General features: G+C 61.3%; 44 protein-coding genes and 1 tRNA gene (1 of these 45 running past the window's edge). 26 read left to right on the top strand and 19 right to left on the bottom strand.

The window, feature by feature from the left end; translation table 11 throughout:
• Positions 1 to 727 carry the 5' portion of a glycoside hydrolase family 19 protein gene (locus HDE72_RS27805; protein WP_183759321.1) on the bottom strand. The gene continues 152 nt to the left of window position 1, outside the view, so only the first 727 of its 879 coding nucleotides appear in the window; the start codon lies at positions 725 to 727; its stop codon lies beyond the left edge, outside the window.
• 966 nt (positions 728 to 1,693) lie between these two features.
• Here HDE72_RS27805 and HDE72_RS17505 point away from each other — a divergent pair.
• Complete coding sequence (locus tag HDE72_RS17505; RefSeq protein ID WP_183743249.1) at positions 1,694 to 4,159, top strand: hypothetical protein; 2,466 nt, start codon at positions 1,694 to 1,696, stop codon at positions 4,157 to 4,159.
• Positions 4,160 to 4,423: 264 nt separating this feature from the next.
• Positions 4,424 to 4,499 (top strand) — tRNA-Lys (locus HDE72_RS17500).
• A 60-nt stretch (positions 4,500 to 4,559) separates the two neighbouring features.
• On the opposite strand, the gene HDE72_RS17495 is transcribed toward HDE72_RS17500, so the two are convergent.
• Positions 4,560 to 5,324: an AraC family transcriptional regulator gene (locus HDE72_RS17495; protein ID WP_183743462.1), complete on the bottom strand. Its 765-nt coding sequence runs from the start codon at positions 5,322 to 5,324 to the stop codon at positions 4,560 to 4,562.
• Positions 5,325 to 5,391: 67 nt separating this feature from the next.
• Here HDE72_RS17495 and HDE72_RS17490 point away from each other — a divergent pair, with 67 nt between their 5' ends.
• Together HDE72_RS17490 and HDE72_RS17485 are read left to right on the top strand one after the other, a co-directional pair.
• Positions 5,392 to 5,649, top strand: coding sequence for a hypothetical protein (locus HDE72_RS17490; RefSeq protein WP_183743247.1), 258 nt, complete (start codon positions 5,392 to 5,394; stop codon positions 5,647 to 5,649).
• 67 nt (positions 5,650 to 5,716) lie between these two features.
• Positions 5,717 to 6,316, top strand: a complete 600-nt coding sequence (locus HDE72_RS17485; RefSeq protein ID WP_183743245.1) for an IMPACT family protein — start codon at positions 5,717 to 5,719, stop codon at positions 6,314 to 6,316.
• Between the two features lie 12 nt (positions 6,317 to 6,328).
• Here the strand turns inward: HDE72_RS17485 and HDE72_RS17480 are convergent, their stop codons facing one another.
• On the bottom strand, positions 6,329 to 6,793 hold the full coding sequence (locus tag HDE72_RS17480) for a hypothetical protein (protein WP_183743244.1): 465 nt from the start codon (positions 6,791 to 6,793) through the stop codon (positions 6,329 to 6,331).
• A gap of 559 nt (positions 6,794 to 7,352) precedes the next feature.
• On the opposite strand from HDE72_RS17480, the gene HDE72_RS27995 reads away from it, so the two are divergent.
• From HDE72_RS27995 to HDE72_RS17440, 6 genes are all read left to right on the top strand, one after another.
• The gene (locus tag HDE72_RS27995) at positions 7,353 to 9,446 is read left to right on the top strand and encodes a LysR substrate-binding domain-containing protein (protein WP_311735250.1); all 2,094 of its coding nucleotides are present in this window, start codon (positions 7,353 to 7,355) and stop codon (positions 9,444 to 9,446) included.
• Positions 9,447 to 9,481: 35 nt separating this feature from the next.
• The gene (locus HDE72_RS17460; protein ID WP_183743240.1) at positions 9,482 to 11,062 is read left to right on the top strand and encodes an ABC transporter substrate-binding protein; all 1,581 of its coding nucleotides are present in this window, start codon (positions 9,482 to 9,484) and stop codon (positions 11,060 to 11,062) included.
• Positions 11,063 to 11,072: 10 nt separating this feature from the next.
• A complete protein-coding gene (locus tag HDE72_RS17455) occupies positions 11,073 to 12,056 on the top strand; it encodes an ABC transporter permease (protein ID WP_183743238.1) in 984 nt (327 codons plus the stop codon).
• Positions 12,057 to 12,183: 127 nt separating this feature from the next.
• A complete protein-coding gene (locus HDE72_RS17450; protein ID WP_409254973.1) occupies positions 12,184 to 13,074 on the top strand; it encodes an ABC transporter permease in 891 nt (296 codons plus the stop codon).
• The gene (locus HDE72_RS17445; protein ID WP_183743234.1) at positions 13,071 to 14,822 is read left to right on the top strand and encodes an ABC transporter ATP-binding protein; all 1,752 of its coding nucleotides are present in this window, start codon (positions 13,071 to 13,073) and stop codon (positions 14,820 to 14,822) included. The genes HDE72_RS17450 and HDE72_RS17445 overlap by 4 nt, the downstream gene beginning before the upstream one ends.
• A 29-nt stretch (positions 14,823 to 14,851) precedes the next feature.
• Positions 14,852 to 16,036: an LLM class flavin-dependent oxidoreductase gene (locus HDE72_RS17440; protein WP_183743232.1), complete on the top strand. Its 1,185-nt coding sequence runs from the start codon at positions 14,852 to 14,854 to the stop codon at positions 16,034 to 16,036.
• Between the two features lie 42 nt (positions 16,037 to 16,078).
• Here the strand turns inward: HDE72_RS17440 and HDE72_RS17435 are convergent, their stop codons facing one another.
• The gene (locus HDE72_RS17435) at positions 16,079 to 17,098 is read right to left on the bottom strand and encodes an aldo/keto reductase (protein ID WP_183743230.1); all 1,020 of its coding nucleotides are present in this window, start codon (positions 17,096 to 17,098) and stop codon (positions 16,079 to 16,081) included.
• 279 nt (positions 17,099 to 17,377) lie between these two features.
• Between HDE72_RS17435 and HDE72_RS17430 the strand changes: the two genes are divergently transcribed.
• Both HDE72_RS17430 and HDE72_RS17425 read left to right on the top strand, forming a co-directional pair.
• A complete protein-coding gene (locus HDE72_RS17430; RefSeq protein ID WP_183743228.1) occupies positions 17,378 to 18,433 on the top strand; it encodes an ABC transporter substrate-binding protein in 1,056 nt (351 codons plus the stop codon).
• Positions 18,434 to 18,441: 8 nt separating this feature from the next.
• Positions 18,442 to 19,653, top strand: a complete 1,212-nt coding sequence (locus HDE72_RS17425; RefSeq protein ID WP_183743226.1) for a JmjC domain-containing protein — start codon at positions 18,442 to 18,444, stop codon at positions 19,651 to 19,653.
• Here the strand turns inward: HDE72_RS17425 and HDE72_RS17420 are convergent.
• From HDE72_RS17420 to HDE72_RS17395, 6 genes are all read right to left on the bottom strand, one after another.
• A complete protein-coding gene (locus HDE72_RS17420; RefSeq protein WP_183743224.1) occupies positions 19,650 to 20,954 on the bottom strand; it encodes an FAD-dependent oxidoreductase in 1,305 nt (434 codons plus the stop codon). The two genes, HDE72_RS17425 and HDE72_RS17420, sit on opposite strands and share 4 nt — an antisense overlap.
• A 38-nt stretch (positions 20,955 to 20,992) precedes the next feature.
• A complete protein-coding gene (locus tag HDE72_RS17415) occupies positions 20,993 to 22,120 on the bottom strand; it encodes an LLM class flavin-dependent oxidoreductase (protein WP_183743222.1) in 1,128 nt (375 codons plus the stop codon).
• 3 nt (positions 22,121 to 22,123) lie between these two features.
• Positions 22,124 to 22,963 (bottom strand): hypothetical protein, encoded by an 840-nt coding sequence (locus HDE72_RS17410; RefSeq protein WP_183743220.1) that lies wholly within the window; start codon positions 22,961 to 22,963, stop codon positions 22,124 to 22,126.
• A 59-nt stretch (positions 22,964 to 23,022) separates the two neighbouring features.
• The gene (locus HDE72_RS17405) at positions 23,023 to 24,621 is read right to left on the bottom strand and encodes an ABC transporter substrate-binding protein (protein WP_183743218.1); all 1,599 of its coding nucleotides are present in this window, start codon (positions 24,619 to 24,621) and stop codon (positions 23,023 to 23,025) included.
• A 14-nt stretch (positions 24,622 to 24,635) separates the two neighbouring features.
• On the bottom strand, positions 24,636 to 27,107 hold the full coding sequence (locus HDE72_RS17400) for a TonB-dependent receptor plug domain-containing protein (protein WP_221291305.1): 2,472 nt from the start codon (positions 27,105 to 27,107) through the stop codon (positions 24,636 to 24,638).
• Positions 27,108 to 27,414: 307 nt separating this feature from the next.
• Positions 27,415 to 27,816, bottom strand: a complete 402-nt coding sequence (locus tag HDE72_RS17395) for a hypothetical protein (protein WP_183743214.1) — start codon at positions 27,814 to 27,816, stop codon at positions 27,415 to 27,417.
• Between the two features lie 271 nt (positions 27,817 to 28,087).
• Between HDE72_RS17395 and HDE72_RS17390 the strand changes: the two genes are divergently transcribed.
• The 4 genes from HDE72_RS17390 (at position 28,088) to HDE72_RS17375 (ending at position 33,693) form a co-directional block, all read left to right on the top strand.
• On the top strand, positions 28,088 to 29,488 hold the full coding sequence (locus HDE72_RS17390) for an L-cystine transporter (RefSeq protein WP_183743212.1): 1,401 nt from the start codon (positions 28,088 to 28,090) through the stop codon (positions 29,486 to 29,488).
• Positions 29,489 to 29,658: 170 nt separating this feature from the next.
• A complete protein-coding gene (locus HDE72_RS17385) occupies positions 29,659 to 32,154 on the top strand; it encodes a TonB-dependent receptor plug domain-containing protein (protein WP_260176768.1) in 2,496 nt (831 codons plus the stop codon).
• A gap of 88 nt (positions 32,155 to 32,242) precedes the next feature.
• Complete coding sequence (locus HDE72_RS17380) at positions 32,243 to 33,112, top strand: SAM hydrolase/SAM-dependent halogenase family protein (protein WP_260176767.1); 870 nt, start codon at positions 32,243 to 32,245, stop codon at positions 33,110 to 33,112.
• A gap of 215 nt (positions 33,113 to 33,327) precedes the next feature.
• Positions 33,328 to 33,693 carry a hypothetical protein gene (locus HDE72_RS17375; RefSeq protein ID WP_183743208.1) on the top strand — a complete coding sequence of 122 codons (366 nt, stop codon included), beginning with the start codon at positions 33,328 to 33,330 and terminating at the stop codon, positions 33,691 to 33,693.
• Positions 33,694 to 33,779: 86 nt separating this feature from the next.
• Here the strand turns inward: HDE72_RS17375 and HDE72_RS17370 are convergent, their stop codons facing one another.
• The 6 genes from HDE72_RS17370 to HDE72_RS17345 form a co-directional block, all read right to left on the bottom strand.
• Positions 33,780 to 36,860 carry an efflux RND transporter permease subunit gene (locus HDE72_RS17370; protein ID WP_183743206.1) on the bottom strand — a complete coding sequence of 1,027 codons (3,081 nt, stop codon included), beginning with the start codon at positions 36,858 to 36,860 and terminating at the stop codon, positions 33,780 to 33,782.
• Positions 36,861 to 36,869: 9 nt separating this feature from the next.
• The gene (locus tag HDE72_RS17365) at positions 36,870 to 38,051 is read right to left on the bottom strand and encodes an efflux RND transporter periplasmic adaptor subunit (RefSeq protein WP_183743204.1); all 1,182 of its coding nucleotides are present in this window, start codon (positions 38,049 to 38,051) and stop codon (positions 36,870 to 36,872) included.
• Between the two features lie 57 nt (positions 38,052 to 38,108).
• On the bottom strand, positions 38,109 to 39,665 hold the full coding sequence (locus HDE72_RS17360) for an efflux transporter outer membrane subunit (RefSeq protein ID WP_183743202.1): 1,557 nt from the start codon (positions 39,663 to 39,665) through the stop codon (positions 38,109 to 38,111).
• 258 nt (positions 39,666 to 39,923) lie between these two features.
• Positions 39,924 to 43,145 (bottom strand): efflux RND transporter permease subunit, encoded by a 3,222-nt coding sequence (locus tag HDE72_RS17355; protein ID WP_183743200.1) that lies wholly within the window; start codon positions 43,143 to 43,145, stop codon positions 39,924 to 39,926.
• Between the two features lie 3 nt (positions 43,146 to 43,148).
• A complete protein-coding gene (locus HDE72_RS17350; protein ID WP_183743198.1) occupies positions 43,149 to 44,300 on the bottom strand; it encodes an efflux RND transporter periplasmic adaptor subunit in 1,152 nt (383 codons plus the stop codon).
• Between the two features lie 238 nt (positions 44,301 to 44,538).
• Positions 44,539 to 44,964, bottom strand: coding sequence for a divergent PAP2 family protein (locus tag HDE72_RS17345; protein WP_183743196.1), 426 nt, complete (start codon positions 44,962 to 44,964; stop codon positions 44,539 to 44,541).
• 210 nt (positions 44,965 to 45,174) lie between these two features.
• Between HDE72_RS17345 and HDE72_RS17340 the strand changes: the two genes are divergently transcribed.
• The 10 genes from HDE72_RS17340 to HDE72_RS17295 all read left to right on the top strand — a co-directional run bounded on the left by HDE72_RS17340 (position 45,175) and on the right by HDE72_RS17295 (position 54,425).
• The gene (locus tag HDE72_RS17340; RefSeq protein ID WP_183743194.1) at positions 45,175 to 46,260 is read left to right on the top strand and encodes a DUF475 domain-containing protein; all 1,086 of its coding nucleotides are present in this window, start codon (positions 45,175 to 45,177) and stop codon (positions 46,258 to 46,260) included.
• Positions 46,261 to 46,370: 110 nt separating this feature from the next.
• Positions 46,371 to 46,946 (top strand): TerD family protein, encoded by a 576-nt coding sequence (locus tag HDE72_RS17335; RefSeq protein WP_183676730.1) that lies wholly within the window; start codon positions 46,371 to 46,373, stop codon positions 46,944 to 46,946.
• Positions 46,947 to 47,010: 64 nt separating this feature from the next.
• On the top strand, positions 47,011 to 47,721 hold the full coding sequence (locus HDE72_RS17330) for a TIGR00266 family protein (protein WP_183743192.1): 711 nt from the start codon (positions 47,011 to 47,013) through the stop codon (positions 47,719 to 47,721).
• 75 nt (positions 47,722 to 47,796) lie between these two features.
• On the top strand, positions 47,797 to 48,834 hold the full coding sequence (locus tag HDE72_RS17325) for an ATP-grasp domain-containing protein (RefSeq protein ID WP_183743190.1): 1,038 nt from the start codon (positions 47,797 to 47,799) through the stop codon (positions 48,832 to 48,834).
• A complete protein-coding gene (locus tag HDE72_RS17320) occupies positions 48,831 to 49,988 on the top strand; it encodes a phosphoribosyltransferase domain-containing protein (protein ID WP_183743188.1) in 1,158 nt (385 codons plus the stop codon). Before HDE72_RS17325 ends, HDE72_RS17320 begins: the two co-directional genes overlap by 4 nt.
• On the top strand, positions 49,966 to 50,718 hold the full coding sequence (locus HDE72_RS17315; RefSeq protein ID WP_183743186.1) for an HAD family hydrolase: 753 nt from the start codon (positions 49,966 to 49,968) through the stop codon (positions 50,716 to 50,718). The genes HDE72_RS17320 and HDE72_RS17315 overlap by 23 nt, the downstream gene beginning before the upstream one ends.
• Entirely contained in the window at positions 50,715 to 51,815 is a 1,101-nt protein-coding gene (locus HDE72_RS17310) for a cysteine protease StiP family protein (protein WP_260176766.1), read from the top strand. Before HDE72_RS17315 ends, HDE72_RS17310 begins: the two co-directional genes overlap by 4 nt.
• Positions 51,808 to 52,788 (top strand): HpcH/HpaI aldolase/citrate lyase family protein, encoded by a 981-nt coding sequence (locus tag HDE72_RS17305; RefSeq protein WP_183743184.1) that lies wholly within the window; start codon positions 51,808 to 51,810, stop codon positions 52,786 to 52,788. Before HDE72_RS17310 ends, HDE72_RS17305 begins: the two co-directional genes overlap by 8 nt.
• Positions 52,785 to 54,032, top strand: coding sequence for a TerD family protein (locus tag HDE72_RS17300; RefSeq protein WP_183743182.1), 1,248 nt, complete (start codon positions 52,785 to 52,787; stop codon positions 54,030 to 54,032). The genes HDE72_RS17305 and HDE72_RS17300 overlap by 4 nt, the downstream gene beginning before the upstream one ends.
• Before the next feature lie 18 nt (positions 54,033 to 54,050).
• Complete coding sequence (locus HDE72_RS17295; RefSeq protein ID WP_183743180.1) at positions 54,051 to 54,425, top strand: hypothetical protein; 375 nt, start codon at positions 54,051 to 54,053, stop codon at positions 54,423 to 54,425.
• A gap of 69 nt (positions 54,426 to 54,494) precedes the next feature.
• Here the strand turns inward: HDE72_RS17295 and HDE72_RS17290 are convergent, their stop codons facing one another.
• The 3 genes from HDE72_RS17290 to HDE72_RS17280 form a co-directional block, all read right to left on the bottom strand.
• Positions 54,495 to 56,843 (bottom strand): coiled-coil domain-containing protein, encoded by a 2,349-nt coding sequence (locus tag HDE72_RS17290; protein ID WP_183743179.1) that lies wholly within the window; start codon positions 56,841 to 56,843, stop codon positions 54,495 to 54,497.
• Between the two features lie 189 nt (positions 56,844 to 57,032).
• Positions 57,033 to 57,266, bottom strand: a complete 234-nt coding sequence (locus tag HDE72_RS17285; protein ID WP_183743177.1) for a hypothetical protein — start codon at positions 57,264 to 57,266, stop codon at positions 57,033 to 57,035.
• A gap of 125 nt (positions 57,267 to 57,391) precedes the next feature.
• Positions 57,392 to 57,547, bottom strand: coding sequence for a hypothetical protein (locus tag HDE72_RS17280; protein ID WP_183743175.1), 156 nt, complete (start codon positions 57,545 to 57,547; stop codon positions 57,392 to 57,394).
• Positions 57,548 to 57,671: the final 124 nt, after the last annotated feature.

Below are 57,671 nucleotides of genomic sequence, written 5' to 3'. Positions count from 1 at the left end.
AACCGTATCCGCCGACCATCGAATCATGCGCCGACCTCCCGGCGCGGCCAGGCTGCGTCATCCAGTACCAGATCGCACTTCTCCACGCGATGGTGGCGTTGGTGGCCAACAATTCCGGATTGTTCACCAGTTGCTCGCCCAGCCCCATGGCGTTGCCCAGACTACGGTAGTTTGAGGTCCAGCTGATCTGGATCGGGCCACGACCGAAATACTGGTCGCCCACGTTATTGCTCTTGCAGGGGACTTGTACCCAGTTCACATCGCAGTACAAGGGCCAGTTGGCGGTGTTGTATTCCCTGACTGCCTTTAAGTTGTCCGACTCGTGCTGCAGGTTGGCGAAGAAGGCCGCCACTTCCTGCTTGTCCAGGGTAGCGTTGCCCGACTTGCCAAAGCTTGGATAGTAAGCTGCTGCAGCGACGAAGTCAGCGTATTGGTAGAACGAACTGCGGCTCGGGAACCATGCTTCGAACTGCGCTTTTGACAGGCCGGCAAAACTACCACTCGGGTCGGGAGTAGGCGTCGGCGTCGGCGTAGTGCCGCCACCGCAGACAGAATCGGTGATCCACGGCTGGCCACTGTTAACGGGACCACTATTCGTCGATGGATTGTTGCCTTGCGTCCAATACGCGGCCCTGTAATTAACGCCGTTGTAGCTCACCGTCGCGCCGCCACTGTAGGCGGTGGCAGGCGACCAGGCGGCATAACATACTGCTGTCGTAGCGAGCAATGCAGTTGTGCTCGCTGGCGAGGACGTGTCGCCACCGCCGCAGGCGAGCAGCGAGCCCCCCATCAGTCCGGCGACAAGAGTGTTCATGAGAGTTCGGTTCAAAGCTGGCTCCATATTCTAGGTGAGTGAGTGATGTTGCCAGAATGCAAGTCTAACAATGGCCAGTCAAGTGGTTTCATAAAGTCATTAAACCGAGCATACCAGTCGCCTCTGCAAGTGCATTTCCTGAGTGGGTAGCGCCTTAGAGAGCCGCTTGGGCAGACCATACCAATTTAATGCCTTTGTGCAGTGGTATTGCAGGGCAACTCAGGATGGATAGCTGACCTGCGCCGGCAGAGTAGCTAATCCAGCCAAACTGGACACGCGGTCCAGCGGCAATGTGTCACATTTCAAGAGTCGTGGTCGGGCGGGCAGTACGCATGTCGAAAAAGAAATCAGGGCACGAAAGTGGGGAATATTCCGCGGCCACATTCGCTGTTGCGGGGCCAAAACTCACGGTTAACAGGGTAAAACACTCCCCACCTGATCCGCCTAACGCTATTATTCATACGGGTTTCGGCTTGTTCGAAGCGCAGACTTGTAATCCCTTGGTCGCAGGTTCGAATCCCGCACGGCCTACCAGGAATTTGCAGCATTGAAAAAGCCCACAAACTTCGGTTCGTGGGCTTTTTCGCTTCTTAATCCATTTACTGGAATAGCTACCCCATGCTGATCGAGGGCGACTCCACCGTCGACGACATGCGCATCGACGGCATGAGCATCAACTACAAACTGTCCCTCATCCATACTTTTAAGCACACGACATGATCGGCGTTGATCGTTATCTGGATAGATGCGCCGTGCAAAGCATTTCTCGCAAACCTCGTGACCCGGGTGCTTTCCAGAGCTATCAAGGGCAATATAAATATTTCCAAATTACATTGTTTTGTGTAATTATTTGTTTATTAAAAAATAATGGAGTATTACGTGCTGCAGTTGATCGTTGGAATAATTGCGCTAGTGCTTGCACTGGCGCTGATGAAGTTTTTGTTCAAGTTCTTGTTGGGCTTGATCGGCATCCTGCTGGTTCTCGCGCTGGGCATATTGTGCGGCGTGCAAGGCGTAATTGCCCTGTTTTTTGAACGCATATTCCGCCTGTTGCGCCTACGGCTGATTTTCGCCACACTGCTGTTTGCAGGGTGCGTAGCCATCTTCGCCTCATTGCTGACCGGGCAGCATCCCGATGTGGCGCCGATCAGTTGGGCCTCCTTGAAATACTCCTTGCCACTGCTATTGCTGGGCTTGACTTTACTACACCATCGCAAACGCGTGGGCGCTCAGAAGCTAAGTGTCGCCATCAAATTTTTCTCGACTGCCGACCGCGATTTCTTTCGCTTGTTTTTTGCATCCTGCCTGGTTTTCGCTACCGCTTGCTTTGCTGAAAGCATCACCGTCTGGAGCGACTGGCGTCTTAGTAGCGTGTACTGGATCATCTGCGTATGTGCTGTCGGCTATTTATTACAGCAGGAAGTCAATTGTCGTAAATTGCTGGAAGATGTGCATCAAAAAATGTTGTCGGTACGGGTGTTGAACTCTACAGCCTACCTGAATGAACTGTTGCAAAGCGACGATCTATCCGCTAAAAAAACTGAACCGCTGTATCACGGCGTACTCATGCTGATATTGGAACAGCAATACGTAGAGGAATTGGAACTGGGTGACAATGTCTGGCTATTCAATCGCGCGTGGTATGACGAACAGTGTGCCAAGCTGCACGCAGCGGTTGAAAGCAAACTTCGCATGGAAGAACACGACTTCATCTCACTAATTAAAGCCTTATTAAACTTATCCGACGAAAACAGTCGCGAATATGCGGAGCGGCATTTCACGCACGGCGAACGTTACGAATTCAGCGAACAAAATTACTACATCCATTACAAGCATACGCATCTGTATCATAAGTGCATTGCGTGTAGCGTCGTTGAAGAAAAGCCGCAGGAGGAACATGGCCAGCATAGCGATTGGTACTGCTCGACCTTGTGCCGTCAAACTGAAAAAGCCTGCGAGGAAATCCGCGAAAGCGAATACGGCAATTTCCTTGCCGACGCCAGCAGCTCTGGCCTGATCATCATGGCAGGCGCTAGTGCATGGCGTGAGAATCACAAGATCTTTGCCGCTAACGGCCAGGGACATGGCTTTGCCGCCGAACAAGCCAACCATCGCCTGGACGCCCTCAGCGGTAAAAAAGCCGACTTGGTCGGTGGTAACAATGCCAAGGATGGCGCAGACCGTATTGTGGATAGTCAACATATCCAGACCAAGTATTGCAGCACAGCGCAACGCAGCGTGAATGCCGCCTTCAACGGCGATGAAGGACAGTATCGCTACGTCGATCCAAATGGCCAGCCGATGCAGCTCGAGGTTCCCAGGGACCAGTACGACAAAGCGGTCGAGACCATGTCTAATAAGATTAAAGACGGCAAGGTTGATGGAGTAAGCGACCCAGCAGAGGCCAGCAAACTGGTACGCAAAGGCCACCTGACCTATGAGCAGGCCAGGAACATTACCAAATTCGGTACGGTCGAATCGCTGACTTACGATCTGGCAGAAGGCACGATCGTTGGGCTGACGGCAGGTGGCATCAGCTTCGGCATCACCGCCTGCCTGTTTTATCTACAGACGGGTGACAGGGAAATCGCTTTGCGCGTGGCGGTGGTCCAAGGCGGGAAAACCTTTGGCAAATCGCTGGCCGTCTATGTGGGCACGCAGCAACTGCATCGACTGGAAAGCGTGCAGCTGTTACTGAAGTTTGTGGATGCGGAGAAGTTATCTCCTGGCATCAGGCAATTCCTGGCGCAAGGATTTGGGGTTAACCGCAATGGCGTGTCTAACGCAATGCGTGGCACGATTGTCACCTCGGTCGTACTGATTGCGGTGACGACGGGACCAGATCTGATCAAGCTGATCAGAGGAAGCATATCCAATGCACAATTCCTGAAAAATATGGCAGTCGCTTCATCCAGTGTAGCCGGTGGTATCGCCGGTTCGCTGATTGGCGCTGCTGCAGGCAGCCCATTTGGTCCAGCGGGCCTGTGGGTAGGCCGCTTCGTGGGTGGCGCCATCGGTGGCGTGGTTGCGGGAACCATCACCAATCATATTGCCGGTACATTGATGGAGGATGATCAACAACGCATGCTGCGTATTATCCGCTCCCAGACTGAATATCTGGCGCGCAACTTCGTGCTGACTGAGTTCGAAATGAATAACCTCAGCGCTAATCTCGACCAGGCATTGACACCTAAAAGTCTGGAAGTGCTACATGCGGCACCCAATCGGCGTGCGATGGCCAACGCCATCATCAAGCCGCTGGTGGTCAGCGTGGTAAAGCAACGTCCGGCCTTTGGATACGACGCAGAACACATTGTAGACGCCTGCGAAAAGCTGGCCGCATAAAAATGCGGCTGACCTTGACGTGTGGCACGGATTAATATCCAAAATTATAGTTTTACCGCTTTTGCTTACCCCCCCTCGGGCATAGCACAGGTTTAACTGACCGAAAGCCGCAGGAGCTCCGGCACGCCGCCGGCCTCCTCGTTTTCAACTTGAAAAGTGCAATAAATAAGATGCCAATAGATCAATGGCCTTATTCACTTGCAGAAAAGAAACACCTGCCACACCTTGCCAGACCGGCTTGTTTCCGCCATAATAGCCGCCCTTGGGTCGTTAGCTCAGCTGGTAGAGCAGCGGACTTTTAATCCGTTGGTCGCAGGTTCGAATCCCGCACGGCCTACCAAGAATTTGCAGTAAAGAAAAAGCCAACTGTTCGCAGTTGGCTTTTTGCATTGTTCCCCATCTACTCCTGCCCTTCCCCATACTTTCCCGGCGTCACGCCCATCACGCGCTTGAACATGGCGATGAAGGCGCTCACATTGTCGTAGCCCAGGTCCAGCGCGATGCTGGTGACGGGCTGACCGGCGGCCAGCAATTCCAGGGCGCGCAGGATGCGGGCGCGCTGGCGCCAGGCGGAAAAGTGGAAGCCTGTTTCGGCCGTAAAACGGCGCACCAGGGTGCGCGGCGAGAGGCCAGCCCAGGCAGCCAAAGCCTCTACTGCATGCTCGCCAGCCAGGTCATCCAGCACGGCACGCGCTACCCGCAGCAAACGAGGATCGCTGGGCAGCGGCAAGCCCAGCGCTTCATGTGGCGCGGCGGCGATTTCATCGAGGATCACGCCTGCCACCCTGGCCTGCCGCTCGTCCCGCACCTGACCGTTCCAGCTGGCGGCGCGCGCCACGGCCACGCGCAGCAGCTCGGACACGCGCAGCACGCAGGGTGCAGCGGGCAAGCCGACACAAGCGGCCTCATCCACATACACGCTCCAGCCCGCAAACGGGCCATGCGAGCGCAGGGAGTGAACGTGATGCGGCGGCATCCACACGCAGTGGCTGGCCGGCACTACCCACTGCGCTGTCTCGGCACCGATGGACAGCAAGCCGCGCACGGCGCCAAATAGCTGGCCGCTGGCGTGGCTGTGGGCAGGTGTCAGCCTTTCCTGCGGCTGGGAAATTAGCACAGCATGCAAGGGCACCGGCGTTGGCTGATTTGAAGTATCGATAGGCATAAACAAGGCAGACAAGACAATCGCCTCATCATACAGTGGAGCCTCTCAACCACCACAGGAGTACATCATGCGTGCAGAAGACCTGTTACCCGACGAACAAAACCAGGGGCAATTCAATGACGTTACCGTGCGCAAGGGGACGGTGGGCGCCTTCCTGTTCAACGCCCGCGTCTGGCTGGACCCGGCCAGCAGCGACGATCAGCAAGCGGAAGCGGAGCGCGACATCGTCGAAGCGCTGCCGGCCCTGCACGCGCTGGGCCTGTTCGAGCTCTTGCAGGTGCGCGATGCGAAGCTGCGCGAGCTGGTCGCGGGGACAGTAGCGTAATCGGCCCGGCCTCGTCCGACGCGTGCATTTCCTCTATCATATTGCTTTGCCCGCCGCCCTGCTCCTTATGCCGTCCACCATTGCCACGCCTGTCCACAGCGAACTGATCATCAAGAAAAGCCGTTTTATCGGCTGCGTGCAGCCCATGACGGACCGGGCAGCCGCACAGCAGGTGGTGAACGGTTTGAAGGCGCAGCATCCTGGCGCCTGCCATGTGTGCTGGGCGTTGCTGGCGGGTGGGCAATCGGCGGCCGTCGATGATGGCGAACCGAGCGGCACGGCCGGGCGGCCCATGCTCGATGTGTTGCGCCACCAGGATCTGGAAGGCGTGCTGGCGACGGTGGTGCGTTATTTCGGCGGCGTGAAGCTGGGCGCGGGCGGCCTGGTGCGTGCTTATACCGATAGCGTGGCGCAGGCGCTGCTGCAGGCAGAGAAAATAGCCATCGTGCGCCAGCGGGCGCTGCGCTGCTCGTTGCCCTACGCCATGGAAGGCATGCTACGCCGCGAGCTGGAGGCGGCCAGCGCCACTTTGCTGGAAGTACAGCATGGTCACGCCGTGCTATTCGATTTCAGCCTGGCGGACAAGGCGGCCGATACCCTGCTGGCGCGCCTGGACGAGGCAGGCAATGGGCGCATCGTCTGGCACGACACGCCCGATCCAGACTAATTTACTGATTGCTTACTGTACGCGGCGCACCTTCGGCGAATTATTCGTGCCTTCGATCTTCAGGAAGAAGGTGCCGACGAAATTACGCTCGACCGTCACTTTCGGATTGCTCATCGGCGACAGCACGGCCGAGCTGCCATCGACAATGCGCCACACCTGGCCATTGCTCAACTTGATCAATGTATTGCCGCTCCAGCCGTCAAACTTGCCGGCAATGGTGCTGCTGATCGAATTGTCTTCTACCGCGGCCGCTTTGGCAGGCTTGATCGTTTCCATGCCAAAACGCTGTTCGCGCTGCTGCGCTGTTGGCGCCACCACGGCAGGAGCGGCGGCAACCGGCGCAGCCTTGCCCAATGGAATAGCGTCATAACATGCCACGCGGCCAGGGACATCAGCGATGGAACGGCATTGCAACATGGCGGCATCATCCGCCAAGGCCGCACCTGACACGAACAGCAACACAAACAAAGCTTTCATCGAGATTCTTTCAAGATTTAAATAAAGTAGGCCAGTTTCACCACGCAAGTGTGAGTATATCGCCAAGCTGTCACTGCCTGTGGCTCAAATCGGTCAATATTATATTATTTATAATAATGACTACATAGCACTGCAATTTCCGGGACATAAAACCAGAGGGCCTAAGCCGGCCCTAAAAACAACATCATCTTTTCTTCATAGCCCGCATGCATCGCGCAACTATCTTCATCCACTTTGTAAAAAGAAGCCAGGCGAGATGCTTGCCAATTGAATCAAGAAACGCATCTGTTGCGCCTTGAATACCCTGTTTCTTCTCAAAAAAACAGCGCGTTTGCGCATATGCATATGTGTTTCAGGCGCCGCAGCAATACGGCTGTCAAACCATGACAAAAACAGATATGCGACGCCAAAAAGCTTCGTTCTCATCTGTTGCACCCCGCTTTAGGCTTGTATGTTGAAAGCCTTGCGACGCAGCCGGTATCACAGCAGGGACGCATTTTGTGCCGCATTTGATAGAGGCTAGCCGTGCTCCCGACGGGCGTGCGATATGAGAACTTCCATGAATTTTCAACAATTACGGACTATCCTCGAACTGCCACGCCACAGCTTCAATCTGAGCCAGATGGCCAGCGCCATGGGCATGACGCAGCCAGGCATCAGCCGTCATGTGCGCGATATGGAAGACGCGATGGGGTTCGCCATCTTTGAACGCAGCGGCAAACGCATTACTGGCCTGAGCGACTCGGGCCGGGCCATCATGCCCATCGTGGAACGCCTGCTGATCGAGGCCGGCAAGCTGCAAGGCGCCGGCGTCGAATATACGGCGCTCGCCAGCGGCGTACTGGGTATTTCCACCACCCATACCCAGGCCCGCTACGCGCTGCCGCAAGCGATGCTGGGGTTTCGCGGCGCGTTTCCCGACGTGCGCGTCGCGCTACAGCAAAACACGCCGGAAGACATCGCCAGGTCTGTCATCGCAGGCAAGGCAGACATCGGCATCGCCACCGAAGGCCTGGCGGCCTACCCGGAACTGGCCGCCTTTCCCTGCTACCGCTGGAGTCATCTGGTGCTGGTGCCAGACGGCCACCCCTTGCTGGAACTGGGTCCGCTGACCTTGCGCGCTCTGGTGCAATTCCCGCTGCTAACCTATGACCATGGCTTCACCGGCCGGCGCCATATCGACCAGGCGTTCGCCACCACCGGCCTGAGCCCCGATGTGGTGCTGACGGCGATGGATTCCGACGTCATCAAAGACTATGTACGGCTCGGCCTTGGGGTCGGCGTGCTGGCATCGGTGGCGTTCGACGCCGAACACGACGCAGGCTTGCGGGCGCTGGACGCGGGCCATTTGTTCGCCGCCAGCACCACCTGGCTGGCGGTGCGGCGCGGCGCCTACCTGCGCAGCTACACCTATGAATTCATCCGCCATTTCGCGCCCCAGCTGACACGCCAGGCCATCGACCTGGAACTGCATCGCGATACCACGCTTGCCAGTGACGCCACAGCCCCTGCAAACATCCACCGCATCGTCCAACCACCGACCATACACAGAGGAGCACCCACCATGTCCACCACCATCGACACGCTCTGGTACACCCGCTGCCCGGCGCCCACGCCGTTCGGCATCGCTATCCAGCAAGGCTGGCTGGCGCAGGAATTCGCCGCTGACGGCCTGCAAATGCGCGCCTTGCAAGATGCGGACGACCCGGCCATACGGCGCTCGCACTTTACCCACTCGCAGCCGCACTCGTTCCGCCAGGGCGGCAATATCCCGGCGCTGTGGGCGCGTTCCTCCGGCGCGGCCACGCGTGTGATCGGCCTGACCTGGGTCGATGAATTCCAGGGCCTGCTGGCCTTGCGCGGCAGCGGCATCGCCAGCGTGGAACAACTGCGCGGTAAACGCTTCGGTCTGCCCAAAAACCTGGTTTCCGGGGTGGTAGACTTCCACCGCGCCACCGCGCTGCGCGGCTTCAGCACGCTGCTTGACGTGGCCGGCCTGACACTCGACGACGTGAAATTGGTCGACCTGCCCTATGCGCCGCTGGGACTGGCCGATGCCAGGCCGGTCGACGAACAGGGTTTTGCGCGCCTGCTGCGCACGCATGGCCAGCAAGAATTCAGCCGGGAAGTGCATGCGCTGATCAGCGGCGAGGTCGATGTGGTGTTCGCCAAGGGCGCGACCGGACTGGCCGCCGCCAACCTGGCGCAGGCCGATGTGATCGTCGACATCAGCCAGCAAGGCAATCGTCTGCTGCATGCAAATAACGGCGCACCGCGCCCGCTGACAGTCGATCAGGCACTGCTCGATGCGCGCCCTGACCTGGTGGCCCGGGTGCTGGCGCGCACCATCGCCGCCGGCCGCTGGGCAGAAGCGCACCCCACCGAAACGACCGCCTATATCGCCCGCGAAACCAAAAGCCCCGAGCTGTGGGTGCGCCATGCGTATGGCCCAAGGCTGCACCACAATCTGCATATCGACCTGGCGCCAGGCTCGGTGGCGGCGCTCGACAACTTCAAGCAATTCCTGCATGGCAGCGGCTACCTGCCCACCGACTTCGACATCGAACAATGGATCGATCCGCAGCCGCTGCGGCAAGCGCTGCAACTGCTCGAGACCCGCCGCGACAACATCAGCGCCGAGCTGGCAGCCTGATTCAACCTTCTGACATCGGAAAGAGCCACCTGCACATGCCTCGATATTTACGCCGCTCCTGCGCCACCGCGCTATTCTGCCTGGCCTTTGCGAGTAGTGCAGCACCGGCCGCCCCCGTGGCCGGCGGCACGCTCAACTTCGTCGTCACGCCGGAACCGCCATCGCTGGTGAACCTGGCTACCAGCGCGGTGCCGGTGCTGAAAGTGAGCAGCAAGGTCACCGAAGGCTTGCTGGCCTACGATTTCAAATTCAATCCGACTCCGCAACTGGCCACCGCATGGAATATCAGCCCGGATGGCAAACGCTATACCTTTACCTTGCGCCACGGCGTCAAATGGCATGACGGCAAACCGTTCACCTCGGCCGACGTGGCGTTTTCGCTGGAGCTGCTGAAAAAAATCCACCCGCGCGGCAAAAGCACCTTCGCCAACCTGACGGCAGTGCGCACACCGGACCCATACACGGTGGTGCTGGAGCTGTCGCAGCCGGCGCCCTACCTGATCAAGGCCTTTGCTGCATCGGAATCGCCCATCATCCCCAAGCATATTTACGAGCATGGCGACGCGCTGTCGAATCCCAACAACTCCGCACCGATAGGCACCGGTCCGTTCAAGTTTTCCAAATGGGTGCGCGGCAGCTACATCGAGTATGTGCGCAACCCGGACTACTGGGACAAGCCGCGCCCCTACCTGGACAAGATCATCGTCAAGTTCATCCCCGATGCGGCCGGACGCGCAATCGCCTTTGAAAATGGCAGCGTCGATCTGGGCGGCGACACCCCGGTGCCGCTGGGCGACCTGGCGCGCCTGAAAAACAATCCGAAACTGGGGCTTGAAACTTCGGGCTACCAGTTCGAGGCCGGCCCGCAGCGGCTGGAATTCAATCTCGACCAGCCGATACTGGCCAAGCTGCCGGTACGCCAGGCAATCGCCCACGCGCTGCAGCGCGAAATCATCAAGAGCGCCGTGTTCTATGGCTATGCCAACGTGATCCACAGCCCCATCCTGCCGGGCAGCCCGTATTACAGCGCAGCGCCGTCGCCCTATTCCTTCGACCTGAAGCAAGCCAATGCGCTGCTCGACCAGGCCGGCTATCCGCGTCGCGCCGACGGCAACCGCTTCACGCTGACGCTGGACCCGCTGCCTATCGGCGATACGCCGGCGCGCACGGCCAGCTACGTCAAGTCGGCCCTGGCGCGCATCGGCATCGCCATCACCATCCGCGCCCAGGATTTGCCTGCCTATCTGAAGCGCGTCTACACCGACCGCCAGTTCGATTTCGTGGTCAATGGCATGAGCAATCTGTTCGATCCGACCGTCGGCGTGCAGCGGCTGTACTGGTCGCAAGGCTACCGCCAGGGCGTGCCGTTCACCAATGCCTCGCACTTCAGCAATCCCGAAGTGGACCGTTTGTTCGCGCTGGCGGCGGTGGAAACGGACCAGGCCAAACGGCTGGCCCAGTTCACGCAAATCCAGCAGATCGTCGGCCAGCAACTGCCCGACATCAACCTGGTCGGACCGCAGCAAATAACGCTGTTTAACAAGCGGGTGCACGAGCATACGCCGACGCCAAATGGCCTCGATGGCAATTTCGCCACGCTGTATTTATCGCCATGAGTTTATCCCTATGAACCGCCTGCCACGTTTGTTCAAGGCGCTGCGGCGCGCGCTGCTGTACGCGCTGCCGACCGTGATCGGTATCGTCATCCTCAACTTCCTGCTGCTGCAACTGGTGCCGGGCGACGCCGCCGACGTGCTGGCCGGCGAATCCGGCTCGGCCACGGCGGAAACGATGGCGATGATGCGTAGCCATTTCGGCCTCGACCTGCCGCTCTGGCATCAGTTGCTGAACTACCTGAATCACCTCGCCCATTTCAGCCTCGGTTTTTCACCGCGCTTCAATATGCCGGTGATGGAACTGATCTGGAGCCGCTTGCCCAACACCTTGCTGCTGATGGCCAGCGCCCTGGCTATCTCGGTGGTGCTGGGCATACTGTGCGGCGTGGTGATGGCGACCTGGGCCGGCCGCTGGCCGGACCGCGTGCTCTCGCTCCTGTCGCTGCTGCTGTATTCCACGCCCGGTTTCTGGATCGGCCTGATGGCGGTGGTGCTGTTTTCGGTGCACCTGGGCTGGCTGCCCAGCGATGGCAGCACCACCATCGGCGCGGCCCTGAGCGGATGGGATGCGCTGCGCGACCGCATCAGCCACGCGCTGCTGCCGGCGCTGGCCCTGTCGAGCGTCTTCATCGCCATCTATGCGCGCCTGACACGGGCCGCGATGCTGGAAGTGCAGACGCAGGATTATGTGCGCACCGCAGAAGCCAAGGGCCTGCATCCCTTCATCATCCAGCTGCGCCATGTGCTGCGCAACGCGCTGATTCCCGTCACCACGGTGGCCGGTATCCACCTTGGCAATCTGCTGGGCGGCGCGGTCGTCATCGAAACCGTCTTCAGCTGGCCCGGCCTGGGCCGGCTGGCGCTCGAAGCGGTGCAGGGACGCGACTACGCCGTGTCGCTGGGTGTGCTGCTGCTGTCATCGTTCATGGTGATCCTCGCCAACCTGCTGGTCGACGTGCTGCACGTCTGGCTGGACCCCCGCATCAAGGCTTGAAACGATGGAAACGACGACGATTATCAATCCGCCCGCGCAGCCAATAGCATCACTGAGCCCGACAAGGCCACCGAATCCGCATAATCTGCGTATTAATATCGCCCCGCCAAGAACCGCGCCGCAGGCAGTGCAAGCCCAGGATAAAGAGCCAGAAAATACGCTTGCCGTGCAGCGCCGGGGCTATCCAGTCTTGCGCCGCTACCTGCGCAACCCGGCCGCTATGACGGGCGCCATCTTGCTGCTGCTGATCGTGCTGATGGCGCTGGCCGCGCCTTATCTGTATCCGGGCGACCCGCTCGACATGGTGGCGCAGCCGCTGCTGTGGCCGGGGCAGGATGCCCAATTCTGGCTGGGCACCGACTCGCTGGGACGCGATATGCTGGCCGGCATCCTGCACGGCGCCCGCGCCTCGCTGCTGATCGGCGTTGCGGCCGCCGCCATCGGGCTATCGATAGGCACGCTGATCGGCGCCTGCGCCGGCTATTTCGGTGGCCGCATCGATAGTGCCCTGGTGCGGTTGATGGAACTGTTTCAGGCCACGCCCTCCTTCCTGCTGATGATCGTGATCATCTCTATCGTGCCACCCACCATCGCCGTCATCGCACTGACCATCGGCATCACCTCGTGGACCACGGTGGCGCGGCTGGTGCGGGCTGAATTCCGCTCGCTGAAACAGCGCGACTTCGTGCTGGCCGCGCGCAGCCTGGGCTACAGCGACAGCCGCATCATCTTTGCCGAAATCCTGCCCAACGCCCTGCCGCCCATCATCGTCACCACCTCGGTGATGATCGCTACCGCCATCCTGATGGAGTCCGCGCTGTCCTTCCTCGGCCTGGGCGACCCGAACCGGGTCAGCTGGGGCAGCCTGATAGGCAGCGGCCGCGAGATGCTGCGCAGCGCCTGGTATTTGACGGCAATTCCCGGCAGCGCGATCATCGTCGCGGTGCTATCCCTGAACCTGGTGGGCGATGGCTTGAACGACGCGCTGAACCCACGTTTGCGGAGCCGGTCAGAATGAGCCTGCTGCTGGAAGTAAACAAGCTCGACGTCCATTTCGGCGCCCACCACGCGGTGCGCGGCCTCGATTTTTCCATCGCCGCCGGCGAAACCCTGGCACTGGTCGGCGAATCGGGATGCGGCAAGTCGAGCACTGCGCTGGCGCTGATGCGGCTGCTGCCAGCCAGCGCCAGCATCCAGGGCCAGGTGCTGTTCGAGGGGCAGGACCTGGTGAAGTTACCGCAGCCAGCGCTGCGCGCACTGCGCGGCAATGCGATCTCGATGATATTCCAGGAGCCGATGACGTCGCTCAATCCGGTGCTGACCATCGGCCAGCAAATCAGCGAAGTGCTGCGGCTGCACCAGCCGCAGTCGGCGGCTGCGGCGCGCCAGCGCGCAATCGAATTGCTGGACCTGGTCAAGCTGCCCGAACCCCGGCGCCGCATCGACGACTATCCGCACCAGTTATCGGGCGGCCAGCGCCAGCGCGTGATGATCGCCATGGCCGTGGCTTGCCGTCCACGCCTGCTGATCGCCGACGAACCGACCACCGCGCTGGACGTGACGATACAGTCCCAGATACTGGAACTGCTCGATACGCTAAGGCGCGAGTTTGACATGGCGCTGCTGCTGATCACACACGACCTGGGCGTGGTCGGCCAATGGGCCGACCGGGTGGCCGTGATGTATGGCGGCGAAAAACTGGAACAGGGCCGCACCGAACACATCTTCACGCAGCCGCAGCACGCTTACACGCGCGGCTTGCTGGGCGCGTCGCTGACTTTGGAACGCGAGCTGCATTACCGCCAGCAGCGGCTGATGGAGGTGAGCGCCAGCATCGACCCGCGCAGTGGCCAGCGCAGCTTTGTCCTCAGCCATGGCAAGCCCGCGCCGGTGCAAACGGCACAGGAGCAGACGCATAGTCAGCCGCTGCTGCAACTGCTCAAACTGGAAACGCACTACGCATCGGAACAAGGCCTGGTACGGGCTGTCGATGGCGTGTCCTTCGATATCGCCGCCGGCGAAACGGTGGGCCTGGTGGGCGAATCGGGCTGCGGCAAATCAACTCTGGGTAAAACCATCTTGCGCCTGATCGATCCATCGGCAGGACAGATCCTGTTCAAGGGCAGCGACATCACCCGCATCAGCCAGCGCCAGCTGCAACCATTCCGGCGCCAGGCGCAAATGATATTCCAGGACCCGTACGCCTCGCTGAACCCGCGCCACAGCGTGGCCGATATCCTCGAGGGCGCGCTGCGCGTGCATGGCGTCAGCGAGCGGGCCGAACGCGAACGGCGCGCGCGCAGCATCATCGACCGGGTCGGCTTGCCGGCCACGGCGCTGCGGCGCTTTGCGCACGAATTTTCGGGTGGCCAGCGCCAGCGCATCGGCATCGCCCGCGCGCTGGTGCTGCAGCCGTCGCTATTGATCTGCGACGAGCCGGTGTCGGCGCTGGACGTCTCGGTGCAAGCGCAGATCCTGAACCTGCTGGTCGATCTGAAGCAGGAATTCGGCCTGTCCTATCTGTTCATCTCGCACGATTTGTCGGTGGTGCGCTACATCGCCGACCGCGTGCTGGTGATGAATGCCGGGAAAATCGTCGAAAGCGGCGACCATCGCAGCATCTGGCGCAACCCGGTCAACCCGTACACACGCAGCCTGATCGCCGCCGTCCCCACGTCGGCCTTTGCCAGCAGCATAGGCCAGCAGCTGGCACCACCAGTGCGTGAAGAGTCGCTGCCATTTTCGTTTTACCGCTTTGCACTGTGATCCAACTCCCCCATCTTACGGAAAACCTCATGCCGCTTGCCACCGCCACCACGCCTTCCACTGCCACCGCCAGCAGCTTTGCCGCGCCAGCCGACTTCCCGGACAGCCCGGTGTCGCAGATATTGCGCCAGCCGATGATGCTGGGCCTGTTCCTGCCTATCCAGGCGGGCGGCTGGAGCGCTTCGCACCTGGAGCGCAGCACCAGCTGGACCTTCGATTACAACCTGGCGCTGGTGCAGCGGGCCGAGGAGTTCGGCTTCGACCTGGCATTCGCGCTGTCGCAATGGCTGCCCAAGGGCGGTTACGGCGGCGTTTTCAACGGCGAGGCCATCGACTCATTTACCTCGCTGGCGGCCATGACGGCAGTCACCAGGCGCATCATCCTGGTGGCCACTACCCACGTGCTGTACGGGCCGTGGCACCCGCTGCACTTCGCCAAATACTGCGCCACGCTGGACCACGTCTCGAAAGGCCGCTGGGGCATCAACGTCGTCACCGGCCACCGCGCCGTCGAACACGAGATGTTTGGCTGGCAGCGCATCGAACACGATCACCGCTACGCGATGGCGGCCGAATTTCTCGACGCCGCACAACACCTGTGGGCGGCCGACGATAATTATTCGGTCACGCCGGCGCTGTCATCGTGGAAGCTCGATAAAGCCTTCGTCACGCCACGGCCGCAATACGGCCGGCCGCTGCTGGTCAACGCCACCGGCTCGGATGCCGGCATCGATTTCGCCGCCCGCCATTCCGACCTGGTGTTCATCACCAGTCCGGGCGGTGGCGCCATTGCAGAAGCGCTGGCCTCGCTGCCTGCCCATACGGCCAAGGTCAAGGCGGCTGGCGCTGCCGTCGGCCGCAAGCTGCGCACGCTGATCAACCCGATGATCGTGTGCCGTGAAACGGAACAGGAGGCATGGGCCTATCACGATGCCATCGTGGCCCATGCCGATCCGGTCGCCAGCATGCAGAATTTTAATAGCGACGCGCACGCCTGGCGTGAGCGCAAGGACAATGGCAAGGATGCGGCGCGCGCCGTCGGCGGCAATATCCGTCTGATCGGCAGCCCGGAACAGATCGTCGCACAGATCATCGCCCTCAAGGAAGCCGGTATCGATGGTATCCAGTGCAGCTTCTTCGACTTCAAGCCAGACCTGGAGTTTTTCGGCGAGCGTGTGCTGCCGCTGATGAAGCAGGCGGGCCTGCGTCTGTAAGTCACTGGCTGGCAGGCGCAGCGCGCCTGCCTTCTTTACAGCTTAGCCGCCATGGCGCGGCTTGCGGCCGACAATCACGTGGCTGGGGTCATTGAAACCCGGCGTCGATGGATGGCCGGTGACGACCAGGCTGTCGACCAGCGCTTCATCCTCGGCGGTGAATTGATACTGCAAGGCAGGCAGGTAATCATCCCATTGTTCTTCCGTACGGGGGCCGGTGATGGCCGACGTGACCAGCTGGTTGTTCAATACCCAGGCCAGCGCGAACTGGCCGGCGCTGATGCCGCGCGCTTCGGCGTGCTGCTTGATCTGCTGCGCCAGTTCCAGCGACTCGGGACGCCACTCGGTCTGGTGGATGCGCTTGTCGTTGCGCCCGGCGCGGCTGCCTTCGGGCGGCGGCAAGCTGGGATCATATTTACCGGTCAGCACGCCACGCGCCAGCGGGCTGAATGAGACCACGCCGACGCCATAATATTCGGCGGCCGACAAATGCTCCGCTTCCGGCTGGCGGTTGGCCAGGTTGTAGCATGGCTGCGTGGCGGCCGGCCGGTCGACGCCCAGCAAGTCGGCGGTGCGCACGAATTCGGCCAGTTTCCAGGCCCGGTGATTCGACACACCCCAGTAACGCAGCTTGCCCGCCTGGACCAGGTCGCTCAAGGCGCGCACGGTTTCCTCGGGACGCGTTTCATGGTCTTCGCGGTGCAGATAAAACAAGTCGATGTAATCGGTGCCCAGCCGCTTCAGGCTGGCGTCAACCGACTGAATCAGATTCTTGCGCGAAGCGCCCTTGTCATTCGGCCCGCTGGCGCCAGGATTCTGGTTGACGAACTTGGTCGCCAGCACCCACTGATTGCGCCGTTCGGCGATCAGGCGGCCGACTACCTCTTCCGACTGGCCGCCGTTGTAGACGTTGGCGGTATCGATAAAATTGACGCCCTGCTCGAAGGCCTTGTCAGTAATACGGCGCGCGACCTGTTCATCGGTCTGGCCACCAAACATCATCGTGCCGAGGCACAAGGACGACACCTTGATGCCGGTCTGTCCCAAATTTCTGTACGTCATGGACTACGCTCCTGTTGTATGAATGGGCGAAACGGCCAGCCGCCGCTTCAGCTCTGCTGACTATATCGGCAAAAAAATCCCGTCCAAACGAATTTTTTCACGCTTGTTTATGACACCTTGGAGCCGGTGTTAAGTTGTCACTTGAACTGTCGTTGAAGCTGTCACTGCGCGGCTCCGAAGAGTCATAAACATATGCCGAATGATTCGTTTCAGGCCCGCTACAGCTTGACTATATTGAGTCTCGTCGCCGCAACATTCACGCTTTCCAGGGATCCCCATATGTCCAGCATTGCTCCGGCCCCAGGCACCGCACCGACCGAGTTATGGTACACGCGCTGCCCGGTGCCGACCACCTCCGGCATCGCCCAGCACTTCGGCTGGCTGCACAACGCTTTTGCGCAGCAAGGCATCACGCTGGCATCGATACGCGCCTCGGCCGACCCGGCGGTGCGCCAGTCCCACTTCGACCATACCCATCCGAACATGTTCCGCGAAGGCGGCAACGCGCCGCCAATCTGGGCCCGCGCCAACGGCCAGAACACCGCCGTGGTGGGTATCACCTGGGTCGATGAAGAGCAAGTGATACTGGTGCGGCCCGACAGTCCTGTCCACACCCTGGCCGACCTGAAGGGGCACCGCCTCGGGCTGCCCAAACAGATCAGCAGCGAGCATATCGATGTGGGCCGCGCACAAGACTTGCGTGGCTTGCTGACGGCCCTCTCGCTGGCGGGCCTGCGCCGTGACGAAGTGCAGTTCATCGATGTCGCCACCGATGACAGCGGCGGCCTGCGCGAGCAGGTCGAACACACGGACGTGCGGCGCCACGCCACCAGCGAAGCCTTGCTCGCAGGCCAGGTCGACGCGATCTATGCCAAGGGCGCCGTCAGCGCAACCCTGATCGCCAGGCACGGCTTGCGCGCCATCGTCGATTTCAACCAGTATGACGATGCGCTGGTGCGCATCAATTCAGGCACGCCGCGCCCGATCACGGTCGACCGCACGCTGGCGCTGGAACACCCGCAACTGGTGGCGCGCTACCTGGCGGTCTTGCTGCGCACCGCCGAGTGGGCGCATGCGCATCCGGACGAAGTGGTCAGTGCGATTGCCGCCGAAACGGCGTCGAGCGTGGAGGCCGTGCGGCGCGGCTACGGGCCGCAGCTGCACCGCAGCTTCGAGCCCAAACTCAGCGACGACTACGTCCATGCGCTGGAGCTGCAAAAAAACTTCTTCCGCGATGAAGGTTTTCTCGCTGGCGATATCGACTTTAGGAGCTGGATCGTGCGCGAACCGCTGGAACTGGCACACAAGCTGGCAAATGAGCTGGCCGCCGCCTGAGTCCCTGCATGTCCCTTCAGCCTAGACCGGTACTGGCCGCACTATTCGGTGCAGACCATGCCGGCGATTTCCTGTCGCACTGGCCGGAGCGCCACTATGCGGTGCACCGGCCGCCAGCCGCGCTGCCGCCAGCCCTGCGCGTGCCGGAACTGGCCAGCCTGGAGGCGCTGGCGCGGGCTTACCGGGGACCGGTCACCTTCGGGCGCGGTACGCGCGACGCCCGCACGATCAACGTCGAGGCCCATGCGCTGCACCTGTTCCAGCTGGGGCTGACCGTGTATCTGCCCGATATCGCCCGCTTCGTGCCTGCCCTGGCGCAGTGGCTGCAAGCGCTGGAACGGGAACTGGGTTTGCCGGCCGCCTGCAGCACCTTGGGAGCGTTTGCCTCGCCGCCCGGCGATGGCGTGTCTTGTCATTTCGACGCCGACGACGTCATCTCTATCCAGTTGCAGGGGCGCAAGGTATTCCACGTCGCCAAAGTCGCTGGCCTGCCCTACCCCAGCGGTCAGCAATTCGGCCCCGGCATGCTGCCCGGCGACGAACTGTATCCACAAGCGGGCGCCGGTTTTCCGTCGCCGGACACCGCCACTTTCGAGTCCATCGCCATGGAACCCGGCTCGGTGCTGTTCCTGCCACGCGGCACCTGGCACCGCAGCGTGGCCGAACAGGATTCTTTCTCGGTCAGCATAGGCATCCGCCCGCCGCCGGCGATGGAACGGCTGTTAAAGCGCCTGCACGACTTGCTGCTGCAGCAAGCCGAGTGGCGCCGTCCCCTGTACGAAGCAAATCAGCCAGCGGGGAGCGGTGCATTGGCCGACCGCCTCGATGGGCTGCTGGCACAACTGCCAAAACTGCTGCAGCAGATCCATGGCGCCGACCTGCTGCAGCCAGCGCAACCGCGATTACCACTGAGCCCCGCCAGCCGCCTGCAGAAAGTGCCGCAAGCCAGCCTGGCATACCAGCCGCTGCCACAAAGGCTGAAGCTGAGCGTCAGCGCGCTGGACCAGCACTGGGTCGCCCGCACCACCCTGGACACCGAAGTGCCCGCCCACCTGGCCGAGGCGCTAGCCTGGCTGGCCGGCAGCCAGGCGGCGTTCAGCGCGGGCGACTTTTACCAGCGCTTTGCCAGCCTGGCCCAGGCCGACAAGCAGCAACTGCTGGAATTACTGATACGGTCAGGCTTCCTGCGGCTGCTGTGGTATCCAGCGCTGGAGAATTAGGCGGCCTGGCGGGTTTTATGACTCTGCACCCATAGGGACTGGCCCGGCGCGCTGCGCACATCGGGCCAGTCGTGTTGGGACGTCGCGGCATGGCCTTGCTCAAAGGCGGCAATCGACTTGCGCACCGCGTCAAAACCCTGTTCCAGCATCTGCGCTTCATAGTCGTGCAGTGCCGCCAGCAGCGCCTTGCCGCCATCGCGGTGGGCCAGGATCTGCTGCACAAACAGCGCGGCGTCGGCCAGCGCCGTGTTGGCGCCCAGCGCACGGAAATACGTCATGCTGTGAATTGCATCGCCGAGCAGGGTCACGGTCCGCGTCGGCCAGGGTTCTACCGGCAGCGAGGTGCGGATCGGCAGTACGCCCAGGGTCGACGTGTCGCTCAGGTCAAACAACTGGCGGTAGGCCGGATGCCATGTTTCCACCACCTGGTTGATGAAGCTGCGCAGCTGTCCACCGTCGTAGCTGAACAGTTCATCATCGGGCGGCAATTGCTCGCGCAAGCCGCTGAGCGCCCACATGATGTAGCTTTTGGCATTGTCGAACAACAGCCCGCCGTGCTCGCCGATGGCGGCCGCATCCTCGCCGCCTATCGCGCCGACGGCTTCGTGGCCGGGGCGAAATTCATGGCTGGTAAAGAACAGGTTGTAGCCGCTGTCCGATTTCACGGACACGGTTTTTTGATAAAACAGTGCCGGCACGCTGCGCTTGACGGCGTCCGTCAGTTCGATCTTGCCGGCCAGCCGGCGCGCACCCGTGTCGACCCAGCGCGCCTGCGGCACCAGCTGGCGCCGCACCCGCGAATTGGCGCCATCGGCGCCCACCAGTACATCGCCGACCACGCTGCTGCCGTCGGTAAAATAAGCGACCACCTTGCCGTCATCGCGTTCTTCATAACGGTCATAGGTTTTCTGGTAGTGCAGCACATCGTCCAGGCCGGACAGCAGCACCTGGCGCAAGGTAATGCGGCTGACCGATTTTTCACGCTCGCTATGTTCCACTTCGGGGTCGGGATCACGGCGCGGCAATTCCTGCAGCTGTTCCGACAGCAGCGCATATTCGCCCGGCGCGGCCGCATAGGTCGAGGCAAACGACTGGTATAGCGCGTCCGGCAAACAGGCTTGCAACGCGTCGATGCCGCGGCTGCGGATTTGCAGCCGGAAGCCCTGCAAATAATCGGTACGCGCCACATCGCGCTCATACACGGCCACGTTGACGCCATGCTTTTTCAAGCCCTGCGCCAGCAACAGGCCGCCCGGACCGGCGCCGATGACGATGACTTTGAATCCTTGATACTCGCTCATGCTTTACCTTTCGCTGCTTCAAAAATGATGTGTCAATCTTAGAGCCGTAAGCCGGCTTGCTTGAGCAGCGGCAAAATGCGCGCACCGAAGTGTTCCAGCTCGGGCTGAAAGTCGTTGAAGCTCAGTTGCACGCCATCGATGCCGGTCTTTTTCAATGCAAGCAGCTGGTCGACCACTTGCTCCGGGCTGCCGATGATTTCGATATTGCCGCCCACGCCCAGACCCTGTTTGTGGCTGGCGTCCTTGCGGCCACGCCAGGCATGGGCGTCGCTGTCGTAATCGTGCTTGCCGGTGCGTACCGAGGTAGCGACGATCTGGCGCGCATATTCATGCGCCTCGCGCTCCGTCTCGCGGCAGACGATGACGGGATTGATCAAGGTGCGCACGCGCCGGCCGCGCGCCTCTGCCGCGCGCTGCACCTTGGCGATATGCGCCGGCAAGGTCTCCAGGGCGCTATCGATATGGGCGCCGCCCGGGCTGGTGATGAACACCAGGTCGGAGTAGTGGGCGGCGAAATCGATGCCGGCGTCGGAACCGGTGGCGTTCACCAGCAGCGGCCGGCCAAACTGCGGTTTTGGCGTCACGTAGGCGTCTTTCAAGCGCCACGACGATTGCCCTTCAAACGAGTAATTTTCGGCCTCTGCCCACAGCCGCTGCACCACGTCGAAAAATTCACCGGCCAGTTCATAGCGGCGGTCATGTTCGATACGCTCGGCGCCAAACATTTCATGCTCGACGGCGCGATGGCCGGTCACGATGTTGACGCCCCAGCGGCCCCTGGAGATATGGTCCAGGGTGGCGCCGAACTTGGCGAAGTGCAGCGGATGCCACGGCCCGTACAGCACATGCACGGTGGAGATCAGCAAAATCTTGCGGGTGATGGCCGCCATCGCGCCCAGTGCGATAAAGGCGTCGAGCGAGGCTTCGCCGTCGTAGCCGCCCTTGGGCAGCCACTGGGTGCGGCTGAAGGCCAGCTCAAAACCCAGCGCATCGGCAGTCTTGACGACGTCGGCGTTGTAATCGAAGGTCCAGGTCGAGGTGTTCGGCAAGCTTGAACGGCGCATATCCTGCAGATTGAGGAATACGCCCAGCATCAGCGGCTGGCGGAAAGCCTCGGCGACGGGGCTGCCGGCGATATCGCCCGGCGCAGTGAAGTCCAGATTCATAATTCAGGCCGCCAGGCTGGTCAGCTCGGGCAAGTCCTGCTCCGGCGTTTCCAGCAAATGACTGAGCACGCGACGGCGGTAGCCATCGTAAATGGCGGTCACGTTCGTCAAGTCCGATTGCCAGGCGCGGCCCGCGTTGGCGATGCGGTGCCGCAGATAAGGGTTGAGGCGGCGCTGCATGTCGTCGTCGGCAGCGATCACCCTGCCCACCCACTGCCGGCGTTCCTGCGCCGTTGGCAGCGCGGCCAGTTGCTGCTTGACCCAGTCGACGATATTGATACGGTGTAGCAGTTCGTCATCGGCCTCGTTACCGACCGCATAATCGAGCACCTCATCCTTCTTGCGTCCATATTTGATTTTCGCGGTGCGCCCCTCGGCCTTCAGGCGGCCCTGGATGTGCAGCTCGTAATGCAGCTGGAACGCCAGGAAGCCGTACACGTCGCGATAAGGGATATCGCCCAGCGCCTGCCACAACTCGCCGACATAGCTTTCGATGACGGGTAGCTGGTCGCTGCCGGTCAGGGCCGTCAAACGGTGGCGCGCCAGTTCCGCGTGGTGGCCATCGTCGCCGACCTGGCGCGCCAGCTTCAGCTGGAAATGGGTGTCGATGTCCAGGTGGGCGATAGCCTTCGACACGGCTTGCACGATGAAGGTGTCATGCGCCGCCAGCCGCGCCGTGAATTCCACCACCTCGGCGATTTCTTCGGCCGTCTGCGGTTCGCGGGTCTGGCCGGGACCGGGCGGCGCCGCCGGCAAATGCGGCGCCTGCACGGCGATCACTGCGTTAAACAAGCCGTTTTCAAACGTGGCATCCCATCCGTAGCGGGACTGTAGCTGACTCATGGTGCTTTCCTTGTAGTGAGGTGATGCATCAATAAACAAGTGGTATCTGTACGTCGCGGTTAACTCTTGTCCAGCCAGGCCGAGGCGAAATTACCGAGCGGGCCATCGGCCGTGACCATCACATTGCGCAGCCGGCGGCTGCGCAATACCGGCATGCTCGATTCCACCAGCGGCAAGGTGACGGCGTCGCGCTGCACGATTTGCTGGAATTGCAGATACAAGGCCCGGCGGCGGGCTGGATCGAGTTCAACCTGGGCCGCCTCCAGCAAGCTGTCGACCTGAGGATGCTGGTAATGCGCGCCGTTGGAAAACGCGATGCCCGGCTGGTAATTCTTCGAAGAGTAAAAGCGCTGACTGCCGATGGCTGGATCGGGCCCGGCCGCCGCGCCATACAGCACCGTATCGAAATCGCGGCGGGTGTAGATGCGGTTGACGAATTCGCCGGCATCCTGCAGGCGCACATTCAATTGCACGCCGATGCGGCGCAAGCTGCTGCGCAGGTATTGCGCCGACTGCACCAGTGCAGGACTCGGATACGGATCGCATGACAGCGTCAAACGCACACCGCGCGCATCCGGCTTCAGGCCAGCCTGGTCCAGCAGTTCAGCGGCCCGTTTCAAGTCGTAGGGATAGGCAGGCAAGCCGCTGCCAAAGAAGGCCGGCAATGTGGATGGCACCGGTGACGTAGCCGCCACGGCATCGCCGAACCAGATATTCCTGATCAGGAAGTCGCGGTCTATGCCATGCGCGATTGCCTGGCGCACGCGCGCATCGCGCAGCACCGGCCGGTCCAGATTGAATTCAAAGGAATTGATCACCGATGAAAAACCGGTGGGCCGGGTATCGACTACCAGTGCGCTGTTCTTGCGCAGGCGCGCGATGTCGGCTGGGGCCATCATCGTCGCCAGCTGGATCGCCCCCGTCTCCAGCGCGGCAGCGGCGGCGCCCGCATCGGGCAGGAAACGAAAAATCAGCTGGTCCAGATAGGGCTGCCCTGGCTGCCAATAATGCGGATTGCGCTCGAGGACGATATCGCTGCCCCGGTTCCAGCGCACGAAACGGAACGGCCCGGTACCGACCGGCTTGTTATTGGCCGGGTTGCTCAACACCGCGCCGTCGGGCCCACCCTGATACAAATGGGCAGGCAGCACTTGCGATTCGGCCGACGCCAGCGCACTGAGGATATAGGGCGCCGGTTTGGACAGCCGCAGCACCAGACGCAAAGGCGTCGGTGTCTCTACCCGCTGCACGTTGGCGAACGTGCCCCGGCCACGGCTGTGGTACACCTTCCATACTTTCATCAAGGTGTAAGCCACGTCGGCCGACGTAAATGGCTGGCCGTCATGCCAGCGCACGCCGGCGCGCAAGGTGAACTCGATCGCCAGGCCATCGGGGCTGACCTTCCAGGCGGTGGCCAGTTGCGGCTGCGGCTGCAACGCCAGGTCATACGTCAGCAAACCGTCGAAGATCTTGGTCGACACCAGCTGCGTGGGACCGGCCGAGGTGATCGCGCTGGCCAGGGTAGTCGGCTCCGGATTGGCGCCGACCACCAGCGTGCCGCCACGCACCGGCGCGGCAGGGTCAGATGCGCCCCACACTGGCCGGACCAGCGCACCGGCCCCCAATGCAGCGATAAAGTGACGCCGCGATATCAACATGCCTCCCCCGCCCATCACCAGCTGACATCCAGGCGGGCATAGTAATAACCGCCGTCGATGCCGTACGGCGAATACCAGCTATACGATGGGCTGGTGACGGGAATGGCAAAGAATTTCTTCGCTTCCGCATTGAGCTCATTGGGCCGTTTGCCGAACAGGTTGTCGGCGCCGATGGACAGGCGCGCGTGCTTGTTCAAGGCGTAGCCGAGGTTCAGGTTGGTGATGAAGGCGGCGCCGACCACTTCATCGCGCGCGGCCGACACCGAATTGGCATTGCTGACCTTGGAATAGCGGGTTTCCTTGATCGTCAGGTCGAACTTGTCGACCTTCCACAAGGCGCTCAGCGAGGTGATGTTCTTCGGATTATTGTCCGTCAGCGCGCTGATGGTGGCCCGGTTATAGGCGATACCGCTGTTGGCCAGCACCGCCGGTATGCCCGCCAGGCTGTTGACCTTGGTCTGGTTCTGGTTACTGGTGAAGATCCAGTCTATCTTGCCGTAACCGGCCGGCAGCAGCGTGCGGTGGTCGATCACCAGGTCCAGGCCACGGGTCACCGTGCTGGCCGCGTTGGTGAAATAAGTGACCGAAGTGATCGCCTGGGGACCCAGGCCGGCGCTATTGAGAATATTGTTGACGGTAGCGCCCTGCAGGGTCGGCGTCGAAATGATGCGGTTGCGGATCGCGATCTGGTAGGCATCGAGGCTGATATTGGTCGATGGCGACGGTTTCAACACAATGCCGACACTCTGATTGACCGAGCGTTGCGGCTGCAGATCCTGCGCGCCCAGCGCCCTGGCGACGACGCTATCGGATGGCGCCGATAAGGCAAACGACTGGCGCAGCAAGCCCGTCAAGGGATCGGTGGTATAGCCGCCGACCTTGGTGGTGTAGTACTGCTGCTGCAAGGTCGGCGCCGAAAAGCCGTTGCTGAGCGTGGCGCGCAGGGCGACCGTATCGCTGACTTCATAGCGGGTCGACAGCTTGCCGGTGCGGACATTGCCAAAGTCGTTGTAATGCTCGAAACGGGCCGCTGCCGCGCCGCTCCACTTTGGCGTGAAAGCCTGGCTAAAATCGGCGTACAGCGCATCGTTGGTGCGGGCATGCGAACCGGCGACATCGGGCGAGAAACCGGCCATGCCAGAGGCGCCCGAATTGGGCCGCTGGCCTGCCAGGGGACCGGACGGGAAGGCGTAGCCGCCATTCGCATACGAAGCCCACTCGCCGGCCTGCTGCTGGAACTGCTCGCGCCGGTGCTCGAAGCCGGTAGAGACCGACAGCGGCTTGGCGAACCAGCTGGTCTGCACATTGCGCGTCAGGTCCAGGTTGGTGACCCATTCGCCGGAAACGAGCGCGCCATCGTAAAAGTCATGCTGGTTCTGGTAGACCGGCCCCAGCGAACCGTTGAGGGAATCGCGCGTATAGATGTCGGCCTTGTCGTGGCCATAACTGGTGCTCAGGTCCCAGTTCCAGCCCAAGAGGCCGGTGCCGCGCGCGCCGGCGACCAGCTGGTAATCGTTTTCGCGGGTTTCAAACTTGGGGATAAAACCGTCCGGATACACATCGACATAGTTTTGCGGCGAATTGGCGGGACGGTAATATCCCCAGCCTTGCGAGCGCCGGTTGCCAGCCGTGGCATAGGAATACAAGGTCACGTTCGGCCCCACCGGCAGTTCGGCGTTATAGCCCAGGTTATAGGTCTCGCCAGCGGGTTTGCCGAGTATCATCTTGTAGCGCGACTGGCTGGTTTCGCGCGGATCGTTACCAAAATATAACTTGGTGCTTAAAGGTATAGGTCCCTGGTCGTTGGTGGCGCGGTGCGCGTCGGCGGTGGCGCTGAGGCTGATAAAGCCGCCATCCTTGCCCAGGGCAAAACCCTGGTTGAACAGCAGGTTATTGGTCTTGCCCTTGCCATCGAAATCGCCGACCGTGTTGCCATACTGGCCGTACAGATAACTCAGGGCGCCGCCACTGTCATTGGTCTTCAGGATGATGTTGATCACGCCGCTGATGGCGTCCGAGCCGTATTGCGCGGCAGCGCCGTCGCGCAGGATTTCAATATGGTCGACAGCGCTCATCGGTATCAAATCCAGGTCGGTCGGCGACTGGCCATTGATGATCAGCGGCGTCTTGTGGCGGCGCTTGCCATTGACCAGCACCAGCACGCTATTGGCATCGAGGCCGCGCAAGGTTGCCGTGGCCACGGCAATGCCGGTCTGGCCCTTGAAGCCAGGCGTGTTGCTATACGAGGGGTACAAGGTGGCCAGCGCATCGCGCAGGTTTTGCTTGCCGGTCGCGCCCAGTTCCTTGGCGCCCACCACGTCGATCGGCGACAGGCTCCGGGATATGCTGCGCGCTTCGCCGCGTGAGCCCGTCACCACCACCACATCCTGCGCCTGCGCCGCCGAGGCGTCGCCTGCGGAAACCGCTTGCCCGAACGCTGGCGCCCCCGCACACAGGCCGCCGACCAGCATCGATAACAGGGACAAACGCGGTGTACTGGTCTGAGATTTTTTTGTTGCGACTGACGTAAGCGGCATTGCAAAACTCCCGTGAGAATGTGTGACAATTTGTAGGCCGATTGACTATATCAACAGCATTTGTCGACGAAAACGAATCTTTTTGACGCGTCTTATTACATTTCGTTAGCACGGTTTTTGACGAATGAAGGCTTGCTGAAGGGCGCTGAGGCACGCAGTCCCGGGGGATGGGCATGTGTTACAGGTGGGGGAAAGAGCGGGATGCAAACACTGCTGCCAGCCATGGAAGGCAGCAGCAGTTACAGTCAAATAAAAACTAGCGGCGCGACCTGGCCTTGCCCAGGGCGATGCGCTGCAAGACGATGAAATGGCCCCAGGCCAGTGCCGGCAACACCATCAGCAGCAGCGCCATGCCAGCGGGCATATCGGGCAGGAAGCGCACGGCGCAAGCGAGGAAACCGGCGATGGCGAGCCAGAAGCGCCAATTGAAAGCGTAGGCCTTGCGCGCCACGGTCGCGATGGCGATGCGCCAGAATTCCAGCAAGGCCCACAGGCCGCCTGCCAGCAGCAGCGCAGCCAGGCTATTGGCGCCAGGCGCGTCGGCATAGGTGCGCACCAGCTTGTAGATCAGCACGGGATAGCCGGCCGTGATGGCCAGGGTGGCGGGACCGGCCGCGATGACGGCTTCGATGAGTTGCCCTTTAGAACGATGATCCATTTTCTCCTTCTGTTCAAATACAGCCGCCCACAGGATGCGGCCCAACATGCCATGCTGGCATGAAACAAGCGAATCCACAATCCCATGGCAGTCGCTTATGCCCGAGAGGAATATCCTTATAAGGTAATATTCTCAGCCGCATCAAACAGTCCGCTCCCATAGTAAGGTAGAGTGTTTGCCCCTTCCGCCCAGGGCTGGTGCGGATGTTATCAAAGGCAAAGTTCTATAGAATGCCCCTTGCAGTCCACATAAAACCAAGATAAGGCCCATTATGGCAATCAACATTATCCTCAACCTGCTGGCCGCACTGGTCGTTATCGGCTTCATGTTCCGCCAGCAAAGCCGCCACGCGACGTTTACCGTGCGCGTCTTCACGGGCCTGGGCCTGGGCGTGCTGCTGGGCGCTGCGGCGCAAGCCATCTACGGCATCGACTCGCTGGCCATCGCCGGCACCAATGAATACCTGGGCATCATCGGCAATGGCTATGTCAAGTTGCTGCAGATGATCATCATGCCGCTGATCATGGTGTCCATCATTTCCGCCATCTTGAAGCTCAAGGATGCCAGTTCGCTGGGCAAGATCAGCGCGCTGACCATCGGCACCCTGCTCATTACCACCACGGTGGCGGCCGCCATCGGCATCCTGATGGCCAAGCTGTTCGGCCTGACCGCCGTCGGCTTGACGTCGAGCGCAGCCGAAGTGGCGCGTGGCGTGCAATTGCAAGGCTCGCTGGAAACGGCCAAGGCCTTGTCTCTGCCAAAACTGCTGGTCAGCTTCGTGCCGACCAACCCCTTCCTCGACATGACGGGTGCGCGCAAGACCTCCACCATCGCGGTGGTGGTGTTCTCGATCTTCATCGGCGTCTCGGCCACCGGCATCGCCGCGAAAAAGCCGGAAATCTTTGCCTCGTTCGAACATTTCATGAAAGTGGCGCACGCCATCGTCATGCGCATGGTCACCCTGGTGCTGCGTTTGACGCCCTACGGCGTGTTTGCGCTGATGTTTGAAGTGGTATCGAGCTCCAGCGCGGCCGACATCTTGAAACTGATCAACTTCGTGGTGGCTTCGTACAGCGCGCTGTTCCTGATGTTCCTGGTGCACCTGGCCATCATCACAGGCGTGGGCCTGAACCCCGTGCGCTTCGTGAAAAAAGTCTTCCCCGTGCTGGCGTTTGCGTTCACCTCGCGCACCAGCGCCGGCTCGATCCCGATGAGCGTGCAGACGCAAACCAAGCGCCTGGGCACGCCGGAAGGCATCGCCAACTTCGCCGCCTCGTTCGGCTCGACCATCGGCCAGAATGGCTGCGCAGGCATCTACCCTGCCATGCTGGCCGTGATGATCGCCCCGACTGTCGGCGTTGATCCATTTACGATCAGCTTCTTGCTGCCGCTGCTGGCCATCATCACCATCGGTTCCGTCGGCGTGGCCGGCGTGGGCGGCGGCGCCACCTTTGCCGCGCTGATCGTGCTGTCGGCAATGGACTTGCCAGTTGCACTGGCTGGCTTGCTGATCTCGGTCGAACCGCTGATCGACATGGGCCGCACGGCGCTCAACGTCAGCGGCTCGATTACGGCCGGCACGGTAACGAGCCGCGTGATGGGGCAAACTGACCTGGACGTCTACAACAGCGACGACGCGCCCGATCTGGACGAAGCCGAACATACGGTTTGATGTCTACCAAAAGCGCCCAACCGGGCGCTTTTTATATGGGCGATATACTGCTGTGATGCAATATGACAACACCATAAGCATATCCATAAAGAATCGTTAGCCCTGGCAATGGCCTGCCTTAAGCTCGTGTCAAAGTTTCCACAAACACCAGACCGAGATTGAGGACCGCCTTGCCATCCCACCACCCCCGCACCGCTCCCGCCACCCCTGCCACGCCGCTGCGCACCATCGTCCTGGCCTGCGCCATGCTGGGCGCCGCCCCTGTCTGGGCCGATGACACGCCTCCGGCTGCTTCAGAAGCAGCATCGAATATCGATCAGGTGACCGTGGTCGGTTCGCGTGCGCGTAACCGCACGGTGTTCGACAGCAGCGTGCCGATCGACCGCTTCGGCACGCGCGAGGTGGACAATGCGCTGGCCTCGGGCGACGTGGGCGCGGCCCTGCAGGCGCTGTCGCCATCGATCAACTTCCCGCGCATCGAGTCGAGCGGCGCGTCCGACTCCGTGCGCGGCATCCAGTTGCGTGGACTGGCGCCCGACCAGGTGCTGGTGCTGATCAACGGCAAGCGCCGCCACACCAGCGCCGTGCTCGATACTGAAAGCAGCTTTGCCGGCACGGTGCCGGTCGACATCAATGCGATCCCGCCCAACGCCATCGACCATATCGAGATTTTGCGCGACGGCGCAGGCGCCCAGTACGGCAGCGATGCGGTGGCCGGCGTGATCAATATCGTGCTCAAGAAAGCCCGCACGGGCGGGTCCGCGTCTGTCAGCTATGGCGCCAACCACACGCATTTTGACCCGACGAATCAAACCCTGACCGATGGCCAGACCGTCATCGTCAATGCCGACTATGGTGTGCCGCTGGGCGATACGGGCTATTTCCGCTTCGGCGCCGAATCGCGGCGCCGCTCGCCCACGGAGCGTGCCGGCCCCAGCGACGCAGGCTGGACTTCCTACAATGCCACGCCGGCCGACCTGGCGCTGGACGGCAAGGTGCTGTTCAAGTCGGGCGACTCGCGCCAGCACAATAACTATCTGTTCTACAACACCCAGTTCACCCTGGACAACGGCATCGACCTGTATTCGTTTGCCACTCTGAATGATCGCAAGTCCGATGGCAGCGCCTATTTCCGCTATCCGGGCGACCCGTCGAATGTGCTGGCCCTGTACCCGAATGGCTACCGCCCCGTCACCAATGGCAACAAGCGCGACATCAGCGTGGTGGCTGGCGCGCGCGGCAGCATTGCCGACTGGAACTGGGATGCCAGCGCCCGCCACGGCGGCGACCGTTTCGACTATGGCGTGAGCAATTCCGTCAACGCCTCGCTGGGCGCGGCCAGCCCCACCAGTTTCCACCTGGCCAGCTTCGATTTCCGCCAGAACGCCCTGAACCTGGACGCCACCCGCAGTGTGGAAGTTGGCTTGCCGGCGCCTTTGAACGTGGCCGTGGGTGCCGAATGGATGCGCGAAACCTACCAGAGTTCGGCCGGCGACCCGGCTTCGTACGCGGCCGGCAGCAACACCGATGCGCCACCGGGAGCACAAGCCGGCCCCGGCCTGCGCCCATCGGACGCCTATGATGGCAGCCGCCAGATCCGCTCCCTCTATGCCGACGTGGAAAGCGATATCACGCAGCGCCTGCTGCTGGGCGCCGCCGCCCGCTATTCGGACTACAGCGATTTCGGCAGCGCCAGCACGGGCAAGCTGTCGGCGCGCTATAAGGTGACCAACGATTTCCTGCTGCGCGGCTCGCTGTCGAACAGTTTCCGCGCGCCAGCCCTGGTGCAAACGGGTTTCCGCTTCGCCACCCTGAATTTCAACGCCGATGGCACGGCCCTGCAAACCTCGGCCCTGCTGCCGGCCAGCGACCCGCTGGCGCGCAGCTTCGGCGCCCAGCCATTAAAACCGGAAAAATCGACCAATCTGTCGCTGGGCCTGGCCTGGAAACCGGCCGCCGCCACCAGCCTGACGGTGGACGCCTACGTGATCCGCATCCGCGACCGCATCACGCGTTCGAGCGACTTGCAAAGCGACGCCGTCACCGCCTACCTGGCATCGGTGGGCCGCAGCGATATCCAGTCGGTGGCCTACCTGGCCAACCTGCTCGACACGCGCACCAAAGGGCTGGACGTGGTGCTGAACCATGACTTGCCATTTGCCAACGGCAAGCTGAACCTGAACGCGGCCCTGAACCTGAACAAGACTACGCTGGACAAAGTACGCCAGAGTTCGGCTGCCTTGTCGGCCATCGACCCGACGTTGACCTTGCTGACCGACACCAGCCTGTTCCGCATCAAGAATGCCTCACCCACCAGCAAACTGATCTTGGGCGCAGACTGGCAAACGGCGGGCTGGGGCCTGCAGGTGCGTGCCACGCGTTTCGGCGAATTGAAAGATTTCTCGTACGACAGCGACGCGCCGCTGATAGCCGGCATCCCTGCCCAGCGCTTCGGCGCCGTCTGGTCGCTGGACCTGGAAGGACAAATCAAGCTGAGCAAGCAACTGACCCTGAGCCTGGGCGGCAACAATATCCTCGACCGCTATCCGCAAAGAGTGCGGCAAACCAACAACGCCACCTATGGCGGCGCCCTGCCCTACAACTTTATCAACCCGATCGGCGTCAACGGGGCTTACTTCTATGGCAAGCTCAGCTACACGTTTTAAGCGCAACATATCATTATCGTAGACAAGGAAAAACATGCTTCGCAAACACTTATCCCAACTTCTCGCCAGCGCCTGCCTGAGCGCTGTCATGCTGTCCGCCGCTCAGGCAGCCAATCCGCTGGTGCTGATGACGGACTTCGGCACGGCCGATGGCGCCGTCTCGGCCATGCACGGCGTGGCCTATGGCGTGGACCCGACCCTGAATGTGTCGGACCTGACGCACCAGATTCCCGACTACGATATCTGGCTGGGCGCCTACCGTTTATACCAGACCGCCAATTACTGGCCGCAAGGCACGGTATTTGTCTCCGTGATCGATCCGGGCGTGGGCACCAGCCGCAAGTCGGTGGTGCTGAAAACCAAGGGTGGCCGCTATTTCGTGGGCCCGGACAATGGTTTGTTTACCCTGATCGCCGAGCGCGATGGCGTGGCCGAACTGCGTGAAATCGATGAAAAGGTCAACCGCCTGGCCGGCTCCGGCGAGTCCTACACCTTCCATGGCCGCGACGTATACGCCTACGTGGGCGCGCGCCTGGCCTCGGGCGCCATCAGCTACGAGCAGGTCGGCCCCGTGCTGCCCAGCGAATCGGTGGTCAAGATTGCTTATCAGCACGCCGTGCGCGACGGCAATACCATCCGTGGCATCGTGCCCGTGCTGGACGTGAAGTATGGCAATGTCTGGACCAATATCCCGAAAGCCCTGCTCGATGAATTGCAAGTGAAACTGCATGACACGCTGCAAGTGCGCATCTTGCACAAGGGCAAGCAGGTGGCCAAGGTCACGGCGCCATTCGAGCACACGTTTGGCGGCGTCGCCAAGGGCAAGCCGCTGGTCTACCTGAACAGCCTGCTGGACGTGGCCGTCGCCATCAGCCAGGGCGACTTTGCCGCCAAGCACCACATCGAATCGGGCGTGGATTGGGAAGTGGAAGTGAGCAAGGTTCCCGCCACCAAATAAGCATTGCAGCACTACGGCCAGGCAGCCCCACTCCTGGCCGCTTATCTTTCTCTTTTCTGCGCCAGCGCAAACATCTGCACGGCACTGGCGCCGAAATTCGCTGAACCTGCGGCCGTTCCGCCACTCTAATCTTTGCAAGCGATGCCAGCCCTGTTCCAGATGCAGTGATGCATGCAGCCTGGTGACTTACGCCATCCAACAAGAAAGGGAAAATCATGACGGCACCATTCTTTACTAACAGCACCACCACCAGCAAACTCCTCCTCGGCAGCGTCATCGCCTGTGTGTTGCTAAGCGCCTGCAACAAGCACAACGATACCAGCACGGCCAACACGCCCGCCACCACCGATACGCCAGCCACACCGGCCGCTACGCCAGGCACCAGCGGCACGAATGGCAGCAACGGCGCCACCGGCACTGGCACGCCGCCGGATACGACCATGCCAGCGACGCCAGGCGCCACGCCAGGCAGCACCACCAACCCCGACGGCACGACCACGCCGCCCACCAGCGTGCCGCCACCCACTACCACCACACCAGGCACGGGCAATACCACCACCGCGCCACCGCGCAGCAGCTAAGCCATATCCAACGGCGGAGCAAAAAAAAGAGAGCCTCCCGAAGAAGGCTCTTTTTTTGAGCAAGGCAATCAGTCCTGGTGCACCGGTCAATGCACTGGCGCTTCCTTCACTTCCCTGGGGTCGTCCTTGTTTTGCGCCTTTGCACCAAGCGCCTGGTGGTCGGCCGCCAGGAACAAATACATGGCCGGCACCACGAACAGGGTAAACAAGGTGCCGATGGACAAGCCTGTAAAGATCACCAGGCCCATCGCGTGGCGGCCTGCCGCGCCCGCGCCCGAGGCGATCACCAGCGGCAGCACGCCGAAGACCATGGCGGCCGTCGTCATCAAGATGGGGCGCAGACGTACGGCAGCGGCCGCTTCCACCGCCTCGCGCTTGCTCAAGCCCGTCTTTTGCAGCTGGTTCGCCACTTCCACGATCAGGATGCCGTGCTTGCTGATCAGGCCCATCAGGGTCACCAGCCCTACCTCCGTATAAATGTTGATGGAGGCAAAGCCCAGGAAGATGAACATGGTGGCGCCAAACAGGGCCAGCGGCACGGAAACAAGAATCACGACAGGGTCGCGGAAACTCTCGAATTGCGCCGCCAGCGCCAGGAACACGATCACCACGGCAAACAGCATGGTCACCACGAAGCCGCCCGATTCCTGTATAAACTGGCGCGACTGGCCCGAGTAATCGACCGTGTAGCCGCTGGGCGCCACTTGCGCCAGGGTGTCGCGCATGAAGGCCAGCACCTCGCCCTGGGAAGAACCGGAAACGCCGGACAGGGTGACGGAGTTCAATTGCTGGAAACGGTTGATCGATTCGGGCACCACGTCATACTTGATGTGGGCCACGGTGCTGGCCGGTATCATGCTGCCGTCCGGCGTCTTGATGTAAAAGTTCAGCACTTCGGACGGGTTCAGGCGGTCCGTCTGCAGCACTTGCGGGATCACCTTGTAGGAACGGCCCGCGATGGAAAAGTAATTGACATAGCCGCCGCCCAGCGCCGCTCCCAGCGCCGAGCCGACATCTTGCTGCGTCATGCCCAGCGCGGCCACATTGTCGCGGTCGACCACCACGGTCGCTTGCGGCTTGTCGACTTTCAGGTCGGTGTCGATGAAATAAAACTTGCCCGATGAACGAGCCTTGTCGAGCACCTGCTGCGCGATGGTGTTGAGGTTTTCAAACGGTTCGGTGGTGGTGATGACGAATTGCACGGGCAAACCCGAAGAACCGGGCAAGGCAGGAAACTGGAAGGCGGCCACGCGGGCGCCGGCAATCTTGTTCCATTTCGCCTGCAGCTCCTGCTGCACTTCCTTGGCGCTGCGCGTGCGCTGGTCCCAGGGCTTGGTCAGCATGCCGCCTATGCCTGCATTGACGGTCGGCACGCCCGTGATCTGGAACATCTGGCTGTATTCGGGCATGGCCTTGGCCACCTGGTAGACCTGGTCGGCATATACCTGCATCTGGTCCGAGGTTGCCGTGGGGTCGCCCACCACCTGCGACAGCACGATGCCCTGATCTTCTTCGGGGGCCAGTTCGGACTGCGACATCTTGAACATCAGCCCCAGTATCAGCATCAGGATCACGGCCATAACCACCAGCACCGGCCAGGTATCGAGCAGGGAATGCAGTATGCGCTGATAGCGGTGATGCACCTTGTCGAACACGCGGTCGATCGCTTGCACGAAACGGCCGCTGTCCTGCTCGGGCTTGAAGAAGCGCGAACACATCATGGGCGACAGGGTCAGCGCCACGATACCCGATACCGCCACCGCGCCGGCCAGAGTGAACGCGAATTCCGTGAACAGCGCCCCCGTCAGGCCGCCCTGGAAACCGATCGGCACGTAGACGGCGATCAAGACCACCGTCATGGCCAGGATGGGGCTGCCCAGTTCGCGCGCCGCCAGCAGCGAGGCGTCGAGCGGCGACTTGCCCTCCTTCATGTGGCGGTCGACGTTTTCCACCACGATGATGGCGTCGTCCACCACCAGGCCGATGGCCAGCACGATGGCCAGCAAGGTCAGCAGATTGATCGAATAACCGAGCGCCAGCATGATGGAAAAAGTGCCGATCAGGGACAAGGGCATGGCGATCACCGGCACGATCACGGCGCGCAAGCTGCCCAGGAACAGGTAAATCACGATGGTGACGATGATCAAGGCCTCGATCAGGGTCTTGATGACTTCGCTAATCGAGGTATTGATGAACTCTGTGGAGTCATACACGATTTCACCGGTCAGGCCGGCCGGCAGTTGCGACTGGAGTTCAGGAAAACTGGTGCGCACGCGCTTGGCGACGTCGAGAATATTGGCCTCCGGCGCTACCTTGATGCCGATAAAGACGGAGCGCACGCCGCTGAAGGCGACGTTGAAATCATAGTTTTCCGAGCCCAGCACGACGGTAGCCAGGTCTTCCAGGCGCACGATGGAGTCGCCGCTGCGCTTGACCACCAGCTTCTTGAATTCTTCCACCGAATGCAAATCGGTACCGGCCGTCAAGGGGATGGTCACCATCTGGCCCTTGCTCGAACCCAGTGCCGCCAGGTAGTTATTGTTGCCCAGCGCCGTGCTGACATCGGCCGCCGTCACGCCAAACGCCGCCATCTTGGACGAATCGAGCCAGGCGCGCAGGGCGAACAGGCGCGCACCCAGCAGTTCGGCCGTCTGCACGCCCGTGATCGAATCGAGCTTGGGCTTGACCACGCGGCTCAGGAAGTCGGTGACGTTATTGGTCGGCAAGCTCTTGCTGTAGAAACCCAGGTACATGGCGTCCGTGGTCTGGCCCGTCTGCACCGTCAGTACGGGCGCCTGCGCCTGCACCGGCAACTGGTTCTTCACGGAACTGACCTGGGTATTGATTTCCGTCAGCGCCCGGTTGGCGTCATAGTTCAGGCGCAAGGTAGCCGTGATGGTCGACACGCCGCTGCTGGACGAGGATGACAGGTAATCGATGCCCTGCGCCTGCGCGATGGCCGATTCCAGCGGCTGGGTGATAAAGCCCGCCACCGTCTGCGCATCGGCGCCGTAATAAGTGGTCGAGATCGTCACCACCGCGTTCTGCGTCTTTGGATACTGGTTGATGGGCAAGCTGAACAGGGAACGCAAGCCCAGCACCACCAGCAGCATGCTCACCACCATCGCCAGCACGGGCCGGCGGATAAAGATATCGGTGAAGTTCATGATCTCGCCTTAATGTTCCTGCGGCGTGGGCCGCGGATTGTTGAGCGGCTGGACCACGTTGCTGATCACTACGGGGCTGCCGTTCTTGAGCTTGATCTGGCCGCTGGTGACGACTTGCTGGCCTTCGGTGAGGCCGGTCAACACGGCCACCTGGTCGCCGCGCGTCTCGCCGGTGGTAACAAAGACTTGCTGCACCACCAGGTCGCCCGCCTTCGGTGGCGGCGCAGCGGGGGCGGAAGCCGATGCAGCAGGCGCGGAAGCCGTCGCGGGCTTGGGCGCCTGCGAGGCCGGATACACGACGAAGACGGTGGAACCGTAAGGGTTATAGGTAATCGCCGTCTGCGGCAGGGTCAGATACAGTTTTTTATCGCCTACTTCTACATTCACATTGGCAAACATGCCTGGCAGCAACTGCCGCTTGGGATTGGCCACCGTCGCTTCCACCTGCACATTGCGCGTGGCGGGGTCTACCTTGGAACTGATGGCACTGACCTTGCCGGCAAACGCCACATTGGCATAGGCGTCGCTGGACAAGTTCAAGACCTGGCCCACTTGCAGGCCGCTCAGGTTTTTTTGCGGAATGTAAAAATCCACGTAGATGGGATCGATGGTTTGCAGGGTCACGATCTTGTCGCCGGGATTGAGGTACTGGCCCGGATTGACGGTGGTGATGCCCAGCTTGCCCGCAAACGGCGCGCGTATGGTTTTTTTCTGCACCAGTGCGGCTTGCTGCGCAGCCAGGGCCTGCTTGCTTTTCAGATCGGCCAGGTCGCTGTCGATCTGCGCCTGGCTGATGGCTTGCGCGGCAAACTGCTGCCGGTCGCGCGCCAGCACGGAGACGGCCAGTTCGGAGGCCGCTTCCAGTGCGCGCAACTGGGCGATATCGGCGTCGGCGTTCAGCTGCACCAGCAATTGCCCTGCAGCCACGTCCTGGCCAGACTTGAAGTTAATCGTGCGCACCAGGCCTGCAATTTCAGTCGTCACATCGACGCCGCGCACGGCCACCATGGTGCCCACCGACGACAGATGCGGTTGCCAACCGACTTTTTGGACGATGGTCGACGACACGGTTTGCGGCCCCGGCTTGGGCGCGCTGGCCATGAGTTGGCGGATATGCAGGAAAAATCCCAGCGCCAGCAAGGCGACCAGCACTACTATCGCCCCCAGCATGATCAGCATGCGTTTAGTCATGGATACACTCCTTGTTATTCTTCGTCTTGTCGGGTTGTGCCGAACGGATAGGGATGATTAGTCTGCGCGGGCCGCCACCGGCAAGTGCGTGCTGGTACTGGCCGCTTCCAGCGCGGGACGGTTCCACCAGCCGCCGCCCAGCGCCTGGAATAGCGCGGCGCTATCGGCGTAGCGCGCTGCCTGCGCCTGCACCAGCCCCACCCTGGCCTGCTGGTAAGTGCGCTGGGCGTCGAGCAAGGTCAGGTAGCTGATGGCGCCCAGCTTGAATTGCTGGGTATTCAAGTCCAGCGACTCGCGCGCCAGCGACTCCACCTGGGCCTGCTCTTTCAGCGCGGAAGCATCGCTATCGAGCGCGCGCAGGCTGTCGGCCACATTCTGGAAGGCAACCAGCACCGTGGAACGGTAATCGGCGGCCGCTCCCTCATAAGCGGCGATGGCGGCACGCCGCTTGGCATTCAGGGCGCCGCCATTGAAAACCGGCTGGGCCAGCCCGGCGCCCAGGCCCCAGATGGCGGAACTGCTGCGCAACAACGCGGGGAAGGCCGTGGCCACCGAACCGTAACTGCCCGACAAGGTCAGCTGGGGATAAAGATTGGCCGTGGCCACGCCGATCTGCGCGCTGGCCTGGTGCAGCAAAGCCTCGCTGGCGCGGACGTCGGGGCGCTGGCGCACCAGACTCGATGGCAGCGACAGGGGCAAGTCTTGCGGTAGTTGCAGCGAGGCAAGTTCAAACTGGGGCAAGCCTGCTTCACTGGGCAGCTGGCCCGCATACACGGATAGCTGGTGGCGGGTCTGGGCCAGGGATTTTTCCAGCGGCGGCACGGTGGCGCGCGTCTGCGCAACCGTATTTTGCTGTAACAACACCGTGCCACGGCCGATCGCGCCAAACTTGAATTGTTGCTGAATCACATCAAGCTGTTTCTGCTGCGCATCGAGGATGTCCTGGGTCGCCTGCAGCTGGGCGCGCAGCGACGCTTCGCGTATGGCCGTCGTCACCAGGTTGGAGGTCAGGGTCAGGTAGGCCGCTTCCAGCTGGTATTGCTGATAATCGACCAGGGCTGACAAGCCTTCCAGCTGCCGCTTGTTGGCGCCAAACACGTCCAGGGTGTAAGACACATTGACCGAGGCATTGTATAAATTGCCGACACCGCCGGTGCCCGTCAGGCGGCTGCTCTTTTCGCGGTTGAAGCCCAGCTGGGCATTCACGCTGGGATACAGCAGCTCGCCGCTTTCGGCCCGGTAATTTTCATTCGCCTGGCGCAAGGCCGCCTGGGCCGACGCCAGGCTGGGGCTGCGCTTGAGGGCATCGCGCACCAGCTGGTCCAGCGCCGGCGACTGGAATAGCGACCACCACTGGGCGGGAATATCCTGGCCCGGCACGAAGCGTTGCGCCTGGCCAGCTTCGCCCGGTGCAGACACGGTCTGTGCAGGTATCGGCGAGGGCGTATAGCTGTCGCCACCGTCGGGCGGCGCGGGCGGCTTGAAGTCGGGCCCCACGGCACATGCCGCCAGCAGGCTGACCATGCACAGAGGGAAAAGGAAACGCAGGGAACGTGGCGCAGCGCTACTCCTGACGCGCAAGCCGATACTGGACAGCCGGGTTCTGGGGACCATTATTCTTATCCGATACTTTGCATTGCAACATCATGACAACGTTGGGGAGCTGCTGGAATACTGGACGCGACTAAAACTGGACGGACTGAAACTGGACTTGCCTGGAGACTGGAGACCATGCAACTGTGCTGGCCGAGTTTATTCTAGCATCAAATATCGTCTGCGCTCACACCACGATAAAAAAGTTCTTGACGTAAAAAGAGCCTTCCGAGGAAGGCTCTTTCTTGCATAAAACACATGCCGACAGCGACTGTTAGCTTACTTGTTCAGGCTGACCGGTGTGCCCGGTGGTGTACGGCCTTTGGTCAGAAACAAGACGGCTTTTTTCAGCATGCGGTAGACGAAGCGCAGCAGCAGCAAGGTCAGCACGCATTCGAGGAAAGTCAGGATCAGGGCGAACATGACGTGCATGCGCTCGTGGCGCCAGTGGAACTTGGCAACGGCGCCATCGCGTGAAATCTCGATGCTGTCATAGAAAGTCGGCACCACCAGCAAGGTCAGGATCGTCGAGGTGATCGTGCCGCCGATGATGGCGATCGCCAGCGGACGGTAGAACTCGCCGCCCTCGCCCAGGCCCAAGGCGACCGGGAACATGCCGGCGATCAGCGCGAAGGTAGTCATCAGGATGGGGCGCAGACGCATGCGGCCCGCATACATCAGCGCATCTTCACGGCCATAACCTTCTTCTTCACGCTTGCGCGCCGCATCCAGCAACAGGATGGCGTTCTTGGCCACCAGTCCCATCAGCATGATGATGCCGATAAAGCTCATCAGGTTGAGGGTGTTTTTTGTTACCCACAAGGACACCACGACGCCAATCAGGCTCAAAGGCAGCGACAGCATCACCGCCACCGGGGCCGTGAACGAATTAAATTGCATCACCAGGATCAGATACATCAAACCGACGCCCATGATCAGCGCCAGGAACATTTCAGTAAATAACTCTTGCTGATCCTGGCCGGCGCCGCCCAGCGACAGGCCATAACCTGGCGGGAAATCCATCGACTTGGCCAGCTTCATCGCATCCGACGTCACTTCGCCATTCGAGCGGCCCTGCGCATTGGCCGATACGGTGATCGTGCGTTTACCGTTTTTATGCTCGATGCCGGACGGTCCCTTGCCCATCGTGATGCGCGCGATCTGGTCCAGCGGCACCATTTGCGAGGTGCCGATAACATTGATCGGCAAGCGCTCGATGTTTTCGGATGCCACCCGGTCGTCGGGATGCAAACGCACCGCCACGTCGCGCGTTTCGCCGGTCGGATCGATCCAGTCGCCCACTTCGACGCCGGCGAACGCCACCCGCAGCGCCTGCGCCGCGTCGTTGACGGAAATGCCCATGGAATTGGCCAGGCCCCGATCCATGTCAATTTTCAATTCATCTTTCGGATCTTGCTGCGACAAGCCGACATCGACGGCGCCCGGCACCTGGCGCAGCTTGTCCATATAGGCGTTGGTGATTTCCATCAGCTTGCGTGAATCCGGGCCGGTAAATTCCACCTGGATCGGTTTTTGCGCACCATTATTCAAATCGTCGAGCACCACATATTCAGCGCCGACCAGGGTTTTCATTTTTTCGCGCAACTCGCCTGCCACTTGCTTAGCCGTGCGTTTGCGCGAATTGCGCTTGCCGATATCGACATAGATACGTCCGCCGCCAGCATTGATCGAGCTATTGGTTTCCTTGGTCTCAGGCAATGTGCGCGCCAGTTCGGCAGCCTTTTCCATTTTCAGGCGCGAATATTCGATACTGCTTGACGCAGGCATGCGCACGTCGATCATCAGGTTGCCCGAATCCGACGCTGGCAGGAAGCTGGTGCCGCCGAGGAAAATCTGCATCACCAGCGCACCGACGAAAGTGGCGAAGGCGATCACGCCCATCCAGCGGCGATGGTGCAGCGCCCAGCCGATCACATTGCCATAGCGGTCGGCCTGATGGTCAAACCAGTGATTGAAGCGGTCGAGCACGGCGCTCAAGCCCTTTTTCGGCGCCGTATGGTGATCGGCCGGGTCGCCCCAGTAGGCCGACAGCATCGGGTCGAGCGTAAACGAAATGCCCAGGCTGACGATCACCGAACACGTTACGGTCAAGGCGAACGGACGGAACCACTCGCCCGATACGCCGGGCATGAAAGCGACGGGAATGAACACGGCGATGATCGAGAAGGTCGTCGCGGCCACCGCCAGGCCGATTTCGGCCGTGCCTTCCAGGGCCGCCTTGCGGCGGTCCTTGCCCATCTGCATGTGGCGCACGATGTTTTCACGCACCACGATGGCGTCATCGATCAGCACGCCAATCGCCAGCGACAGGCCCAGCAAAGTCATGAAGTTCAGCGTAAAACCGCACAGCCACACGGCAATAAAAGCGGCGATCACCGACGTCGGCAGGCTGAGCGCGGTAATCAGCGTCGAGCGCCAGGAGTTGAGGAAGGCGTAGACCACAAAAATTGTCAGTACCGCCCCCAGCACCAGCGATTCGATCACGTTGTTCAAGCTGCTCTGTGCATCCTTGCCGCCGTCACGCGTTACTTCCAGGCTGGTGCCCTTCGGCAAAGTCTTGTTGACTTCATCGACCATGTCGCGGATCTTGCCAGCCACGCTGACGGTGCTGGCCTCGCGGGTACGCGTGATCGACAGGCCGACATTCGGCTTGGCGCTGCGGATGCTCAGGCTGTCGACTTCGGCAAAACCGTCCTCGATGGTCGCCACTTGCGCCAGGCGTACAATTTCATTGCCACTGCGCTTGACCACCACGCTCTGGAAATCGGCTGGCGATTCGATGCGGCCAACCAGCCGTATGCTTTTTTCATCGAGCTCGCCGCGCACCTTGCCCACTGGCGCATTGGTATTCTGGTTGCGCAGCGCATTGACCACGTCGCTGACCGACACATTGTATTCACGCAGCTTTTCGGAGTGCAGCAAGACGCTCAGTTCGCGCTTCAGCGAACCGCCAACATTCACCAGCGCCACCCCGTCGATCGAACGGAAACGGTCCGACAGCACGTCTTCGGCCAGGCGCGAAATTTCAGCGTGGCTTTGCGTATTCGACGACAGCGCCAGTTGCATGATGGGTTGGGCCGACGGATCGATGCGCTGCAAGATCGGTTCGCGCATTTCGATCGGCAATTTATACCGCACCGAAGCAATCGCATTGCGGATATCGTCGGACGCCTCGATCAGGTTGGCCTTGAAGCCGAACTCGATGCGGATCACGGCCGAACCTTCATTGGCCGAACTGTACACATTGTTCACGCCAGAAATGCTTTGCAGCGCTTTTTCAAGGCGGTTGACGATTTCGCGCTCGACCGTATCGGGCGAAGCACCTGGATAAGGAATACTGACCACGATGAGCGGGATGTCAACGTCCGGGCTTTGGTTGACGCGCAGCTTTTTCAACGCCAGCAAGCCCACGCACATCATCACCAGGATCAGCACGATCGTGGCGAGTGGCCGCTTGATACTAAAATCGGATAAGAACATCGCTTAGTTTCCTTTACCGGCTGCATCCACCGCCGACGCCATCGCGCCTGGCGCCGCCTTCGGCTTAACCAGATCCACTTTCTGGCCATCCTTGAAATTGGAGCCTGGACGGCGCATCACGCTGTCGCCACTGACCAGGCCGGAACGCACTTCCCAATCGCCGGTACGTGCGTCGTGCACGCCGATCACCAGCGGCACTTTATTGAGCGTCCTGTCTTTCAGGCGCCAGGTATATGCCTTGTCGCCAGCCTGTACCAATGCCGATTCCGGCAACATCAACGCCGACACGCTGCTCGCTTCGATGCGGCCTTCCGCATACAGACCGGCCACGCCGGGACGCGTGGCGTCGGTAAAGTCAATCAGTACCGCGACCTGGCGCGTGACCGGATTGGCGGCCGGATCGACGCGCCGCACCTTGCCGTTAAAACTCTGGCCCGGATAACCGTTGATGGAGAACCGCACTGCCTGCCCCACCTTGACTTCGCTGATCTTGTCGGCCGACACCAGGCCTTCAAAGCGCATGCTGGTCGGATCGATCACCTTGATCAATTCCTTGCCAATTTGCGCCGTATCGCCATTCGACACCTTGCGCTCGCTGACAATGCCGTCGAACGGCGCGCGCACCAGCGTGCGCTGCAATTGCTGGCGCGCCTGCACCGAACGGGTCTTGGTCGCAGCCAGGTCGCTTTGCGCATTATTGCGGCGAATTTCCGCATCCTCCAGCGCCTGGGTCGACGTCATGCCCGAGGTACGCAGGGTTTTCATGCGCTCGAACATGCGCTGCGCCTGTTCCAGCGTCTGGTTGGCGGCGCGAGTCGCTTCCTCGGCCGAATTGAGGCTGTCGCGGATGGCGGTCTCATCGAGGCGCACCAGCAAATCGCCGCGCTTCACGGATTCGCCGTTTTCTTTCAATACCTGCAATACGACCGCCGACACTTCGGCGCGCAAATCGGCCTTGCGCTCGGGCTGCACCGAACCAGTCACAGCCGGGCCGGAAGCGAGCGCATTGCCGCTGATAGTCAGCACATCCTCAGGAGAAATCAGCAAGTTGCTGGCAACAGTGGCGGCCTGGCCCTTGCCGGGGTCTTTGGACTCCTTGCCACAAGCGGTCAAGGCGGCGGCGATCGCCACAACTAACAGGGTTTTGCGCAACATGGATATTTCTCCGAAATGATAGTACCGCCACCTGGCTGACAACTTTTTAAGTTGCGGCTGGGCATACGGGCGTTATTTTTATTAAAACTACAAGCCGCAGAGTATCCATGAGTGCCTCCGGCAGTGTCAATCGGCGGCTTCCTGTAATGCCTGATTCCGGGGATGAAACGTAGTTTTTACGCCCTGAAACGCAAAACCCCGCCTTGCGGCGGGGTTGTATGGGAACAGGCCAAGGTGCTTAGCGGCCGAACACCGCATTCACCAGGAAGCCGATCGCCACACCGGTGCACAGGCCGCCGGCGATTTCCACCAGGGTATGGCCCATGCGTTCGCGCAACCAGGTGTGCGCAGGGCTGGCCGTTTCCCTGGCCACGCGGTTGATGGCGGCGGCCTGCTTGCCGACGTGCTGGCGCAAGCTGTTGGCGTCGATGATGACGATGAAGGCCAGGGTGACGGCCACGCCGAATGCCGGGTGGCCTATGCCTTCGCGCAAGGCGATCAGGGTCGCCATGCTCGATACCACGGCGCTATGATTGCTGGGAAAGCCGCCATTGCCGACCAGGCCGAACGCCCATTGGCGCGTACGGGCGCTATTGATCAGGAATTTGATCGGTCCGACCAGGATCCAGGTGATCAGGGGAGTGACGAGGTAAGCGATATCCACGGGGTATTCCTTTGTTCTATATATGAGGGGTGGCGGGAAGCAAGGGGGGAATTATCGCAGATCGGCGGCGCAAGCAAAACAGCCTGATTCCCCACGGATAAAAATGCCCTAGCCCGCCGCGATACTATAAAATCATGGCGAATAGAATAATTGACCGGCATCAACACCGGCCATCCACACCTGGTCTCAACACTCGCAAACGGGGTAACCATGCGGCATTTCAGAGTTTCTTTTTTAGTCACCATCCTCCTGATGGCCGTTGCCGGCTGGTGGGGCTACAGCCATGGCGGCGTCTCCGGCCTGCTGCAAGCGCTGTGGATCACGGGCGTGCTGGGCGTGATGGAAGTATCGCTATCGTTCGACAATGCCGTGGTGAATGCCTCGGTGCTGCGCCACTGGAATGCATTCTGGCAAAAACTGTTCCTCACGGTCGGTATCCTGGTGGCCGTGTTCGGCATGCGTTTGCTGTTCCCGCTGGTAATCGTCTCCGTCGCCACCGGCCTGGGCCTGGTCGATGTGTGGACCATGGCCACCACCACGCCCAAGATATACGCTGAACACCTTACAAATAATCACGCGCAAGTGGCGGCCTTCGGCGGCGCCTTCCTGTTACTGGTGTTACTGAACTTCCTGTTCGACGATGAAAAAGAACTGCACTGGCTGGGTTGGGCAGAGGAAAAAGTCAACGCGCTGGGCACTGAAAGCCTGGCCGTGCTGATCACCATGGGCGCCGTGGCCGCCTGCGTGGCGATGGGCCCCGCCGAACAAAAATACAGCGTGCTCGCTTCGGGCATCGTCGGCATCGCCGTGTATATCGGCGTGAACTGGATCAGCGGTTTGCTGGAAGAAAACGAACCGGACCTGCAGGACGAAGATGGTGAAGAAACAGCAGTCCCTGCAAAAAGCGGCAATGGCGACTTGATCAAGTCCGTGGCGCGCGGCAGCATCGGCGGCTTCCTCTACCTGGAAGTGCTGGACGCCTCCTTCAGCTTTGACGGCGTGATCGGCGCCTTCGCCATCACCAACGATGTCGTCATCATCATGCTGGGCCTGGCCATCGGCGCCATGTTCGTGCGCTCGATGACGGTGTTCCTGGTGCACAAGGGCACGCTGGACGAATTCGTCTACCTGGAACATGGCGCCCATTACGCGATCGGCATCCTCGCGTTGATCATGTTCGCCTCCGTCAAGTACCATATACCGGAATGGTTCACGGGCCTGTCGGGCGTCACCTTCATCCTGGTGTCGCTGTGGTCGTCCTTGCGCCATCGGAAACAACAAGCAGCACTGGCTTGAAATCGGGATAACTGTCCCTATATAGGAAAGTAATGGCTGGAGTGACAAAAACACTCCGCCATACTGACAAGAAGCATCACTTTTAAGTTTTAACTAAAAAGGAGCACGACATGGCAATCAGTTTGCAAAAAGGCGGCAACGTCAACCTGAGCAAGGAAGCACCGAACCTGCGCAAGATCATCATCGGCCTCGGCTGGGATCCGCGCTCGACCGACGGCGCCACCTTCGACCTTGACGGCAGCGCCTTCCTCCTGAAAAGCGACGGCAAAGTCCGTGGCGACTCCGACTTCATCTTCTACAACAACCTGAAATCGACCGATGGTTCCATCGTCCACACGGGCGACAACCAGACCGGCGAAGGCGAAGGCGACGATGAGCGCATCGAAATCGACCTGTCGCGCGTACCAGCCGACATCGACCGCATCAGCATCACCGTGACGATTCACGACGCCGACGCGCGCCGCCAGAACTTCGGCATGGTCTCGAAAGCCTATATCCGCTGCCTGAACGCGGAAGGCGAACGCGAAATCGCCCGCTACGACCTGTCCGAAGACAGCTCGACCGAAACGGCGATGATCTTTGGCGAAATCTACCGCTACAGCGGCGAATGGAAATTCAAGGCCATCGGCCAGGGTTTCAACGGCGGCCTGGGTCCCCTCGCTCGCTCTTTTGGCGTCAACGCCTAAGCGTTCCAGCATCTAGTCACAGCCGCCTGGAAGTCATCAGGCGGCTTTTTTTTTGGAGATTACCATGCCAGTATTTAGTGTCACGGGTGACGTCGATCCCTTTTTGCACGTCAGCCTGAAACAGGGCGAGACCATTTATTGCGAATCGGATGCGATGGTGATGATGGAAACGGCGCTCGACCTGAAGGGCAAAATGACCGGCGGCCTCGGTAGCGCCATCATGCGCCGCTTTGCCAATGGCGAATCGTTCTTCCAGCAGCATATCGAAGCGGTGCGCGGCAACGGCGACTGCCTGCTCTCGCCTACCCTGCCGGGCGCCATTGAAGTGGTCGACGTGGGCGCGCGCCAATACCTGCTCAATGACGGCGCGTTTGTCGCCGCCACCTCGGGCACGGAAATGAAAGTGCGCACGCAAAGCCTGGGCAATGCGCTCTTCGCCCAGTCGGGCGGCTTCTTCGTGATGGAAACCTCGGGCACGGGCCAGGTGGTGGTATCAGGCTTCGGCTCCATGTTCCAGCTCGACGTCGAGCCGGGCAAAGATGTCGTGATCGACAATTCCCACGTGGTCTGCTGGGACAACACCCTGAAATACGAAGTCTCCGTGACCACCAGCGGCTCGGGCGGCATCGGCGGCTTCCTGGGCAATATCGTCAATAGCGTCACCAGCGGCGAAGGCATCGTGCTGCGTTTTTCCGGGGCGGGCAAGGTCTTTGTCTGCTCGCGCAACCGCGACGCCTTTTTGAAATGGGCGGCGTCGGGCGGCAAAGCCAGCTAAGCGCGTCAACCCTGCTGTCCTCACCTGCCGCGCACATCCGTGTGCGGTTTTTCTCTCTCACCCGGTTCCCCGTACATGCACAGAGTCTGGTTCAATAAAACGTTTTCCTCGGTCGCCACGGCCATGCGGCTGATACGCGAGGCCGATCTGCTTGCCACGGACGGCAAGCCGCGCTATCGCCTCGTTTGCAGCAATACCAATGCGCATGCGGCAGCTTTTCTGGAAGCGCATGAATACGCCGTCGAACCGGCCGGCCTGACGGGCGAGGCCTATGTGAAATGGTGTCTGGACTTTTGCCGCACGCGTGAAATCACGATTTTCTGGCCCGGCAAGGAAGCGGCACGCATCGCCAGCGCCAGCGCGCGCTTTGCCGCCATCGGCGTGCGCGTACTCAGCGTCGCCACCGAAGAAGTGCTGACCCTGATGCATGACAAGGCGCGCTTTTGCGATAGCCTCGATTTACCGATGGCGCGCCCGGCCGACTACCGCGCCGTCAACACCATCGCCGAATACGACGCCGCCTACGCCGAACTGCGTCCGCTGCACCGCACCCTGTGCATCAAGCCATCCGAATCCGTATATGGCCTGGGTTTTGCCGTACTCGATGAAGAGCGCTCCAGCGCCCAGCTGCTGCTGGCCGGCGCCGCCTACCAGATCAATGCACAGGAGCTGCGTAGCGGCCTGGCGCACATGCAAACTTTCAAGACCCTGCTGCTGATGGAATACCTGGATGGACACGAATACAGCGCCGACTGCGTGGCCGACCACGGCAGCCTGGTATGCGCCATCCCGCGCAAGAAACTGCACGCGGCCGGCAGCGGCCAGCTGATCGAATTGCGGGCCGACTTGCTGGCCGCCTGCGAAAAACTCGCGCGCGACTATCAGTTGAACGGCGTGTTCAATATCCAGTTCCGTGAGGGTGCGAACGGCCTGGCGCTGCTGGAAATCAATCCGCGCATGTCGGGCGGCATCGGCATGGCTTGCGCCGCCGGCCCCAACCTGCCCTACCTGGCGCTGGCCGGCTTCGACCAGGGTTACGACAAGCTCAGCGTGCCGCCGGTGCGTGAAGGCCTGCGCGTGGCCGAGACGGCGCACGCCGTGGAGCTGCCATGAATATCGTCAAGAAGCAAATGCCCACGGGCGAACTGACATTAAAGGTGGACGATGCGCGCTTTCCGCTCGACTGGCTGGTCGGCTTTGCCGCACGGGCCAACGCCAAGCGCGGCTTCCTGTTCCTGTCCAAGGTGCTCGGTAAACACTGGCCCGTCACGCCGCGCGCCATGGAAGCCATCCACGATGACCTGGCGGCGCAGATTCCACCGAGCCTGCCCGGCCCCGTGGTCTTCATCGCCATGGCCGAAACAGCCGTGGGCCTGGGCCAGGGCGTGTTCGAAGCCTGGCTGCGGGCCAATCCAACTGGCAAGGCGCTGTTCTTGCATAGCTCGCGCTACCGGGTCGGCAGCGTGCCCTTCTTTGAATTCGAAGAGTCGCACAGCCATGCGCCGCGCCAGTTCCTGCATTTATCGGATGCGGCCAGCCTGCTGTTTTCCAACGCGCGCAGCCTGGTGCTGATCGACGATGAAGCGTCGACCGGCAACACCTTCGCCAACCTGGTGGCAGTGTGCCGCGCGCGCTATCCGCAACTGGAAAAGCTGCACCTGGGCGTGATCACCAATTTCATGGGCAAAGAAGCCAACGCAGGTTTGAGCCAGCGTTTCGGCCTGCCCACCAGTATCGGTGCTGCTCTCTCAGGCCAGTACGCCTTCCAGGTGGGCGCAGTGCCGGCGCCATCGGCCGCGCCGGCGCAGCGCTTCGAAGCGGAACAGGAACGGGGCGCCAGCGCTTCTTTTGGGCGCATCGGCGTAGGCCGCGCCTTGAGGCCACCACAGAGCCTAGCCGTGCAACTGGCGCAGGAAATCGCCACCGGCGACACGGTGCTGGTGCTGGGCACGGGCGAATTCATGCACCCATCATTCTTGCTGGCGCGCGAACTCGAAGCGCTGGGCAAGAGCGTGGTGGTGCAATCGACCACGCGCTCGCCGATTTTGTCGTGGGGCTCCGTCGGCCATATCGTATCCTGCGACGACAATTACGGCGAAGGCATTGCCAACTATCTGTACAACGTCGCGCCGGGCCAGTACCAGCACGTCTTGATCTGCCATGAAACGCCGGCCAGCCCGGCCCTCATGCAACTCGCCGGCCAATTGAACGGCCGCCTGTTCCACTTTCAGTCAGAGACCAAAATTGAAGAAATTCCTGTTTGTTGACCTGGACGATACCCTGTTCCAGACGCCGAAAAAATGCGTGGGCGAGGCCGACCTGCAACCGGCTGCCTACCTGAAAAATGGCGATGCCTGCTCGTTTACCACGGCGCGCCAGCGCGCCTTCTTTGAATTCGCCCAAAGCGGCATGACCCTGATACCGGCCACCGCCCGCAATGGCGACGCGTTTCGCCGGGTCGACCTGCCCTTCACCAGCTACAGCGTGCTCGATTACGGCGGTATCGTGCTGCAGCCGGGCGGCGCACTCGATGCGGGCTGGCTGGCGCTGATGCAGGAAGACATGCAGGCAGCCCTGCCCGGCCTGACAGACGCCATGCGCATCATCGACGACTTCCAGTCCAAGGCTGGCCTGCCATCGCGCGCGCGCCTGATCGAAGACTACGGCACGCCGTTCTACATCGTCGTCAAGGACCATGAAGCGCGCGGCGAACGGCTGGCCGAGATCGAACAACAAGTGCTGCAAGACTGGATAGCCACCGAAGGCAGCGACTACTTCATCCACCGCAACGGCAACAACCTGGCCGTGCTGCCCAAGACTTTGAACAAGGCGCGCGCCGTCGCTTACCTGCGTGCCGAACTGGAAGCCGAACACGGCCCCATTTTGAGCTTCGGCATGGGCGACAGCCGCTCGGACGCCCGCTTCATGGCTGAATGCGACTACGCCATCGTCCCCAATGGCACGCAGTTGGCGGCGCTCACCGTGGCGGCGCTATGACGGCCATGCATTTCAGCGGCAGTTACCGCCAGGACGACGTGCAGTTTCTGCTCACGCCGATGGCGCTTGAACCGATACTGGACCTGGCCGAAAAAGAGCGGCTGATCCAGTCGGGCCAGCGCCATTACAGCGAAATGCTGTCGCCGGAATCCCTGCCCTCGCCCGCCTACCTGGCGCTATTCCAGAGCGCATTTGCCGCCAACCGATTGCAGATGGCGCGCGACTGCCTGCGCCTGGCGGCCCTGATCGCGGCGCGCCGCAGCGGCCCCGTTACCATCGTTTCGCTGGCGCGCGCCGGCACGCCGGTGGGTGTCATTTTGGGCCATGTGCTGCGCCAGGTATTCCAGCGCGAGTGCAGCCATTACTCGGTCTCCATCATCCGCGACCGTGGCATCGACGCCAACGCCATCAAGCACATCCTGGCGCAAGGCCACGCGCCGGAAGCTATCGTGTTTGTCGATGGCTGGACCGGCAAGGGCGTGATTTCGCGCGAACTGCGCCAGGCCGTGCACGACTACAATACGCAGCACGGCACGGCCATCGATGGCGGCCTGTTCGTATTGGCCGACCTGGCCGGCACGGCCGCCTGCGCCGCCTCGTCCAGCGACTACCTGATCCCGTCGAGCATACTGAACGCCACGGTGTCTGGCCTGGTCAGCCGCTCGGTGCTCAATGCGCAGATAGGCGCAGACGACTTCCATGGCTGCGTCTATTATGCACAGTTCGAAGCGCACGACCAGTCGCGCGCCTTCGCCGATGGCTTGCTGGCCGATGCCCTCGCCTTGGCCGCCAGCGATGGTGTGCCGCTGGCTGAAGCGGTCGATAGCCACGCCATGGCAGCCCGCTCGCAAGCCTATATGGCGCAGGCGCAGCGCGACTACGGCGTCGAAGACATTAACCTGATCAAGCCCGGCATCGGCGAAGCGACACGCGTGCTGCTGCGCCGCGTGCCCGAGCGCCTGATCGTGCGCGACACCACGGCGCCGGACGTGGCGCATTTGCTGTTGCTGGCACAGGAAAAAAACATCCCCGTCAGTGTAGAACCGGCACTGCCCTACCAGGCCGTTGCCCTGATCAGGAGTGCCGTCGATGGATAAGGCGATCCACCCACAAAGTGAACACAAGGCGGCGCTGGGCGCTTCCATGTATGTGCCGACCACGCACAAGGATTTGCTGGCAATCGCCAACGGCGATAAATTGGGCCATCTGCGCTCCGTGATCTTTTGCACGGAAGACGCCATCGCCGAACGCGATCTGAGCTACGCGCTGTTCAACCTGTCGCTGGCGCTGCAAACCATGCGCGAAGAATCGGACACGCTGCGCTTCGTGCGCGTGCGTAACGTGGAAGTGCTGGCGCGCGTGCTGGCCATGCCGGGCGCGGATAAGCTGAGCGGCTTCGTGCTGCCCAAATCCACGCGTCATAACTTTGCCGCCTATTTCGAGCTGGTGCGCCACACGCATCACTTGCTGATGCCGACCCTGGAAACGGTCGAAGTCTTCGACGACGAAGAAATGAAGCAGTTCAGGATCGTATTATCAGCACCCGAAGTGCGCCGCCGCATCCTGGCGCTGCGTATAGGCGGCAATGATTTGCTGGCCTTGCTGGGACTGCGCCGCCCCACCACCGGCACGATTTACCAGACGCCGCTGGGCCAGGTGATCGGCCGCCTGGTGACGATCTTCAAGCCGCACGGTTTTCAATTGACGGCGCCCGTCTTTGAGCACCTGTCGCAAGGCCAATGGCTGGACGCCGAGGTGGCGCAGGATATGGCACATGGCATGATCGCCAAAACCGCCATCCACCCGGAGCAAGTGCCGCAGATCGAACGCCACTACCAGGTTGCGCAATCGGATATTGAACTGGCGCTGCGCATTATCGATCCGGACAGCCCGGCCGTCTTCCGCATGCAGGACGCGATGTGCGAAGTGGCCACCCACAGCAGCTGGGCACAGCGCATCATCGAACAAGCGAGGCTGTTTGGCATCCGCCACGCCGCCGGACCATCGAATCATTCATCGAACCACTCATTGAACCAAGCTCACAGCGACGAAGGGACTACACGATCATGACCAATTTCACACGCGGACAAAAAGGCAAACTGGCTGACCTGGGCTTGAACGGCCCCTTCGCCGTCACGCTCGACATCGTTTCCGGCTCGATGGAAGTGGACGTCAGCTGCTTCGGCGTCGATGCTGGCGGCAAGCTGTCGGACGACCGCTACATGGTGTTCTACAACCAGAAGAGCTCGCCCGACAACGCCGTGACGGTGGCCCTGAACGGCCCGCGTTCCGTGTTCCAGATCGACCTGGCGCGCCTGCCGACCTCCATCGACAAGCTGGTCTTCACGGCCGCCACGGAACAGGGCAGTATGCGCGCGCTGGGCGCCTCCAGCCTGGCGCTGGGGTCCAATGCCAGCTTCGCGTTTGCAGGACAGGACTTCCAGGACGAAAAAGCCGTCATCATCGGTGAGCTGTACCGCCGCGACGGCAGCTGGCGTTTCGGCGCCGTGGGCCAGGGTTTTGCAGGCGGCCTGGCGGCGCTGCTGAAACACTTTGGCGGCAGCGAGGCGAGCCAAGCTACGCCTGCACCGGCGCCGGCATCGATCCCTGCTCCAGCACCGGCGGCGCCACCTGCGAATAAAATCTCGCTGTCAAAAATACGCCTGGAAAAACGCGGCGACAAGATCTCGCTCGACAAGCGCGACAACGGCGCTTATGGCCGCATCCGGGTCAACCTGAACTGGAACCAGAATACGCCGCAAAACCAGGCGTCCAGCGCCAGCCAGGGTACGGGTTTCCTGGGCAAGCTGTTCGCCAAGCCAGCCGAAGCGGCCGGCGGCATCGACCTCGATATCGGCTGCCTGTTCGAGATGACGAATGGCGCCAAGAGCGCCGTGCAAGCGCTGGGCAATAGCTGGGGCGCCTTCGACCGTCCGCCGTACATCCACCTGGAAGGCGACGACCGCACGGGCAGTGCCAGCGACGGCGAAAACATCTTCATCAACGGCACGCATTTCGACCAGATCAAGCGCGTGCTGGTGTATGCCTTCATCTACGAGGGCGTGCCCAACTGGGCGGCCACCGATGGCGTGGTGACGATTGACGTGCCGGGCCAGCCCACGGTCGAAGTGCGCCTGGACAGCCACAGCCCGCACGCCATGTGCGCCATCGCCATGCTGGAAAACCACGGCGGCAATCTGCAGGTGACGAAATTGGTGGAATACTTCGGCGGCCAAGGTAAAATCACTGCGCACCAGGCGATGGACGAACGTTACCAGTTCGGCCTGAACTGGAAAGCCGGCAGAAAAGACTAAATTTAAGAGAAGCCCACCATGACCCCTACGACCAAAAAAGTCACTTTCGCCTTCGCCATTTTTATTCTGGCCGGTATCTTGCTGCTGGCAGCCTACACCTGGCTGTCACTCAGCTTCTCGTACTCGGAAGGCGAACGGGCTGGCTATCTGCAAAAGTTTTCCAAGCGGGGCTGGATCTGCAAGACCTGGGAAGGCGAGTTGCTGCTGACGGCGCTGCCAGGCACGATCCCGGAAAAATTCCAGTTCAGCGTGCGCGATGAAATGGTCGCCAAACAATTGTCGGCCGCCGCCGGCAAGCATATCCTGGTCAGCTACAGCCAGCACAAGGGCGTACCGACCCAGTGTTTCGGCGAGACGGAATACTATGCGGACAAGGTGGTACTGAGTCCTTGATGCTGCTTCCTGCATAAAAAAACGGGGCCAGACTCATCGTCTGGCCCCGTTTTTTTATGCCTGCCTTTATTAGCGTGCGCGCCAGACTCCCGCCGCGCCAGCGTGCCCCGGCTGCGCCGTACCATCATCCAGGCTGGCCTGTTCAGCCTTGGCGCGGGCCGAGGCCAGCGCACTGGCAAACTCGCCATGTTGATGCTGCTGTTGCAGGCTGACGCGCAAGGCCGCCAGTTCGCGTTCCTGCTGCTGCGCGCGCTGCATTTCCAATTCCAGTAATTGCTGTTTGGCTACGGCCATGGCGCGCGTGGTATCGGCGGCCTTGCGCTGTAATGCCGCGTGCGCCTGGGCGCTGGCCAGCAAGGCTTGCTGCGCTTCTGTCTTCTCACTGGCGGCCTGCTGCGCGGCCAGTTCCAGTTGTTCGCGCTGGCGCATGGCGTCGAGTGCCTGCTGTTCCAGCACGGCGCGCTCTTCGGCGGCGGCAGTCGCCTGCTTTTCTGCTTCCAGGCGGCTGGCGATGGCTTTTGATGCCCGTTCTTCGGCGACGCTGGTCTGGCGCTGCTGCACCAGTTTTTGTGCGATCAGCGCCAGCGAATCACGTTCGGCGGCGACAAAGTCGCGCTCCGAGGCCAGCAACGCTTCGGCCGCCTGGGCTTTTTCACTTTCCACGCGGGCGCGCTCGGCATGTACCTGGCCCAGTTCCACGGCCAGGCGCGCCTGCGCCTGCACCGCTTGCGCGGCAGCGGCCTTCTGTTCACCTTCGACCAGCGCCTGGTCCATCAGGGTACGGATGGCGTCCGCCTCGTTTTGCGCAACTTGCGTCAACACCAGTTCGGCCGCCTGCTGGCCGCGCAGCAATTCGGCTTGCGCCGCTTCAGCGCTAGCGCGTTCCTGGGCTGCGCAGAGGGCCAGCGCTTCGGCATCGAGCCTGGCGTGCAAGGCGTCAATGGCGGCCTGCTCGGCTTCGGCGCGCTGCTGTTCAGCCATCTGCAGCAAGGCTGCCTGGGCAGCTTTTTCCTCGGCCAATGCGGCTGTTTGCGCCTGCGTCACCAGTTGCGCATCGACGCTGGCGATGGCTTCCTGTTCGGCCGCATTCTGGCGCGCCGCCAGGGCTTGCCTGGTTTCCGCCTGCTCGACGCGTTCTTGCGCCAGATGTACGGCGCATTGCTCTTCTTGCAGCAGCAAGGCGGCGGCAGCGGCGGCGGCTTGCTCGGCCGCTTCACGTTCTTTGATTTGTATCAGGGCAGCCGCTTCCGCTTCCAGTTTGGTCTGGCCGGCGGCTTGCGCATCCTGTTCGGCTGCCACGCGGGCCAGCGCCACGGCGCGCAATTGGCGGTCCACTTCGATGCGCGCTTCGGTAGCGGCCAGGATGCGCAGGTCGGCGTCGCGGCGCGCCTGGGCGCTGGCAACGGCCACCATTTCCAGGCGCTCGCGGTGGACGGCTGCGTCGCGTAATTCTTTTTCAGTCTGCAAGCGCAAATGCAGCGACTGCGCTGCATGGCGCTCAGACTCCGCCTGCGCCAGGGCGATTGCTTCGCGTTCCTGTTCCAGGTGGGCCAGCGCACGCGCTTCTTCCAGCGCCCGCACTTCGGCGGCGGCGCGGTTGAAGGCCGATTCCAGCGCGATCTGGTCGGCGCGCTCGCGCTGCACCGTCAGTTCCAGCGCTTCGCTTTCGGCCTGGGCCAGCATCTGCGCCGTCTGGCGCGCGCCATGCGCATGACGCTCACGCTCGCGGGCCAGCACAGCCACGCGCGCATCGGCCGAGGCGATACCGATCATTTCATCCTTGGCAGCCTGCACGGCGGCCACGCGCTCGACGGCCTGCAAACGCGCCTGCTCGGTCTGTTCCTGCAATTCTTCGGAGGCGCGCGCTGCCTGCTCGGCCAGTTCGGACTGTACGGCGATCTGTTCGCTGGCGCGCTGGCGGTTTTCCTGCTCGACGCGGGTACGCTGTTCGGCGGCCAGGCGGATTTCATTGTCTGCTTCCACACGGGCGCGCAATTCCGCCGTTTCCTGCTTGACCGCTTCCAGCCGGGCTACGCTGGCCTGTGCGGCGGCGCGCATGGTTTCCAGGCGTTCGCGGTTGGCGCTGATGGCTTCTTCGGCAGCTTGCGCATTTTGCTGCGCTGCCGCCGCGGCAGCGGCGTCGATGGCGGCGCGGTCTTCGGCCAGCGAGCGCACGCGCGCTTCGGCCAGGGCCCGACTCTCGGCGGCGCAAGTGGCTTTCGCTTCGGCTTCCACGCGGGCGATGGCTTCGTGGATGGCTTTGAGTTCCATCTGCTGGCGGTCGGCGACGACCGGCGCGGATAGGGACGGCGTTTCATCCTGCTCATCATCCTGCTCATGCATATCAGTCACCTGATCGTCCGCTAATTGGTCGATGGTCAGGCTATCGCTATTGCGCTGATCGTGTTGTGCTTGCATGAGGCTCTCGCTGTCTGGGTAGGTTCCGAACGGCTGACGGAATGGATTAGCGTCCATTATCGAGTAGTCGATGAGCAAACAGAGCAGAAAGCAGAAGGGGAAACGCCCCCCTTTTCATAATTTATGGCAAGGAAGAATTACAATAAAGGCAATATTATCATTAAACCATAGCGGCATGTTTCCCCAAGGCTATCGGGGACGCCTGGGGAAAAGATAACTCATGATGGCAATGAAGCCGACGCCTGTCTGCACTACCGTGGCGCCAATCAAGGCCATTACCACATGCGAGGTAATCAGGCGATCGGTGGATGACATCAGTCGCGACGCCTTCATCATGGCGTTATCCTGGGCAAAGGCGTCGCGTATGAAAGACATGACGCCCATATTGAGCCAGACGAAAATGCCGCAAACGACTGCGACCATACAGCCGCGAAACCACATGTCGGCGGTAATGCTGCGTGCTGTGGCGGTCTCGACTGGCGTTGGGCCCAGCCTGGCTTCCTCCTCGCCAAGGTTAACCGTTCTGCCTTGGCCGGCACCAGGCGGGCTCACCGCAAAATGACCTTCACATCCTGCTCATTGTGCCGAATGGTGACGCTGCCGTCCTCGTTTTCATTGCGGCTGACAACGTTTAACAAGGCAATCGCCTTGCGCAGAACCTCAGCCTTCGACGCGGCGCCATAGTGGACCTTGAGGTCTTCCAAAGTACTGTCTAGCTTGCTATCAATATTGAAGTTGATTAGCGCTGATCTTCATCTTTGCCGAACCGTCCTGCCTGCCAATGGTCCAACCTAGTGCAGCATAACGCTGCCGATACCAACGGGGGCG

Source organism: Janthinobacterium saanense, assembly GCF_014200675.1.
In the GTDB taxonomy this organism is placed as follows: Bacteria; Pseudomonadota; Gammaproteobacteria; order Burkholderiales; family Burkholderiaceae_D; genus Janthinobacterium.
Note: the sequence above shows the minus strand (reverse complement) of the source record. Positions and strands in the feature narration are given on the sequence as shown.

Excerpts from the sequence above, each read along its gene's own strand:
- HDE72_RS17495 (WP_183743462.1), bottom strand. The coding sequence starts at position 5,324 with ATGCCTATCGATACTTCAAATCAGCCAACGCCGGTGCCCTTGCATGCT.
- HDE72_RS17490 (WP_183743247.1), top strand. The coding sequence starts at position 5,392 with ATGCGTGCAGAAGACCTGTTACCCGACGAACAAAACCAGGGGCAATTC.
- HDE72_RS17485 (WP_183743245.1), top strand. The coding sequence starts at position 5,717 with ATGCCGTCCACCATTGCCACGCCTGTCCACAGCGAACTGATCATCAAG.
- HDE72_RS17480 (WP_183743244.1), bottom strand. The coding sequence starts at position 6,793 with ATGAAAGCTTTGTTTGTGTTGCTGTTCGTGTCAGGTGCGGCCTTGGCG.
- HDE72_RS27995 (WP_311735250.1), top strand. The coding sequence starts at position 7,353 with ATGAATTTTCAACAATTACGGACTATCCTCGAACTGCCACGCCACAGC.
- HDE72_RS17460 (WP_183743240.1), top strand. The coding sequence starts at position 9,482 with ATGCCTCGATATTTACGCCGCTCCTGCGCCACCGCGCTATTCTGCCTG.
- HDE72_RS17455 (WP_183743238.1), top strand. The coding sequence starts at position 11,073 with ATGAACCGCCTGCCACGTTTGTTCAAGGCGCTGCGGCGCGCGCTGCTG.
- HDE72_RS17445 (WP_183743234.1), top strand. The coding sequence starts at position 13,071 with ATGAGCCTGCTGCTGGAAGTAAACAAGCTCGACGTCCATTTCGGCGCC.
- HDE72_RS17440 (WP_183743232.1), top strand. The coding sequence starts at position 14,852 with ATGCCGCTTGCCACCGCCACCACGCCTTCCACTGCCACCGCCAGCAGC.
- HDE72_RS17435 (WP_183743230.1), bottom strand. The coding sequence starts at position 17,098 with ATGACGTACAGAAATTTGGGACAGACCGGCATCAAGGTGTCGTCCTTG.
- HDE72_RS17430 (WP_183743228.1), top strand. The coding sequence starts at position 17,378 with ATGTCCAGCATTGCTCCGGCCCCAGGCACCGCACCGACCGAGTTATGG.
- HDE72_RS17425 (WP_183743226.1), top strand. The coding sequence starts at position 18,442 with ATGTCCCTTCAGCCTAGACCGGTACTGGCCGCACTATTCGGTGCAGAC.
- HDE72_RS17420 (WP_183743224.1), bottom strand. The coding sequence starts at position 20,954 with ATGAGCGAGTATCAAGGATTCAAAGTCATCGTCATCGGCGCCGGTCCG.
- HDE72_RS17415 (WP_183743222.1), bottom strand. The coding sequence starts at position 22,120 with ATGAATCTGGACTTCACTGCGCCGGGCGATATCGCCGGCAGCCCCGTC.
- HDE72_RS17410 (WP_183743220.1), bottom strand. The coding sequence starts at position 22,963 with ATGAGTCAGCTACAGTCCCGCTACGGATGGGATGCCACGTTTGAAAAC.
- HDE72_RS17405 (WP_183743218.1), bottom strand. The coding sequence starts at position 24,621 with ATGTTGATATCGCGGCGTCACTTTATCGCTGCATTGGGGGCCGGTGCG.
- HDE72_RS17395 (WP_183743214.1), bottom strand. The coding sequence starts at position 27,816 with ATGGATCATCGTTCTAAAGGGCAACTCATCGAAGCCGTCATCGCGGCC.
- HDE72_RS17390 (WP_183743212.1), top strand. The coding sequence starts at position 28,088 with ATGGCAATCAACATTATCCTCAACCTGCTGGCCGCACTGGTCGTTATC.
- HDE72_RS17380 (WP_260176767.1), top strand. The coding sequence starts at position 32,243 with ATGCTGTCCGCCGCTCAGGCAGCCAATCCGCTGGTGCTGATGACGGAC.
- HDE72_RS17375 (WP_183743208.1), top strand. The coding sequence starts at position 33,328 with ATGACGGCACCATTCTTTACTAACAGCACCACCACCAGCAAACTCCTC.
- HDE72_RS17370 (WP_183743206.1), bottom strand. The coding sequence starts at position 36,860 with ATGAACTTCACCGATATCTTTATCCGCCGGCCCGTGCTGGCGATGGTG.
- HDE72_RS17365 (WP_183743204.1), bottom strand. The coding sequence starts at position 38,051 with ATGACTAAACGCATGCTGATCATGCTGGGGGCGATAGTAGTGCTGGTC.
- HDE72_RS17360 (WP_183743202.1), bottom strand. The coding sequence starts at position 39,665 with ATGGTCCCCAGAACCCGGCTGTCCAGTATCGGCTTGCGCGTCAGGAGT.
- HDE72_RS17355 (WP_183743200.1), bottom strand. The coding sequence starts at position 43,145 with ATGTTCTTATCCGATTTTAGTATCAAGCGGCCACTCGCCACGATCGTG.
- HDE72_RS17350 (WP_183743198.1), bottom strand. The coding sequence starts at position 44,300 with ATGTTGCGCAAAACCCTGTTAGTTGTGGCGATCGCCGCCGCCTTGACC.
- HDE72_RS17340 (WP_183743194.1), top strand. The coding sequence starts at position 45,175 with ATGCGGCATTTCAGAGTTTCTTTTTTAGTCACCATCCTCCTGATGGCC.
- HDE72_RS17335 (WP_183676730.1), top strand. The coding sequence starts at position 46,371 with ATGGCAATCAGTTTGCAAAAAGGCGGCAACGTCAACCTGAGCAAGGAA.
- HDE72_RS17330 (WP_183743192.1), top strand. The coding sequence starts at position 47,011 with ATGCCAGTATTTAGTGTCACGGGTGACGTCGATCCCTTTTTGCACGTC.
- HDE72_RS17325 (WP_183743190.1), top strand. The coding sequence starts at position 47,797 with ATGCACAGAGTCTGGTTCAATAAAACGTTTTCCTCGGTCGCCACGGCC.
- HDE72_RS17320 (WP_183743188.1), top strand. The coding sequence starts at position 48,831 with ATGAATATCGTCAAGAAGCAAATGCCCACGGGCGAACTGACATTAAAG.
- HDE72_RS17310 (WP_260176766.1), top strand. The coding sequence starts at position 50,715 with ATGACGGCCATGCATTTCAGCGGCAGTTACCGCCAGGACGACGTGCAG.
- HDE72_RS17305 (WP_183743184.1), top strand. The coding sequence starts at position 51,808 with ATGGATAAGGCGATCCACCCACAAAGTGAACACAAGGCGGCGCTGGGC.
- HDE72_RS17300 (WP_183743182.1), top strand. The coding sequence starts at position 52,785 with ATGACCAATTTCACACGCGGACAAAAAGGCAAACTGGCTGACCTGGGC.
- HDE72_RS17295 (WP_183743180.1), top strand. The coding sequence starts at position 54,051 with ATGACCCCTACGACCAAAAAAGTCACTTTCGCCTTCGCCATTTTTATT.
- HDE72_RS17290 (WP_183743179.1), bottom strand. The coding sequence starts at position 56,843 with ATGCAAGCACAACACGATCAGCGCAATAGCGATAGCCTGACCATCGAC.
- HDE72_RS17285 (WP_183743177.1), bottom strand. The coding sequence starts at position 57,266 with ATGGTCGCAGTCGTTTGCGGCATTTTCGTCTGGCTCAATATGGGCGTC.